The 57671-nt window shown below is 47.2% G+C and carries 54 protein-coding genes, 2 tRNA genes, 2 rRNA genes and 1 pseudogene (1 of these 59 running past the window's edge); 45 read left to right on the forward strand and 14 right to left on the reverse strand.

Annotation, left to right across the window (positions count from 1 at the left end):
• The 3 genes from ORJ00_RS07495 to ORJ00_RS07505 form a co-directional block, all read left to right on the forward strand.
• A 23S ribosomal RNA gene (locus ORJ00_RS07495) occupies positions 1-308 on the forward strand; the annotation flags it as partial.
• Between the two features lie 97 nt (positions 309-405).
• Positions 406-520 (forward strand): 5S ribosomal RNA (rrf, locus tag ORJ00_RS07500).
• Positions 521-688: 168 nt separating this feature from the next.
• Positions 689-2494 (forward strand): EAL domain-containing protein, encoded by a 1806-nt coding sequence (locus tag ORJ00_RS07505; RefSeq protein ID WP_306127056.1) that lies wholly within the window; start codon positions 689-691, stop codon positions 2492-2494.
• On the opposite strand, the gene ORJ00_RS07510 is transcribed toward ORJ00_RS07505, so the two are convergent.
• Positions 2448-3404 carry a 1-aminocyclopropane-1-carboxylate deaminase/D-cysteine desulfhydrase gene (locus ORJ00_RS07510; RefSeq protein WP_051219824.1) on the reverse strand — a complete coding sequence of 319 codons (957 nt, stop codon included), beginning with the start codon at positions 3402-3404 and terminating at the stop codon, positions 2448-2450. The two genes, ORJ00_RS07505 and ORJ00_RS07510, sit on opposite strands and share 47 nt — an antisense overlap.
• Before the next feature lie 69 nt (positions 3405-3473).
• Between ORJ00_RS07510 and ORJ00_RS07515 the strand changes: the two genes are divergently transcribed.
• From ORJ00_RS07515 to ORJ00_RS07635, 25 genes are all read left to right on the forward strand, one after another.
• The gene (locus ORJ00_RS07515; RefSeq protein WP_306127057.1) at positions 3474-4388 is read left to right on the forward strand and encodes a hypothetical protein; all 915 of its coding nucleotides are present in this window, start codon (positions 3474-3476) and stop codon (positions 4386-4388) included.
• Complete coding sequence (locus tag ORJ00_RS07520; RefSeq protein ID WP_306127058.1) at positions 4385-4981, forward strand: PilN domain-containing protein; 597 nt, start codon at positions 4385-4387, stop codon at positions 4979-4981. Before ORJ00_RS07515 ends, ORJ00_RS07520 begins: the two co-directional genes overlap by 4 nt.
• Entirely contained in the window at positions 4978-5628 is a 651-nt protein-coding gene (locus ORJ00_RS07525; RefSeq protein WP_027671051.1) for a hypothetical protein, read from the forward strand. Before ORJ00_RS07520 ends, ORJ00_RS07525 begins: the two co-directional genes overlap by 4 nt.
• Entirely contained in the window at positions 5606-5929 is a 324-nt protein-coding gene (locus tag ORJ00_RS07530; RefSeq protein WP_305974284.1) for a hypothetical protein, read from the forward strand. Before ORJ00_RS07525 ends, ORJ00_RS07530 begins: the two co-directional genes overlap by 23 nt.
• Positions 5919-7583 (forward strand): pilus (MSHA type) biogenesis protein MshL, encoded by a 1665-nt coding sequence (mshL, locus tag ORJ00_RS07535; protein WP_306127060.1) that lies wholly within the window; start codon positions 5919-5921, stop codon positions 7581-7583. The genes ORJ00_RS07530 and mshL overlap by 11 nt, the downstream gene beginning before the upstream one ends.
• A 2-nt stretch (positions 7584-7585) precedes the next feature.
• Positions 7586-8503 carry an ExeA family protein gene (locus ORJ00_RS07540; protein ID WP_305974288.1) on the forward strand — a complete coding sequence of 306 codons (918 nt, stop codon included), beginning with the start codon at positions 7586-7588 and terminating at the stop codon, positions 8501-8503.
• Positions 8500-9708: a tetratricopeptide repeat protein gene (locus ORJ00_RS07545; protein WP_306127061.1), complete on the forward strand. Its 1209-nt coding sequence runs from the start codon at positions 8500-8502 to the stop codon at positions 9706-9708. Before ORJ00_RS07540 ends, ORJ00_RS07545 begins: the two co-directional genes overlap by 4 nt.
• A gap of 4 nt (positions 9709-9712) precedes the next feature.
• Positions 9713-11443 carry a GspE/PulE family protein gene (locus ORJ00_RS07550; protein WP_027671047.1) on the forward strand — a complete coding sequence of 577 codons (1731 nt, stop codon included), beginning with the start codon at positions 9713-9715 and terminating at the stop codon, positions 11441-11443.
• 4 nt (positions 11444-11447) lie between these two features.
• A complete protein-coding gene (locus ORJ00_RS07555; protein WP_306127062.1) occupies positions 11448-12677 on the forward strand; it encodes a type II secretion system F family protein in 1230 nt (409 codons plus the stop codon).
• Positions 12678-12760: 83 nt separating this feature from the next.
• On the forward strand, positions 12761-13330 hold the full coding sequence (locus ORJ00_RS07560) for a prepilin-type N-terminal cleavage/methylation domain-containing protein (protein WP_306127063.1): 570 nt from the start codon (positions 12761-12763) through the stop codon (positions 13328-13330).
• Positions 13331-13346: 16 nt separating this feature from the next.
• The gene (locus ORJ00_RS07565; protein ID WP_306127064.1) at positions 13347-13835 is read left to right on the forward strand and encodes a prepilin-type N-terminal cleavage/methylation domain-containing protein; all 489 of its coding nucleotides are present in this window, start codon (positions 13347-13349) and stop codon (positions 13833-13835) included.
• Positions 13836-13851: 16 nt separating this feature from the next.
• Positions 13852-14295, forward strand: a complete 444-nt coding sequence (locus ORJ00_RS07570; RefSeq protein ID WP_306127065.1) for a prepilin-type N-terminal cleavage/methylation domain-containing protein — start codon at positions 13852-13854, stop codon at positions 14293-14295.
• The gene (locus ORJ00_RS07575; protein WP_306127066.1) at positions 14289-14801 is read left to right on the forward strand and encodes a type IV pilus modification PilV family protein; all 513 of its coding nucleotides are present in this window, start codon (positions 14289-14291) and stop codon (positions 14799-14801) included. Before ORJ00_RS07570 ends, ORJ00_RS07575 begins: the two co-directional genes overlap by 7 nt.
• Positions 14801-15592, forward strand: a complete 792-nt coding sequence (locus ORJ00_RS07580; protein ID WP_306139444.1) for a PilW family protein — start codon at positions 14801-14803, stop codon at positions 15590-15592. Before ORJ00_RS07575 ends, ORJ00_RS07580 begins: the two co-directional genes overlap by 1 nt.
• Positions 15582-15992, forward strand: coding sequence for a type II secretory pathway component (locus tag ORJ00_RS07585; protein WP_306127068.1), 411 nt, complete (start codon positions 15582-15584; stop codon positions 15990-15992). Before ORJ00_RS07580 ends, ORJ00_RS07585 begins: the two co-directional genes overlap by 11 nt.
• Position 15993: 1 nt before the next feature.
• The gene (locus ORJ00_RS07590) at positions 15994-20238 is read left to right on the forward strand and encodes a DUF6701 domain-containing protein (RefSeq protein WP_306127069.1); all 4245 of its coding nucleotides are present in this window, start codon (positions 15994-15996) and stop codon (positions 20236-20238) included.
• Between the two features lie 219 nt (positions 20239-20457).
• On the forward strand, positions 20458-21501 hold the full coding sequence (locus ORJ00_RS07595; RefSeq protein WP_008219881.1) for a rod shape-determining protein: 1044 nt from the start codon (positions 20458-20460) through the stop codon (positions 21499-21501).
• Between the two features lie 29 nt (positions 21502-21530).
• On the forward strand, positions 21531-22388 hold the full coding sequence (gene mreC / locus ORJ00_RS07600; RefSeq protein ID WP_027671039.1) for a rod shape-determining protein MreC: 858 nt from the start codon (positions 21531-21533) through the stop codon (positions 22386-22388).
• Positions 22388-22870 carry a rod shape-determining protein MreD gene (mreD, locus tag ORJ00_RS07605; RefSeq protein WP_305974304.1) on the forward strand — a complete coding sequence of 161 codons (483 nt, stop codon included), beginning with the start codon at positions 22388-22390 and terminating at the stop codon, positions 22868-22870. The genes mreC and mreD overlap by 1 nt, the downstream gene beginning before the upstream one ends.
• Before the next feature lie 38 nt (positions 22871-22908).
• Positions 22909-23484, forward strand: a complete 576-nt coding sequence (locus tag ORJ00_RS07610) for a Maf family protein (protein ID WP_027671037.1) — start codon at positions 22909-22911, stop codon at positions 23482-23484.
• The gene (gene rng / locus ORJ00_RS07615) at positions 23481-24947 is read left to right on the forward strand and encodes a ribonuclease G (RefSeq protein WP_306136311.1); all 1467 of its coding nucleotides are present in this window, start codon (positions 23481-23483) and stop codon (positions 24945-24947) included. The genes ORJ00_RS07610 and rng overlap by 4 nt, the downstream gene beginning before the upstream one ends.
• A 78-nt stretch (positions 24948-25025) precedes the next feature.
• Positions 25026-28892: a YhdP family protein gene (locus ORJ00_RS07620; RefSeq protein ID WP_306139445.1), complete on the forward strand. Its 3867-nt coding sequence runs from the start codon at positions 25026-25028 to the stop codon at positions 28890-28892.
• On the forward strand, positions 28885-29730 hold the full coding sequence (locus ORJ00_RS07625; RefSeq protein ID WP_306136309.1) for a carbon-nitrogen hydrolase family protein: 846 nt from the start codon (positions 28885-28887) through the stop codon (positions 29728-29730). The genes ORJ00_RS07620 and ORJ00_RS07625 overlap by 8 nt, the downstream gene beginning before the upstream one ends.
• Entirely contained in the window at positions 29727-31166 is a 1440-nt protein-coding gene (gene tldD / locus ORJ00_RS07630; protein ID WP_027671033.1) for a metalloprotease TldD, read from the forward strand. Before ORJ00_RS07625 ends, tldD begins: the two co-directional genes overlap by 4 nt.
• 60 nt (positions 31167-31226) lie before the next feature.
• A complete protein-coding gene (locus ORJ00_RS07635) occupies positions 31227-32222 on the forward strand; it encodes a branched-chain amino acid aminotransferase (RefSeq protein ID WP_305974308.1) in 996 nt (331 codons plus the stop codon).
• Between the two features lie 117 nt (positions 32223-32339).
• Here ORJ00_RS07635 and yjgA read toward each other — a convergent pair whose 3' ends face one another.
• Positions 32340-32858 carry a ribosome biogenesis factor YjgA gene (gene yjgA / locus ORJ00_RS07640; protein ID WP_305974310.1) on the reverse strand — a complete coding sequence of 173 codons (519 nt, stop codon included), beginning with the start codon at positions 32856-32858 and terminating at the stop codon, positions 32340-32342.
• 119 nt (positions 32859-32977) lie between these two features.
• On the opposite strand from yjgA, the gene pmbA reads away from it, so the two are divergent.
• Complete coding sequence (pmbA, locus tag ORJ00_RS07645; protein WP_306139446.1) at positions 32978-34324, forward strand: metalloprotease PmbA; 1347 nt, start codon at positions 32978-32980, stop codon at positions 34322-34324.
• Between the two features lie 117 nt (positions 34325-34441).
• On the opposite strand, the gene ORJ00_RS07650 is transcribed toward pmbA, so the two are convergent.
• Both ORJ00_RS07650 and ORJ00_RS07655 read right to left on the reverse strand, forming a co-directional pair.
• Positions 34442-36616 carry a M3 family metallopeptidase gene (locus ORJ00_RS07650; protein WP_306139447.1) on the reverse strand — a complete coding sequence of 725 codons (2175 nt, stop codon included), beginning with the start codon at positions 36614-36616 and terminating at the stop codon, positions 34442-34444.
• A 143-nt stretch (positions 36617-36759) separates the two neighbouring features.
• Entirely contained in the window at positions 36760-38679 is a 1920-nt protein-coding gene (locus tag ORJ00_RS07655; RefSeq protein ID WP_306139448.1) for an ATP-binding protein, read from the reverse strand.
• A 167-nt stretch (positions 38680-38846) separates the two neighbouring features.
• On the opposite strand from ORJ00_RS07655, the gene ORJ00_RS07660 reads away from it, so the two are divergent.
• A tRNA-Arg gene (locus ORJ00_RS07660) sits at positions 38847-38923 on the forward strand.
• Between the two features lie 91 nt (positions 38924-39014).
• Here the strand turns inward: ORJ00_RS07660 and ORJ00_RS07665 are convergent.
• The 3 genes from ORJ00_RS07665 to ORJ00_RS07675 all read right to left on the reverse strand — a co-directional run bounded on the left by ORJ00_RS07665 (position 39015) and on the right by ORJ00_RS07675 (position 41473).
• Entirely contained in the window at positions 39015-40025 is a 1011-nt protein-coding gene (locus ORJ00_RS07665; protein WP_306139449.1) for a retron St85 family RNA-directed DNA polymerase, read from the reverse strand.
• A gap of 249 nt (positions 40026-40274) precedes the next feature.
• Positions 40275-40634 carry a hypothetical protein gene (locus tag ORJ00_RS07670; RefSeq protein WP_306139450.1) on the reverse strand — a complete coding sequence of 120 codons (360 nt, stop codon included), beginning with the start codon at positions 40632-40634 and terminating at the stop codon, positions 40275-40277.
• Between the two features lie 2 nt (positions 40635-40636).
• Entirely contained in the window at positions 40637-41473 is an 837-nt protein-coding gene (locus ORJ00_RS07675; RefSeq protein WP_306139452.1) for a phosphoribosyltransferase-like protein, read from the reverse strand.
• A gap of 424 nt (positions 41474-41897) precedes the next feature.
• Here ORJ00_RS07675 and ORJ00_RS07680 point away from each other — a divergent pair, with 424 nt between their 5' ends.
• From ORJ00_RS07680 to ORJ00_RS07700, 5 genes are all read left to right on the forward strand, one after another.
• The gene (locus ORJ00_RS07680) at positions 41898-42536 is read left to right on the forward strand and encodes a hypothetical protein (RefSeq protein WP_306139453.1); all 639 of its coding nucleotides are present in this window, start codon (positions 41898-41900) and stop codon (positions 42534-42536) included.
• A gap of 13 nt (positions 42537-42549) precedes the next feature.
• Positions 42550-42933, forward strand: a complete 384-nt coding sequence (locus tag ORJ00_RS07685; RefSeq protein ID WP_306139455.1) for a hypothetical protein — start codon at positions 42550-42552, stop codon at positions 42931-42933.
• Positions 42926-43600: a hypothetical protein gene (locus tag ORJ00_RS07690; protein WP_306139456.1), complete on the forward strand. Its 675-nt coding sequence runs from the start codon at positions 42926-42928 to the stop codon at positions 43598-43600. Before ORJ00_RS07685 ends, ORJ00_RS07690 begins: the two co-directional genes overlap by 8 nt.
• 75 nt (positions 43601-43675) lie before the next feature.
• The gene (locus ORJ00_RS07695) at positions 43676-44584 is read left to right on the forward strand and encodes a viperin family antiviral radical SAM protein (RefSeq protein WP_306139458.1); all 909 of its coding nucleotides are present in this window, start codon (positions 43676-43678) and stop codon (positions 44582-44584) included.
• A 475-nt stretch (positions 44585-45059) separates the two neighbouring features.
• The gene (locus tag ORJ00_RS07700; RefSeq protein WP_306139459.1) at positions 45060-45197 is read left to right on the forward strand and encodes a hypothetical protein; all 138 of its coding nucleotides are present in this window, start codon (positions 45060-45062) and stop codon (positions 45195-45197) included.
• Between the two features lie 395 nt (positions 45198-45592).
• Here ORJ00_RS07700 and ORJ00_RS19000 read toward each other — a convergent pair.
• Together ORJ00_RS19000 and ORJ00_RS07715 are read right to left on the reverse strand one after the other, a co-directional pair.
• A pseudogene (locus ORJ00_RS19000) lies at positions 45593-46200 on the reverse strand (HipA domain-containing protein).
• Positions 46201-46239: 39 nt separating this feature from the next.
• Positions 46240-46965 carry a TMEM175 family protein gene (locus ORJ00_RS07715; protein WP_306139462.1) on the reverse strand — a complete coding sequence of 242 codons (726 nt, stop codon included), beginning with the start codon at positions 46963-46965 and terminating at the stop codon, positions 46240-46242.
• Between the two features lie 265 nt (positions 46966-47230).
• On the opposite strand from ORJ00_RS07715, the gene ORJ00_RS07720 reads away from it, so the two are divergent.
• Positions 47231-48361 (forward strand): MFS transporter, encoded by a 1131-nt coding sequence (locus tag ORJ00_RS07720; protein WP_306139463.1) that lies wholly within the window; start codon positions 47231-47233, stop codon positions 48359-48361.
• Between the two features lie 13 nt (positions 48362-48374).
• The gene (locus ORJ00_RS07725) at positions 48375-48539 is read left to right on the forward strand and encodes a hypothetical protein (protein WP_306139464.1); all 165 of its coding nucleotides are present in this window, start codon (positions 48375-48377) and stop codon (positions 48537-48539) included.
• A 10-nt stretch (positions 48540-48549) separates the two neighbouring features.
• Here the strand turns inward: ORJ00_RS07725 and ORJ00_RS07730 are convergent, their stop codons facing one another.
• Positions 48550-48810: a hypothetical protein gene (locus ORJ00_RS07730; protein WP_306139465.1), complete on the reverse strand. Its 261-nt coding sequence runs from the start codon at positions 48808-48810 to the stop codon at positions 48550-48552.
• A gap of 114 nt (positions 48811-48924) precedes the next feature.
• Between ORJ00_RS07730 and ORJ00_RS07735 the strand changes: the two genes are divergently transcribed.
• The 3 genes from ORJ00_RS07735 (at position 48925) to ORJ00_RS07745 (ending at position 50722) form a co-directional block, all read left to right on the forward strand.
• Complete coding sequence (locus tag ORJ00_RS07735) at positions 48925-49296, forward strand: PA2779 family protein (protein ID WP_027671024.1); 372 nt, start codon at positions 48925-48927, stop codon at positions 49294-49296.
• Positions 49297-49306: 10 nt separating this feature from the next.
• Positions 49307-50323 (forward strand): PA2778 family cysteine peptidase, encoded by a 1017-nt coding sequence (locus ORJ00_RS07740; protein WP_306139466.1) that lies wholly within the window; start codon positions 49307-49309, stop codon positions 50321-50323.
• Positions 50324-50392: 69 nt separating this feature from the next.
• Positions 50393-50722, forward strand: a complete 330-nt coding sequence (locus ORJ00_RS07745) for a DoxX family protein (protein WP_306127079.1) — start codon at positions 50393-50395, stop codon at positions 50720-50722.
• Positions 50723-50724: 2 nt separating this feature from the next.
• On the opposite strand, the gene umuC is transcribed toward ORJ00_RS07745, so the two are convergent.
• From umuC to ORJ00_RS19075, 3 genes are read right to left on the reverse strand one after another with little or no spacing between them, the layout of a single operon-like run.
• Positions 50725-52002: a translesion error-prone DNA polymerase V subunit UmuC gene (gene umuC, locus ORJ00_RS07750; RefSeq protein WP_306139467.1), complete on the reverse strand. Its 1278-nt coding sequence runs from the start codon at positions 52000-52002 to the stop codon at positions 50725-50727.
• Positions 51999-52265, reverse strand: a complete 267-nt coding sequence (locus tag ORJ00_RS19070) for a S24 family peptidase (protein ID WP_440480644.1) — start codon at positions 52263-52265, stop codon at positions 51999-52001. Before ORJ00_RS19070 ends, umuC begins: the two co-directional genes overlap by 4 nt.
• 13 nt (positions 52266-52278) lie before the next feature.
• On the reverse strand, positions 52279-52428 hold the full coding sequence (locus tag ORJ00_RS19075; RefSeq protein WP_440480645.1) for a hypothetical protein: 150 nt from the start codon (positions 52426-52428) through the stop codon (positions 52279-52281).
• A 208-nt stretch (positions 52429-52636) separates the two neighbouring features.
• Between ORJ00_RS19075 and ORJ00_RS07760 the strand changes: the two genes are divergently transcribed.
• Together ORJ00_RS07760 and ORJ00_RS07765 are read left to right on the forward strand one after the other, a co-directional pair.
• Positions 52637-52855 (forward strand): type II toxin-antitoxin system Phd/YefM family antitoxin, encoded by a 219-nt coding sequence (locus ORJ00_RS07760; RefSeq protein WP_027672284.1) that lies wholly within the window; start codon positions 52637-52639, stop codon positions 52853-52855.
• Positions 52848-53192: a hypothetical protein gene (locus tag ORJ00_RS07765; protein WP_306139468.1), complete on the forward strand. Its 345-nt coding sequence runs from the start codon at positions 52848-52850 to the stop codon at positions 53190-53192. The genes ORJ00_RS07760 and ORJ00_RS07765 overlap by 8 nt, the downstream gene beginning before the upstream one ends.
• A 1048-nt stretch (positions 53193-54240) precedes the next feature.
• On the opposite strand, the gene ORJ00_RS07770 is transcribed toward ORJ00_RS07765, so the two are convergent.
• A tRNA-Leu gene (locus tag ORJ00_RS07770) sits at positions 54241-54327 on the reverse strand.
• Positions 54328-54725: 398 nt separating this feature from the next.
• On the opposite strand from ORJ00_RS07770, the gene leuA reads away from it, so the two are divergent.
• The 3 genes in view from leuA to leuC are tightly spaced (each overlapping or abutting the next) and all read left to right on the forward strand, a layout consistent with a single transcriptional unit that may run on beyond the window.
• Positions 54726-56309, forward strand: coding sequence for a 2-isopropylmalate synthase (leuA, locus tag ORJ00_RS07775; RefSeq protein ID WP_306125846.1), 1584 nt, complete (start codon positions 54726-54728; stop codon positions 56307-56309).
• Positions 56306-57394 carry a 3-isopropylmalate dehydrogenase gene (gene leuB / locus ORJ00_RS07780; protein WP_306125845.1) on the forward strand — a complete coding sequence of 363 codons (1089 nt, stop codon included), beginning with the start codon at positions 56306-56308 and terminating at the stop codon, positions 57392-57394. Before leuA ends, leuB begins: the two co-directional genes overlap by 4 nt.
• Positions 57391-57671: the beginning of a 3-isopropylmalate dehydratase large subunit gene (gene leuC / locus ORJ00_RS07785; protein WP_306125844.1), read on the forward strand. It continues 1129 nt past the right edge of the window; only the first 281 of its 1410 coding nucleotides appear in the window; the start codon lies at positions 57391-57393; its stop codon lies off the right edge, out of view. Before leuB ends, leuC begins: the two co-directional genes overlap by 4 nt.

Here is a 57671-nt window from a genome sequence, read left to right on the forward strand (position 1 = left end):
GAGACAGTTCGGTCCCTATCTGCCGTGGGCGTTGGATGATTGAGTGGAGTTGCTCCTAGTACGAGAGGACCGGAGTGAACGAACCGCTGGTGTTCGGGTTGTCATGCCAATGGCATTGCCCGGTAGCTACGTTCGGAACGGATAACCGCTGAAAGCATCTAAGCGGGAAGCCGGCCACAAGATGAGTCATCCCTCAGACTTTAAGTCTGCTAAAGGGTCGTTGGAGACCACAACGTTGATAGGTGAGGTGTGGAAGCGCAGTGATGTGTTAAGCTAACTCATACTAATTGCCCGAGAGGCTTAACCATACAACGCCCAAGATGTTTTGCGTGATAAAGCGCTAAGAAAAGTACAGTGTGTAAATACTCATCAGCCTGCTAAGTTAAAGAGCATAAACAGTTTTTGCCTGGTGGCAATAGCGCTGTGGAACCACCTGATCCCATTCCGAACTCAGAAGTGAAACGCAGCTGCGACGATGGTAGTGTAGCATTCGCTATGCGAGAGTAGTTCACCGCCAGGCTCCCAATACGAAGCCCCGCTCATCGAGCGGGGTTTTTTTATGCCTAAAATTCAGTGATGATAAGCCTTAGCGAACGAGCTGCAATTTAATTTAGCGCTTTATAGCTTAAAAACTCGACAAATGCGTGTCAAAGATTAACACTAAGAGTTCGATCAAAAGGAGTTGGTTTTGTCACAATTGTCATTGTACCGGCTGCGGGCACAAAAATTACAGCTTGCTGTTTTGATAGCATTTTTGCTAGTGCTTAATGTGTCGCATTTTGTTATGCAACGCTACAGCGTGATGCAGCAGGCTGATCGTTTAGTTGAACTCGCACTAGAGCAACCACACGAAACTGGTGCAAGGTGGTTAACGGCCAGCACTGGTTTGATTTTGCAATTAGCCCCCAGCAACACTCATTATATTGCCATGCAAAACAATGATGCCGTGTTGTACATTGATGAAGCATTTATTATAAAACCTACCCTGTGGCTTTATTTCACTATTAATTCTCTGTTGTTATTGTTGATATTGCCGATTGGTTTGTCATGGCGAAGACAGCGACGAGCTCGTACTTCCGAGCTCGTAGAGTTAGACAAGTCGCTACATATATTAGAAGTTAAAGTCGAAGCAGTCGGCGACTCCTCGGCTAGTTTCAGTCAACGGTTGCAAAAAGTGTCTGATCAAGTGAACAACCTGGTGAGGCGCGACCAAGAAGTTCGCCATTTAGTTCGGGTACAGGGGCTGATCGACCATGAACTTGCTATTGGTAACCGTGTTTTTTTTGAAAGCAAGCTGCAACATTATTTAAGTGATGTGTCAGAAGTGGGGTTCGGCGCATTGTTTATTATTCAGCTAAGTCATCCTGAAACGATAAGCTCAAACATAAAACCGCTTAATCGTCTGCGTGGTTGTGTGGATATACTGCATGGTATGGCCTCAGACTACGCTAATACTGTAATTGCCCGCTTGTCTGATAACGATTTAGTTCTGTTAATCGCAGGGCTTTCTGCTAAAGACATGGAAAAATTGGGTGATAGAATGGCTACGCTATTAAGTCGAGCCAGTTGTTTTGCCGACTGTGTTGACCAAGACGTATTGCATATCGGTTATGCCAGCTATCAGCGAGGACAGACGTCATATCAAGTACTGTCCGAAGCGGATATGGCACTAAAAACGGCACAATTACATGGTCCCAATGCGGCATATGGCTTTGTATATGATGACAGGCCTCAAGCGAAAGGTTCTGTTTGGTGGCGGTCTGAATTAAACAAAGCGTTGCAAGATCATCGTTTTGCTCTTAGCTTTCAGCCGGTTTTTTCGTGGCAAGACCGCGATATTCTGCAGCATGAAGTATTAATTCGGCTGCAATCTGCTGACGGTGGTTATATCCCCGCTGCTATCTTTCTGCCCATGGCATATAACTGCGGCTTGGCGTGCCAGATTGACCAGCATGTGTTACTCAAAACAGCGCGGTTATGTGCCATGGACTCACGCACTTTTACTCGGTGTAGTGTGAACATTAGTATCCATTCACTACTCGATCCACAGTGGTGGCAATGGTTGGAGCATATGTTGATATCTGGACAGTTGGACCCGCAGCAATTTGCCCTTGAACTTACAGAACATCATTTACTCCGGCATTATAAAACCCTAAAAAGTAAGTTGTTGAAGTTAAATAAGTTAGGTTTTTCCTTAATTGTGGATCATGTTGGTTTGGTCATTGATAACGCGGTATACGTTAATGAATTACCTTTAGAATCAGTTAAATTGCATCCTTCAGTAGTACGCAATATCGACCAGCATCTGGAACAGCAGCTGTTTGTTCGTGGTCTTATTGCCAGTTATGTCGGTAAAGGAGTCAGAGTTATAGCAACGGGAGTTGAGTTGGAGTCTGAATGGTTGACCTTACAAAAGTTAGGTATTGCTGGTGGCCAGGGATTCTATTTTAGCCAGCCACTGAACCAGATAATAGCGCAAGGTCAGATACAGTAATTAAGCCACGATAATGCAGCCCTTTTAAGCCTTGTAGTCCCCCCGTGTGAAATACGCTTAATCTACTGTTTTCTGGAATATCACCTGATGCAATCAGAGAAAACACTGCAGCGAGTGTTTTACCGGTGTATATTGGTTCAACGTGCAGTTGATGTTGAGCCATTTCACGGCAAAATGACAATAATGCTTCGTCAAATTTACCATAGCCTTTACCGACAAAGTTCGTATTAATTTGCCAGTGTTTGGTTCTACTCTCTGGTGTTAGCAACTGGCTTACCCGTTGTGGTAAAGACGTATCTTTCACTACGGCAATGCCCAATGCAGCGCAGTCGTGGCGGTTAATTACACCCGCCAAGGTACCGCCACTTGCAGTAGGGCAAATAATGATATCCGCATCACCTTCCGGCGTGGTCGCTAAATTCAGCTCCGCAATGCCTGAAGCGCCAGCATCTGAAGAGCCGCCCTCTGGCACCATCAACAATGTTTTATGCTTTTCTTGTAATTGCTGAATAAAGTCGGGGTTATCGCGTTGGCGGTAACTCGTTCTATCCAGAGCATAAAGTTGCATACCTGCCTGTTGGCAAAATGCCAGCGTTGGGTTCGCCATATCCAGGTCATCGGCACGGACATAGGCCGCACTTTGCAGGCCAAGTAGACGACAACAGGCCGCTACAGCACATAAATGATTAGAAAATGCACCACCAAAGGTTAATATTCCTGAACAGTTTTGCTGCATCACCTGCTGCACGTGGTACTTTAGTTTTAGCCACTTGTTGCCTGATACTTCTGGCACTAAGGTGTCTAAATGGCATACCCATAGTTGTATTCTATGCTGTACTAAAAGCGGATGCGATAGACGTTGCCAACGCTGTTTTGGCGAAATGAGTTGAATTTCAGGTGAATACAGCATGGTAAGAAGCATGACAGTAACGAAAATAGCCGCTAGTATAGCGTTATACTGGGAGCTAATGGCAGCACTATGCTGAGAAAAATAATAAAAGGCCTCAATCGAAAATCAAGCCGTTCTTCAGGCATGCTTGCTTTATACATAAGCAAATCCGACTTTCGCTTGGTGGATCTTGAAACAGCCACAATCACTCATTTTCGCAGTGAGTCTTACGATGCGGATAGCTTGAAGCAAGCATTGCATACGTTATTATCATCCGTTACCAAACACCGTAAGTTGCACATTGTGTTATCTCCAGATTTTTATCAGCTGGTGCAAATTGATAAACCCGCTTTGTCAGAGACGGAAATGCTACAAGCATTACCTTGGCAAGTAAAAGATTTAGTCGATATTAGCCCTGATGACATTATCGCTGACTATATTGACTTACCCAGCTACAACAGCCAAACGTCAAAAATTAATGTGGTCGTGGCAAGCACGAGCTGGTTAAAGCAACTTGTTCAATATGTTACGAGCAGTGAATTACACATTCACTCTATTCAGCCGGAGGAATGGTTGGCGATGGGGCTCATCGCTCCAACAGGCCAGGCAACAATGCTGGTAATACATCAACCCGAAAATGAGTTGTTAATCCAGATAGTTCGTGATGGTCAGTTGTACTTTTCACGTCGTGCCCGTGGTTTTGGTCAGCTGCATTTAAGTACCGAAGCAGAATTACGCGATGACTCGCTTGACAGGCTGCAGTTAGAGCTGCAACGCTCAATGGATTATTTCGAAAGTCAGTTAAAGCAACCGCCAGTTAGAGATATTCGGCTACTGATGGCGCAATCAGCATTGATAACGGATCTATTGCGACAAAATGGTTTTGGCCGGGTAGAGCCGCTGGCTAATTTGCCATTGGCTCAGGCCCTAAGTACCGAGCAGCTGATCAGTTGCTGGCCTGGCGTTGCAGTGTTGAATCAATCGGATTCGGAGTCTGTCGCATGAAGCAGCACGTAAATTTATATCGGGCGGTTTTATATCCGGTTTATGAACGCTTTGGGCTGAGTCGCTTGGTTGCTAGCTGGTTGGTATTGGTTGCCGCTTTAATAGGGGCAGGATTGTGGATTGCACATCAACAGCAGCAACTACAGACAGCATTAGCACAACAACAGCAGCAAAATACTCTGCAGCAGCAAGAAATTTCCTTGTATCAACAAGCATTAACTCAACGACAACCATCGGCTGAACTGGTTAAACAGTATCAGGATATTGAGCGTCGCGTGGCACAGAAACAGCAATTATTGAGTTTTTTAGCTGAACAACAAATGCAGGCAAGCCAAATTTATAGTCCGGTAATGCAGCATCTAAATAAGGTGGATCGTCCAGAGTTGTGGTTAACGAGCTTTAGCTTACAACAGCAATATAGTAGCTTTAATGGTATTGCATTAAGGCCTGATAGTGTGCCGTTGTGGTTAGAGGATCTACGTCAACTAAGTTACTTCCATGGCCAGCGTTTTCGTCAGGTTACTATGCAGCAGGTGCAAGATAAACGAGCTGTGAGTTTTAAACTGTTAGCGCAACAAGGAACACAGCCATGAATCAATGGCAACTACTCTCAGACCGGTTTAGCCAATTACAGCAACGGGAAAAACTGTTGTTGTGGGGCGGCAGCTTAATTTTAACCTTGTGGCTGGTGAGTATTTATGTACTTGAGCCACGCTGGCAGCAAGTGACGACATCAGCAAAACAGCTAAAAACATTGCAACGCCAACAACAAGATACACAACAGTTAGCTGAACAATTAAGGCAACAAATAGCCGTGGATATGGATAAAGAATACCATCAGCGCATCCAATTGTTGCAGCAACAGCAATTCCAGTTAAATGAGCAAATACAGCAAACTACCAGCCATTTTATCGATGCAGAACAAATGGTGCAGTTGTTGCAGAGCATGTTACAAAGCAGCAATACGGTACAAATCAGTCGTTTACAGTCTTTGGAACCCAGGCCTGTGCAATTAGCTGGGCAAACCGCTGATGAACCGGCATTGTTATATCAGCATACCATTAAGCTGGTGCTTGCTGGCAATTACACCGAATTGTCTGAAGTATTAGAACGAATTGAGCAATTGCCATGGCTGGTAAGCTGGCAAGGATTAGGCTATCAGGTTACAGACTATCCACTAGCAGAACTGACATTAGAGTTGGGTACAGTGAGTGAAAATGAAGACTTTATCCGTTTGTAGTTTATGCACGTTATTCAGCGTAGCGGTATTGGCAGATCCCACCCGTCCTGTAGCCGGTTGGCAATCGGATACTGAACTTAGCGAGGCACAAGTCCATGCTGCGTTGCCCCAATTGCAACTAATAAAAAGCACCATTAACGGCTATGTTGCACTGATTGACGGCGTATTAGTGCACAAAGGCGGATACTATAAACAACAACGGGTACTGGATATCCAAGACACACAAGTTACTCTTGAATTAAACGGCGTGCAGCAGGTGCTGCCGCTACTTAACACAGCGATAAAACAATATGAAGAATAAAAGCGCTACTACGCTGCTGTGGTTTTGCAGCGGCATATTATTAGCTGGTTGTCAGGCATTTGAACCCACGACCTTGCCACAGCAAGCGGAAAAAGCATTACAACAGGCTAGTCAGCAGCCAACAATTGTCGCCGCGGCACCACAGCAGGTACCTGCAGCCATTACACAAGACTTGCTGTCGAGTAATTATCAGGCACAGCAACCTCAGTTGCCGCGTTTTAACGTTGCTGCAATGCAAGCTAATGTCGCCGATTTCTTTCAGTCTTTAGTTGCTGACACAGCCTATAGTGTAGTGTTGCACCCAAATGTGAGTGGCCTGATAACGCTGCAGCTAAAACAGGTCACGCTGCCTGAAACAATGGCGATAGTGCAGCAACTGCATGGGTTTGATATTCGCCAGCAGGGTTTAGTATATAAGGTTTACCCAGCAGGATTGCGTACAGAAACCATTGCTGTGAACTATCTTATGTTGCAGCGCCAGGGGTTCTCTTCTATCGCGGTTAATTCAGGCGGTGTATCGCAAGATAGCCAGAGCAACCAGAGTGGCCAGAACAATAGGGGCAATAGTTCAGCACAAGGAGGTTTTGCTCAGGGCGGCAATGGCAACCAAAATCAGTCTCAGCAGGGGCAGCAACAGTTTAATGGCAGTACGATTCAAAGCGAAAGTAAAACCGACTTTTGGAAAGATCTGGAAAAAGCGGTAAGCACTGTATTGGGTAGTGGGCCGGATCGTATGGTGGTTGTTACACCGCAGGCAGGATTAGTTACCGTGCGAGGCATGCCTGACGAAATTGCTGCAGTTAAAGCCTATCTTGGTCAGTCAGAACAACACTTGCAGCGGCAGGTGGTGCTGGAAGCAAAAATTATTGAAGTAACGTTAAACGACGAATATCAGCAGGGGATCAATTGGCAAAATGCCATGATGAATATCCGAAGCACGGGATTTAATTTTTCCACCAGTGGAGCCATCGCCAGCAATGCTATCAGCTCTTCGTTAGGTGGTGTTACCGCCATTTCCTTTAATAATGCTGACTTTAACGGCGTGATTAATTTACTTGAAACGCAGGGGAATGCGCAGGTGTTGTCTAGCCCCCGCGTTACCGCAATGAACAACCAAAAAGCGGTTATTAAAGTAGGGCAGGACGAGTATTTTGTCACCAATGTTAGCACCGACACTATCGTAGGTACTGGCGGCACCACCAGTTCGCCGAATATTTCATTGCAGCCATTTTTTTCAGGTATAGCGTTAGATGTTACACCACAAATTGATCAAAATGGTACCGTAATTCTACATGTGCATCCCTCCGTGACAGAAACGGCAGAACAGAACAAAACTATTCAGTTCAGTGACGAGCAAATAATCTTACCTTTGGCGCAAAGCAATATCCGTGAGTCTGACACCATTATTCGCGCCCGTAGTGGCGAAATTGTAGTGATAGGCGGTTTAATGCAAACGGTCACCAACGACAATGAATCTCGTACGCCGGTATTAAGCGCTATTCCTATTGTTGGTAAGTTGTTTACCAGTATCAACAAAGTGGAAAAAAAGAAAGAGCTGGTTATTCTGCTAAAACCGACAGTGGTAGGGGAAGGTGTATGGCGACAGCAGATCCAGCAATCGTCAGAATACATTTCTGATTGGTATCCAAAATAGCGATGTACGAACGGCACTTTCAGTTAAATCAGATGCCGTTTGGTCTTACGCCTGACACGCGCTTCTTTGTGCCATTGCAGCAGCATCAGGACGTGTTGGCCGTGTTGAAAACGGCGCTGGGTGCCGGCGAAGGTTTTATTAAAATTTGTGGTGAAGTAGGAAGTGGTAAAACACTGTTGTGTCGCAAGCTGCTGCAACAAGCAGACGCCGACTGGCAATTAGCCTACATTCCTGATCCTTGCTTAACGCCATTAGAGTTGCGCTGGGCCTTGGCGCTTGAGCTTGGGTTAAAACATTCTGCTAATATCGACCCTCCACAGCTGTTGCAGCTATTACAGCGGCAGCTGTTGTTATTCGCAGCACAAGGTAAAAAGGTTATTGTGTTAATTGATGAAGCACAAGCGCTACCGGATGATACCCTCGAGGCGCTGCGACTATTAACTAATTTAGAAACAGAACAACGCAAGTTGCTGCAAGTGGTACTGTTTGGTCAGCCTGAATTGGATACGAAACTGGCAAGCTACCGTTTTCGCCAACTTCGCCAACGTATTACCTTTTCTTGTAATCTTTCGTTGATGAGTCCACGCCAGGTGGCGGCTTATTTGCAACAACGGTTGCAGCAGGCTGGCTCACAGCAGCAACTGTTCAGTAGTATGGCACTGCGGGCGCTAAGCATGTATAGCCGTGGTGTGCCGAGATTGTTAAATGTGCTGGCGCATAAGGCGCTGTTGTTGGCGTTTGGTGAGGGTAAACCCTGTGCTGGCTATCAACATGTTCGTTTAGCGGCGATGGATACTGAAGATGTGCAGCCTAAACCCAGGGCTTGGTGGTGGTATAGCGTGGCAGCTGGCGCTATCGTGTTGATGGGTTATGCGCTGGTTACTGGCGGTCATTGGCTACCAGGATGGACAATATTATGAGCGTGTTAAATAAAATGTTACGTGATCTGGAACAGCGTCAACAAACGCCACCCGGTATCACAACGCCGGTTATAAGTTCAGACACAGATCGCCCGTTGTGGCTTACACTGTTACTAGCGTTAAGCGTAATGTTATTGTGTTTTGCGGTGTATGCCATTTTAAGCCGCAGCCAGCCAACTGTTGCTGCTGCGCCGGCTGAGGTAAGTATTACCGCAGAGCAACCCGATACTGCGGTAATGCCAGTGAGTATTGCTGCGGCAGTAGATACCCAACCGCAAAAAACTGAAACTGAAACTGAAGCTGAAGCACAGCTGGCTGCAGTGTCGGCAACACTTGGTACAGCAACAGTTACAACCTCAACAACAGCATCAGCAGACGCTACACATTCAATGGCAGCGGTTAGCACCAGCCAAATATCAACTCCAACTGAATCGGTTATGTCAGATAAGCAAATTAATTTAGCTGATAAGCCCGTGACGGAAGATATCCCGCTGCAGTTAACGCCAGCACAACCGCAAGCTCCAACACAGCCACCAGACCCAAAGCCTATTACTGCAAAGGCTTCTGCTCAGGATCAGCGTGAGGTGGTTAATACTGTTAGCGTTGGTGTGCAGGTGGAGCGCAAGGCTGCTACACCTGAACAGCGCGCAGCAGCCTTGCGCCAGCAAGCACTTGCTGCAGCTGGTGCCGGGCAACTACAACAGGCATTGCAGTATTGGCAACAGGTGCAACAATTAACGCCTGCCGACCCCGGCGTTTACATAGCCCAAGCCCGGCTTTGGACACAGTTAGGGCAGCCGTCTCAGGCCGAGTTAACGTTGCGCCAGGCACTAAGCCACAATATTATCAATGCCGACATTCAGTTGCTACTGGCGCAATACGCAGCAACTAATGCCGCCTGGCAGCAAGTAGTTGAACTCTTGCCCGCGCAATTTTTGCTGGCGCAACAGCCTGATTATTACGGACTTAAAGCAACTGCACTGCAACAACTAGGGCAGCAGCAGGCCGCATTGCAGTGGTTTGTACAACTTATCCAATTACAGCCGCAACAGGCGCGCTGGTGGTTGGGTGCGGCTATTGCGCATGATGCACTGGCACAGCGCGAGCAGGCGCATTTACATTATCAACAGGCGCTTAATTGGGGGGATGGCCTGTCGGTCGCCAGCCGGGATTACATTCAACAGCGCTTAGCCGCCACAGAGTAACGTTATGCAAAGACCTCGTTTAAAAATGCGTCTGGGTGATTTATTAGTGCATGAAGGCATTATCTCAGAACCACAGTTACAGCAGGCGCTAAGCCAGCAGCAGCAAAGTGGCCGTAAGCTTGGAGCTACACTAACAGAGCTGCAGTTTTTGACAGAGCAACAGCTACTGCAGTTTTTGGCGCAGCAGCTTAATGTGCCTTTTCTGGATATTGCACAAAAACAAATAAACCCGAAAACAGTGCAATTGCTGCCCGAAGTTCAGGCCCGGCGCTTTAGGGCGTTAGTGCTGGAAGATCATGGCAGTAAAGTGTTGCTAGGTATGAGCGACCCGGCCGATTTAGCTGCGATGGATCAGCTCGCTGAGCTGTTAGCGCCACGTCAGATAGAGCTGGCCGTTGTGCGCGAAGGTCAGCTAATTGCTGCCTTTGATACGCTATACCGGCGCACCAAAGATATTGAAAGTTTTGCTTCGCAGTTAAAAGAAGAACACGGCACATCCAACGAGCTAGACCTTAATGCGGTTGATGAACAGGGCGATGCCGACAACACTATTGTTAAGTTACTCCAATCTATTTTTGAAGATGCCGTACAGGTTAAAGCATCAGACATTCATATAGAGCCTGATGAAAAAGTGTTGCGTATAAGGCAACGGGTTGATGGCGTACTGCAAGAAAACATTTTAAACCAAGTCAGTATTGCAGCGGCTCTGGTGTTGCGTTTAAAGCTGATGGCAAACCTAGATATTTCGGAAAAGCGTTTACCGCAAGATGGCCGTTTTCAGATTAATGTAAAAAAACACCAGATTGATGTGCGTATTTCAACCATGCCGGTGCAGTATGGCGAGTCTGTAGTAATGCGTTTGCTTGACCAGTCAGCCGGTGTGCTGCAACTGGAAGAAACCGGCCTACCGGCACCAATGTTGGCAAAGCTGCGACGCATTATTAAAAGCCCGCATGGCATGATTTTGGTCACCGGGCCTACTGGCTCAGGCAAAACCACTACTTTGTATGGCATGCTTAGCGAGCTTAACCAGGCGGGCAGCAAAATTATTACTGTTGAAGACCCGGTAGAGTACCGTTTACCCAGAGTGAATCAGGTTCAGGTTAACCATAAAATTGGCCTAACCTTTAGTAATGTGCTTAGAACCACCTTACGACAAGACCCGGATATTATTATGGTGGGTGAGATGCGGGATCAGGAAACCGCAGAAATGGGGCTACGCGGCGCGTTAACGGGCCATTTAGTGTTGTCTACCTTGCACACCAATGATGCGGTAACCAGTACCTTACGGTTAATCGACATGGGCGCGGCGCCCTATTTGGTGGCATCGGCCTTGCGGGCCATAATCGCACAGCGGCTTATTCGGCGGTTATGTGATTACTGTAAGCAACCTTATCAACCAGACGACATGGAAAGCAACTGGCTGCGGCACATTAACACCAGCAAAACCGCAACATATTGGCAGGCTCCCGGGTGTCAGTCATGTAATCACACCGGGTATAAAGGCCGGCTTGGCGTATTTGAATTACTCATGATTACCAAGCCACTGGCCGATGCCCTGCGACGCGATGATACCGCAGGCTTTGCCACGTTAGCGCAACACAGTGAGGGCTTTACCCGCCTGGGTACCATGGCACTGCATTATGCCCAGCAGGGGGTAACCAGTTTAGAAGAAGTTATTCGGGTATCTGAATATCTGGATGACGATATCGACATAACCGCAGAGAGCAGCTAACGGTATGGCACAGTTTGTATATACAGCGCGCGATAGCGCCGGTAAGGCGGTTAGCGGAGAAATTGAGGCCGGTAATGAAAGCGCGGCAGCCGATATACTGCGCCGACGCAGCGTTATACCGTTAACGATTAGCCGACAAGATACGCCTGCTAAAACGTCCTTGATGGGGCCGGTACTATGGCAGCGCAAAATATCGTTAACAGACCTTATTATGTTATCGCGGCAAATGTACTCGTTAATGCGAGCGGGCATTCCTATTATTCGCGCCATTGAAGGGCTGGCACAGAGTACAAGCTCAGTAAGGCTACAGGGAATTCTGCTGGAGTTGGTGGACCAACTGCAAAATGGGCGCAACCTGTCACAAGCCTTAGCGGCGCACCCTAAGGTGTTTAGCCGTTTAATGGTCAGTATTGTGCATGTTGGTGAAAACACCGGCCGTTTAGATGAAGCCTTTTTGCAATTAACTTATTACTTTGAGCAAGAGCTGGAAACCCGCAAACAAATAAAACAGGCTACCCGCTATCCTATTTTTGTTTTACTCACCTTAGTTGTGGCCATGTTTATTTTAAATTTGGCCGTTATTCCGCAATTTGCTTCAATGTTTGCCCGCTTTAATGCCGAGCTACCCTGGTCAACCAAGGCTCTGCTAGCCAGTTCAGAGTTTTTTATCCGCTTTTGGCCACTGATGTTAATTGGCTTTATTGCTGCCGTATTTGGCTTACGATCATACATTCAAACAGACAAAGGCCGCCGGGCCTGGGGCCGCTGGAAAATTCGTTCTCCTATTATTGGCAGTATTATTTATCGGGCAACGTTGGGGCGTTTTGCCCGCAGCTTTGGCATGATGCTAAAAGCCGGCGTGCCGATGACCAGCGCGTTAACACTGGTTGCCGACGCGGTAGACAATGACTTCCTCGGCGACAGTATTCGGGATATGCGGCGCAATATTGAGCGCGGTGAAAGCTTGCTGCGGGTAAGCCAGCAAAGCCAAATGTTTACGCCGCTGGTGTTACAAATGCTGGCAGTGGGTGAAGAAACCGGTGCCATGGATGACATGTTGGCGGAAGTCGCCGGGTTTTATGAACGCGAAGTTGCCTTTGATTTAAAAAGCCTCACCGCCAAAATAGAGCCTATTCTTATTTCCATTGTGGCGGTAATGGTACTTATTTTGGCATTGGGCATTTTTACACCGATGTGGGATATGCTAAATGCCTATAAAGGTGGTACAAAGTAGCTCAGCGCTTTATTAACAATTTAACGTGTAATTACAAAGTTTAGCGATATACTCATTATAACAAGCAGATGGGAGATACAAGTATGAAGAGACAATCAGGCTTTACACTAATCGAATTGATCATCGTGGTCATTATCCTCGGGTTGCTGGCTGCAACAGCATTGCCGCGGTTTTTAAATGTAACAGAGCAAGCAGAAGATGCGTCAATCGAAGGTATTGCCGGTGGTTTTGCCTCCGCAGTAGGTTTAGTGCGGGCGCAATGGGAAGTGGCGGGTCGTCCGGTAGGTAATAACGCGGTTCCAGCCGACAATGGTACCTTTGTTACACTGGATGGTGTAGATGTTGGCGTAAATGGTGACCCTTCAACCGCAGTGCGTGGCTATCCAACGGGTAACCGTTCAGCAGATACCCGGCTGGCTACGGTAGACGCTGCAGCGTGCGTTGCGGTATTGCAAAATATTTTACAAAATGCACCTACCGCCGCTATTGCTTTTAGTGCCAACAATAATTTGTTTGTGCGCTTTGATACATCCAATTGCGTATATCACCAAACCGCCGGCTTAGCCGCGGCACCAACAGATATTGCAACAAGCAATGGCTTTACCTATAACCCAGCAACGGGTGCCGTTGCCGTATTCTTAAATAGACCCTAAGCATTAAGGTAGTAATATGAAACGCAATCAAGGTTTTACATTAATTGAATTAATTATTGTTATTGTTATTTTGGGTATTCTTGCCGTAACGGCAGCGCCACGGTTTTTAAACATATCGGGTGATGCGCGTGGCGCAACGCTAGATGCTGTTAGGGCATCGGCACAATCTGCTGCAGCGATAGTTAACGGCAAAGCATTGATACAAGGCGTGCAAGCAGCTGCGACCGGTACTGTTACTGAAGGTGCTGGAACTATTGCTGTTGTGTTTGGTTATCCTGCAGGCACTGCCGCGGTGATGCAACAGGTTTTAGACCTTGATGTCAACGAATGGGACTTTGCGGATAGCACCTCTACGCCAGCAACGCCCGCCGGTGTAGTCGCTATTACACCAGATGGCGTTGCATATACAGCTACTGCCGCAAGTGCATGTCAGTTCTTGTATACTCAGAGCCAGAATGCAGGTGAAAGGCCAACATTCGAAGTTCAGATCCAAGGTTGTCAGTAGGTTAGTTGTTAGCAGTATGAAAGCTCAGCATCCACAATTTGGCTTTACCTTAATAGAGCTTATTGTGGTGCTAATTATAATCGGGGTACTGGCGGTTAGCCTGTTACCCCGTTTTTTTACCGCGACGGGTACCTCTGAATATGTCTATCGCGATCAGGCGTTAAGCTTGTTGCGACAAGTGCAGATGCAAGCCATGCAGTGCACCTTTTGTTCCGCTCCCTCCGTTACCATTAGTAGCGATAGCCTGGTGGCTTCCGGCTTAAGTTGCGCCAGCGACAGTAGCCTGGTGCTGTGCCCTGCTGCGCGGGACAATATCCGTTTTTCCAGCACCAGTACCAGTATAGGGTTTGATAACATGGGCCGGCCATTAGGCTGTGTTGGGGCGTGTCAGCTAACTATTGAAGGCAGTGCACCGCTATTGCTGTGCATTGAAACCGAAGGTTACATTCACCCATGCTAAAGCGCATGGCAGGGGTAACATTAATAGAGCTTGTGATCGGCATTGTGGTGTTGGCCATTAGTTTAACCATTGTTACCTCGGTATTGGGGCCGTTAGCGATTAAAAGCGTCGACCCCTGGCATCAGGTTCGGGCAGCTGAGCTTGGCCAAAGCCTGATGAATGAAATACTGGCGAAGTCTTTTGATGAGCAAAGTAGCCGCAGCGGCGGCTTATTGCGCTGCAATGAAGCCGGAGCGTCAGCCTGTACGGCGTCAATAAGTTTAGGGCCTGATAGCGAAACGCGTGCACAATTTGATGATGTAGACGATTTTCATAATCTGGATCTTAGCGGCAATGCCATCAACAATATTTTTGGCGATGATACCAGAATGGAGAATATTTACCGCGCTTACCGTGTGCAAGTACAGGTGAGCTACGACAGTGTGCTGACAAAACGAATTGTTATAACTATTACCACGCCAACCGGTGATGTGGTTGAGTTTGCCGCTATTAAGGGAAATTGGTAATGCGTTGCCGTGGTTTTACCCTTATCGAGCTAATTGTCACAATGGTGCTACTGGGTATCCTGGCTACCGGCGTTAGCAGCTACCTTGGTTTTGGTGCCCGGCTGTATTCCGACGTGGCTCAGCGCGAACAAATACTGGGCCAAAGCCGTTTTGTCGCAGAGCGTTTGGTGCGCGAGCTTAGAAATGCTGCGCCAAATAGTGTGCGACTTAACGAGCTACCTGGCGTGATAAGCTGTTTAGAATTTACTCCGGTGGAAGCTAGTGGCGTTTATACAACGCTGCCTGTGTATCCTGTGTCGGATACGGAAATACATCTACAATTGTTTAACTGGGATAGCAGTTTACTGAACTTGCCGCTGATTGTTTATCCCACCGAAGCGAATGATTACTATGGCGTAAGCTCTCATCGTGTCAATTTGGCTGCCACCGTGCAAAATGCCGCAGCTATTACTGATCCGGCCAATGGCGCTTCAGTTGAGTTACAGCTAACAGCTGCACACAGTTTTGCCGCCGATTCGCCAGAGCGGCGCTTTTATATTTTGGCCACACCAGTTAGCTATTGTGCCAGCAACGGTGAAATTCGCCGGCTGGTAGGGCATTCATTCGCGGCAGGCTTTCCCAGTGCTGGCGCTGGTGTGTTAATGGCACAACAGCTTAGAGACGCCGCATTTAGAGTGTGGGAGCCGGTGTTAAACCGCAATGCGGTAGTGAATGTGTTTTTACAGTTTGGTAGCGATAGCAGTTCAGACATGTTTTTTAACTATGAGGTGCACCTGACCAATGTTCCTTAAACTTCAGGCTCAGCGAGGCAGCGCATTGGTGATTGCCGTATTTATTATTGTCGTGATGTTGCTGCTGGTGTTTAGCGTGTCGAGGCTATTACGCAGCAGTAGTGAAACCGTGGTGTACGAAGTACAGGGCACCCGCACCTTGTTTGCTGCCCAAAGTGGCTTAGAGCTGGCGCTAACAGAGTTATTTCCGTTAAACAGCGGTACGGCGAATTGTGCAGCAATATCACCTGCTTTTAGCTTTAGCGGCGCAGCGCTAGACAGCTGCAATGCTGTTGTAACGTGCAGTTCCTATTTAGCGGTAGAAGCGGGGTCGGTGCGCATTTTCCGTTTAAATAGTACCGCCAATTGCAACGCTGCAGATGTGCAAACTAGCCGCACCATCCAGATTGAGGTGCGATGATATGCGAAGCGGATATCTTCTTGCGGCTTTATTTTTCAGCAACATGGCGCTAGCAGTAACCTATAACCTCAGCTTGGGTCAGTTTCCGCCGTGTTCAACAAATTGGAATACCAGCGGTTCAACTTACAATTGCAATGGTAACGGCAGGGTCACGTTAAATAGCGGCGATATTGTTATTGCTAACGCCAGTTCAGCTATCTCAGCCAACAATGGTTTTTTATTGAATGGGGCTCAAATAGGCACTTCTGCCAACCGTATTAATTTGCTGAGTAACTATGGCAGCATTATAAGCACCAATAGCAATACCTTGTGGGGTGATATTCAAGCCAACAGCAGTGCAATAACGTTAAATAATTTCAGTGTGAATGGCAGCATTACAACATCGGGGTCAGTTTCGCTTACCGGGGGGGCAATTACAGGCCTTGTTACCAGTAGCAGCAATACCATCACAACCAATAATACTAATCTTTTAGGTGGTGCTACGGCGCGCTCCGGCATGGCGTTTAGCGGTGGTACCTTGTCAGGGGCTTTTACTCAGACCTCAAACAATACCATGTCGTTAACTAATGTCATCATGACCAGTGGCACCCTTGTTGGTTCTAGTAGTACGACAATTAGCAACTCCGTCATTGGTAGCGCGACGTCCTTGGTAACGGTAAGCAGCAATAGTGGCGCAATTAGCGTAACCAATAACAGTGTGGTGTACGGCGTGTTGACGGCGCCGAATTATTCTACCGTGAATGTATTATCCGGCAGCCAGGTTTATGGCCAATGTTTACCCAATTCTACGCCAGCTGATGCTTGCCAGCCTGTTCCGGTAGCACATTATGCTTTAGATCTGTGTACTGCGGTAAACAATGGTGTGATTGACGATCTAATGGGGACTTACCCCGCTACAGGCTTTAACGTTGCTTCGCAATTGGATGGACAGGTACTTGAAGCCGCGGGCCTAACCGCAGCGGGTGGTGACTATATTAGTGTGCCAGCTGCGGTACTAAATAACCGGGCAAACTTTACGCTGTCACTTTGGTTTAACCTTACTGCAGGCAGTGGTTTTAGAGAATTGTTTTCAGCCAGCAGCAACAGCTCTGATACAGAGGTAGAACTGTATATCAATAGTAGCAATGAGGTGCGTGCTGGTTTAAAAGGTAATTATTATAGTTTTGCCGGCGGTAGTAGTTCCGTTGTCGTGAATAACAACAGTTGGACGCAAGCCAACCTGGTTCGAAATGGTGATCAGCTATGTCTGTATCTTAATGGCAATTTAGTGCGTTGTGTTACTGCAAGTGCGACAAATTTAAATGTAACCCGCTCTGCGATAGGAATTTGGTGGCAAGCCAACGGGAACACCGCGGATGATTTTCGCGGTGATATTGACGAAGTGCTTATTTTTAATCAAGCACTCAGCGATGTGCAAATTCAGCAGATGTACCAAAACCAGTTGGCTGGCAATAGTTATGACGGCCGTGCTCGCACCAGTTTATGTACAGCATGTTTAGCCGACGACTTTAGCGCTGCTAATTTAGCCGATACTTGGGTAACGGCACGAAGTAATGGCAGTTTTACGCCGTCTGTGGTGAATAGCCGCTTGCGCATGACACAAGCAATAGCGAATCAGGCCACGTCTGCTACCTATCAGCGTTTATATCCTGCGGCAAACAATTTAGTGGTTGTTGAGTTTGATTATTGGGCATATGGCGGTAGCAGTGCAGATGGCCTTGCGGTGGTACTGTCAGATGCCAGTATCACCCCTCAGCCTGGTGCTTTTGGCGGTGCTTTAGGTTATGGCTATAAACCGGGTATTCCTGGTTTTGCTGGTGGCTGGCTCGGCTTCGGACTAGACGAGTTCGGTAATTTTTCTAATGAAGGTGGGGTCGGCAGCATTGGCCGAAGACGGCAGTCGGTGGTCATTCGGGGATCAGGCTCTGAGAACAGCGGCTATCGTTACTTGCGCGGCACCTGCAACAACGGCACAACCAATACCGGAGGCGCATGTTTATCGCCCGCCGTAGATGGCAATCAAAACACGCCGCATCGGTATAGATTTACCATTGACTCACGCACCGCTGGCACAACGTTGGTGTCGGTAGAGCGCAATACCGGCAGTGGTTATGTTACCCTCATCGCGCCTTTTAACGCACAAACGCAAACCGGCCAGGCACCGGTGCCAGAGAATTTCTTTTTATCACTTACCGGCTCTACCGGCGGGTCAACCAATATCCATGAGTTAGATAATTTAAGCATCTGTGCGTTGCGGTCATTACCCGTGGGCCAGCAAATTGATCATTTCGAGTTTGATTACACCGGGCAGGCGCTTACCTGTAAGCCGGAAACCTTTACCGTGCGGGCGTGCAAAAATGCCAGTTGTTCGGAGTTAGTGACGGAACCGGTCACGGCTAGCTTAAGCCCGGTTAACAGCGCTAATGTTAATTGGCAGGGCGGCAACGTGCTTAACTTCAGCGGCGGGCAAACTACCGTAGCGTTGCGTCGAACTGTGGTAGGAAGCACAACTATTGGTGTAAGTAGCTCTGTGCCTAATACCAGACCGCTAAGCCAAACCTTATGCCGGGCTGGCGCAGGAGCCCTTAGCACGCAAGCTTGTAGCATCACTTTTGCTGACAGTGGTTTGATATTTGATGCACCAGACGGCATAGCTAACCTTCCTGTGCAGAATATTTTGCTCAGTGCGGTGCGCAAAGACAACGTCAGTCAGCAATGTGTCCCCGAGTTTGCTAACGTAACCCGTAATGTGGCCTTTTGGAGCGATTATATTTCACCTGGCGCAACAGGGCGGCCAGCCAGTTTGGCGGTAAGTGTCAACGGCACTAATGCCGGCTTGACCGAAGCCAGTCGAGTAAATGTGCCACTGAATTTTAATGCTGCCGGTCAGGCTACGATAGCGGTGAATTATGCCGATGCAGGCCTGGTACAGCTAAATGCGCGTTATAGCGGAGCCGTATCGAGTAATGACAGCGGCTTAGTGATGAATGGCGCAGATCAGTTTGTGCGCCGGCCACAGGGCATGTGTATAGCCACGGGCGGTGAATGTGCCGCTGGTGATGCCAGCTGTGGGGTGTTTCGTCAAGCTGGGGAACCCTTCATGCTGCAAGTTACCGCCCACCGTTATGAAGCAGGTAGTGCCGATCATTGCCTCAACCCGGTAACGCCGAATTTTAGCCAAAATAATCTTAGCTTATCGCATACGCTTGTCGCGCCGTCGGCTGGGGTTGTCGGTACCCTGTTAACATCGCAATACAATCACAGCGCTTCGTTAAATGGGCAAAGCCTTGTGTCGCAGGCAGTATCAGAAGTTGGCGTGTTTCGCTTTAACACTCCGGCTTTTAACTATCTTGGTATGACAGACCCAGTGCCAAACGCCAGCAGTTTGCCAACAGGACGTTTTATACCCGCTTCTTTTAGTGTTAACGCAGGTGTGGCGACCGCTGCATGCGGTAGTTTTACTTATTTTGCTCAGCCGTCCTTTAGCACAGCATTTACACTGGAAGCGAAAAATAGCGATGGGCAGATTACGCAGAATTATCAGGGCGATTTTGCCCGGTTAAATGTGCAAACCTGGACGTCAGCATCGGCATCTTCTGGCGTGCGCTATAGCGCGCCTGATTTGCCTTCAGGCGCAGAGCTATCGGTAGGTGCAATTGCACCTATTGGCACATGGCAACTTGGTTCGGCGCAGGTTTTTGCTACCCATCAAGCAAGCCGGCCTGATGCGTTGGTCGCACCGCTGGCGTTAAATGTGTTTGCTGCGCCCATCGATACAGATGCAGTAACGAGCGTTGGCTTACAAACGCTTACCAGCAACACAACAGTGCTGCGCTATGGCCGGTTGGTAATAGAAAATGCTGCCGGGCCAGAAGAAGAACGGCTACCGCTAACGTTTCGCACACAATATTGGGATGGTAGTCAATTCCAAACTAATTTGGCAGACAATTGTACTGTGTTAAATAGCACGGCCGGGCTGTTAACCACAACACCGTCGTCGCCGGGCTTGAGTTTGGCGGGCAGTGGCGGCATGGTGTTACAGGGGCAATTGCCGCCGCAACGTTTGTGGCTAAACCCGTCAGGTAGCCCAGGGAATTGGCAAGTTGAATACGAAACGTCGCCTTGGTTGCAATATTATTGGCGCGGTACGGTAGAAGATGTGCAGCAGAACCCCTCTGCAGAAGTGATGTTTGGTCGTTTTCGTGGTAACCCACGGCAAATTTCCTGGCGCGAACTTTTTCAATAGTCATTGAGTTTAAGCCATTATGGAATGGCCTTTACCGGACCTGACAGATAAATGCGGCGGTTACTTGGTTTAATTGCACAAAAATGTAAGATAAAGCTATTCACATGGCGGGGACTTACTTAGAATAACCCCAGCTATATTTACCACTCCTGTTGTGCTGTGGCGCGGCAGAGCTGAGTGATGTCTGGTTGCTCAGGTTTATAAGGATCCGGTTCTTTCATGTTTAATAAATTGCGTGGCCTTTTTTCAAACGACTTATCTATCGATCTGGGTACAGCGAACACTCTGATTTATGTTAAAGATCAGGGCATAGTGCTGAATGAACCCTCTGTAGTAGCCATACGGCAAGAGCGCGCCGGCGGCCCTAAAAGCGTAGCCGCTGTTGGCCATGCCGCTAAACGGATGCTTGGCCGAACGCCAGGTAATATTAAAGCCATTCGGCCAATGAAAGATGGTGTAATCGCCGACTTTTATGTCACGGAAAAAATGCTGCAGCATTTTATTCGCCAGGCGCACAGCAACAGCTTTTTGCGTCCCAGCCCACGAGTTCTTGTTTGCGTTCCTTGTGGTTCCACTCAGGTTGAGCGCCGGGCTATTCGCGAATCGGCACAAGGTGCCGGTGCCCGCGAAGTTTACCTTATTGATGAGCCAATGGCCGCGGCAATAGGCGCTGGCTTGCCAGTGTCTGAAGCAACCGGCTCAATGGTTGTCGACATTGGTGGTGGCACCACCGAAGTAGCAATTATTTCACTTAACGGTGTGGTGTATTCTTCCTCTGTTCGTATTGGTGGTGACAAATTTGACGATGCTATCGTTAACTATATCCGTCGCAACTATGGCATTTTAATCGGTGAAGCGACGGCCGAACGGATTAAAACTGAAATTGGTTCGGCGTATCCTAGTGATGATGTATTAGAAATTGAAGTTCGGGGCCGTAACCTTGCCGAGGGCGTGCCACGTAGCTTTACCATGACCAGTAATGAAATTTTAGAAGCCTTACAAGAGCCACTAGCGGGTATTGTTAGTGCAGTGATGGTTGCGCTTGAGCAATCGCCCCCTGAGTTGGCTTCAGACATTTCTGAGCGTGGAATGGTATTAACTGGCGGCGGTGCTTTGTTGAGAGATTTAGACCGTTTGCTGATGGAAGAAACCGGTATACCGGTAGTTGTCGCCGATGACCCGTTAACCTGTGTCGCCCGTGGTGGCGGTAAAGCACTGGAGATGATAGATATGCACGGTGGTGATGTGTTCAGTTATGATTAACTGAGCCGGTTGTCCGTGTTTACACCAGTATGAATCAAAATTATAGTCGGGGCCCGTCACTGACACTGCGGTTGTTCATAGCCGTAGTGTTTAGTGCTGGCCTGATGTTTCTAGACCGCTATACCGATAGTTCTACCCAATTACGTAGTTACTTAACTGCGGCAGCCAGTCCACTATTTTACGTTGCAAGTTTGCCAGAGACCTTGTTTTCAGGTGCGTCTGAGCAGTTTATGTCGCAGCAAACCGTTTTAGATGAAAATTCCCGCTTAAAAGATACCCTGCTACAACAAAGTGGTCAGCTACAGCTGTTACGCTTTTTACAACAGGAAAACGAAAAATTGCGAGCGTTACTTGGCTCTGGTGCAGGCGTTACAGACAGCTTTTTAGCCGCTGAAGTACTGGCAGTATACAGTCATCCATTTAGTCATCAGGTTGTGTTAAATAAAGGCAGTAGCAGTGGTGTTACTGAGCAACAGCCCCTTATCGACGAGTTGGGCGTTGTAGGGCAGGTGGTGAGTGTTGGCCCCAACAGCAGCCGGGCGTTACTGATTTCTGACAATACCCATGCGTTGGCCGTACGTGCAGAACGCACAGGGGTTCGTGCTATTGTTGAAGGGCTTGGCCAATGGGACTTGTTAAGAGTGATGCATCTGCCACACAGCACGGATATTCGTGAAGGTGATCGTCTATTAACATCAGGGTTGGATGGTCGCTTTCCAGAAGGTTACCCTGTGGCTAAAGTGGTACGCATAAGTCAGGACGCCAGCCAGCCTTTTATGGTGGTATATGCAGAACCTTATGCTCAGCTTGATCGCATTCGTCATGTACTGCTGTTGTCTGGCCGTACTGCGGTGAAAGAAGATACCCCTGCACCGGAGCAACCCTGATGCGTAGACCTCAGCGTTTAAGTTTTATTTATCTTTCGCTCTTTGTTGCGTTGCTGCTCACGGTTATGCCTATGCCACAGCTTGTTAAGCTGGCAAGGCCAGACTGGGCGTTATTGGTATTAATGTACTGGGCCATGGCATTACCACAACGGGTGGGTGTATTAACCGCCTTTTTTACTGGTTTTGTCGTGGATGTATTAGTTGGTACCGTACTTGGCGTAAATGCGTTGGCCTTTTCCGTGGTTATTTTTGTGGTTGCGCAGCATCATCTTAAAATGCGAAATTTTTCGGTGATACAACAAGCCCTATTGCTGGGGATGTTATTAGCGCTTTACCAACTATTGCTGTTTTGGCTCAGTCATTTCTTAACCGGGGTGTATTTTCGGCCGCAATATCTGTGGCCGGTATTAACCGGCATGCTGGTGTGGCCCTGGTTGTTTTGGTTGTTACGTCGCTATCGGCGGCAACTGAAAATTCAATGAACTTTCTTTAATGAACTCTCTTTAATGAACTTGCTTTAATGAACTATCCTACCATTGCTTTAGCCTCATCTTCTCCACGCCGGCGTGAACTGCTGGCGCAATTGGGTGTCAACTACGAACTGGTCAAAGCCGATATTGACGAAACGCCGTTGCCTGGTGAGTCCGCAGTAGAGTATGTGCAGCGGCTGGCATTGGCAAAAGCCCATGCTGGTTTAGCCAGACTAACCACTTTGCTGCCGGTGCTGGGAGCAGATACCATCGTGGTTGTTGATAATGACATTTTAGGTAAGCCAACTGATTTTGCTGAGTTTCGCCAGACGATGCAGCGCTTGTCAGGGCGAAGCCATCAGGTGGTGACCGCAGTAGCCCTCGTTAGCCCAGTGCGGCAGTTGCAACAGTTGGTCACAACGCAAGTGTACTTTCGCCCGTTAACTGAGGCTGAAATTAGTGCTTACTGGGCCAGTGGCGAACCGCAAGACAAGGCGGGTGGCTATGGTATTCAGGGCTTGGCCGCAAAATTTGTGCAGCGGATTAACGGCAGTTACACCGCTGTGGTGGGGTTGCCGCTGTGTGAAACGGAACAGATGCTACAACAATGGCAGGAATCGCTATGAGTGCAGAGTTACTGCTTAATGTTACCCCGAGTGAAACCCGGGTTGCACTGATTGAAAATGGTGTATTGCAAGAGCTGCATATTGAGCGGCAGGCAAAACTAGGGCTGGTAGGTAATATTTATGTCGGCAAAGTAAGCCGCGTGTTACCGGGTATGCAAGCTGCTTTTGTTGATATCGGGCTGGAAAAAGCAGCTTTTTTGCATGCCTCTGATATCGTACAGCACGACAGCGTGACAGATGCAGACAGCAAACCCGCTGCGAGCAAAGATATTCGTGTATTAGTGCGGGAAGGTCAGTATTTACTGGTGCAGGTAGTAAAAGATCCTTTGGGCACCAAAGGGGCGCGGTTAACAACTGACATTACACTACCGTCGCGTTATTTAGTTTTTATGCCAGGGTCGCCTCATGTCGGGGTATCACAACGACTGGATACTGAAACCGAACGCCAGCGTTTAAAAGACATTGTTAGCCAATATCTTGACGACACGGGTGGCTTTATTGTGCGTACCGCTGCAGAAGGTGCACGTGAAGAAGAGCTGGCTCAAGATGCTAAGTTTCTGAAAAAACTCTGGGCTAAGGTGGTTAAGCGTAAGCAAAAAACCCGCAAAGAAGGTGTGGTCTATGAAGATCTCACACTGACTTATCGCATACTGCGAGACTTCGTTGGCACTGAGTTGGAGCGTGTACGGGTTGATTCGAAACTGACCTATCAGCAACTTACTGCATTTTGTGAAGAGTTTATTCCGCATTTATCGCCGTTGTTGGAATACTACCCCGGCGAGCGGCCAATTTTCGATATGTTTGATGTTGAAAATGAAATTCAGCGGGCGTTAGAGCGTAAGGTGCCATTAAAAAGTGGTGGTTATCTGATTATCGATCAAACTGAAGCCATGACTACCATTGATGTTAATACCGGTGCTTTTGTCGGGCATCGAAATTTGGAAGAAACTATTTTTAATACTAATGCCGAGGCGACTCAAGCTATTGCGCGGCAGCTACGGCTGCGCAATTTAGGTGGTATTATTATTATCGATTTTATTGATATGCAAAGCGCAGAACACAAAAAACGTGTGTTTCACAGCTTAGAACTGGCGCTGGCGCGTGATCGGGCTAAAACTAATATTCATGGCTTTTCCGCATTGGGCCTGGTGGAAATGACCCGCAAAAGAACGCGGGAAAGTTTAGAACATATTCTCTGCTCTGAGTGTCCTGTTTGTGAAGGGCGTGGCAGTTTAAAAACCGTTGAAACGGTTTGTTTTGAGATTTTACGCGAAATTGTGCGGGTAAACCGGGCCTATAGTGCCGACAAGTTTATGGTCTATGTGTCGCCGGCGGTAAAAGACGCCCTGACAAATGATGAATTTCATAGTCTGGCTGAATTGCAGGTGTTTATTGGCAAGCAAATCAATATTAAAACTGAACCTCAATACAATCAGGAACAGTTCGATGTCGTCATGACCTAATAGGTGTCACCCGCTGCAACGCAGTGATTGACGCAGGCTGGGCATGTATTTTTATTTTGTTGAAATGGCTATAGGTTAGTGCAAAAAGCAAAACGGGTGTGTTTTTACTGTTTACATAAACTCTGGCTCGCACTTGCGGTGATGCTGGTGTTGCTGGCTGTGCTAATTTCAGTGCTGCGCTACAGTTTGCCTTATGCTGATGACTACAAACACTACATAGAGCAATTGATAAGCGACCGCTATGGTGCACAGGTACAGATCAGTGAACTTAGCGCGGGCTGGCAAAAATATGGTCCGGCTTTATTACTCAAAGACATTAGCCTGTATAACACAGAGCAACAACTTCAGCTAAGTATCAGTGAAACCCGGGTGCGGCTTGATTTTTGGCGCAGCGTGTTAAACCGGCAATTGACGGCGCAACATTTTGAACTCAGCGGCCTAAGGTACTATGTTGATGCCGATAGCGTGCTGGGTAATGAACAGCAAAATAGCTTAGATACAGCACCTGTACTTGCGGCATTAGAAACGCTGTTTTTTCAGCAGCTTGCTTATTTCTCTGTCGTTGATAGCCAGCTGGTGCTGCAAAACGATAATGCTACTGACCTAGTGTTAAATATCAAACAGTTGGATTGGGCCAACAGTGGCAACAGGCACCAGGGATTTGGTGAACTGTCTTTGGCAGGTGTGACAGCCAATACCTTGTCATTTACACTCGATCTATACGGTGCCAAGCTTGCAGATGCCTTTGGTCAACTCTATTTAGAAAGCGAGCGGTTGGATGTGCTGCCATGGTTTGCTAACGTCTTGCCCCCCAGCCAAAAACTACAGCAGGCCAGTATTAACTTTAAAGCCTGGGGCCGTATTGATGGTGGTTTACTACGCCGGTTTCAGGTAGAACTTGCCGACAATAGTGTTAGCTGGCAGCGAGACAATGAGCTGCATCAGCTTCGGCTGGGGCAGGGGCAATTGTTGTGGGAGCCAACCGCTTTTGGCTGGTCGCTGTACTCGGGTGCATTAACCCTGGCTGCCGAGCAGGAACAGTGGCAGGATTTACAATTGCAGCTGCACTACCAAAATGGCGCCTGGCTTGGCAGCTTAGACAATTTTAGGCTAGAGGCTGTTACTCCACTAGCGAACCTATTAGCTGACGATATTGCACTGTTACATCGATTAGTGGCATTTCACCCTCGCGGGCATTTACAGCAATTGCAGTGGCATATTAACGAGCAGCAATGGCAACTTGCCGGTCAGTTTGATGCTCTGGAGTCTCAGCCACAAGGTGATATTCCTGGTATAAGCGGTATTGCCGGTCAGTTTTGGCTCAGCGATACCGTTTCTAAACTGGTGTTACAAGGCCAGCAAGGTGAGCTGCGCTGGGATGGGTTATTTACCCAACCAACGGTGTATAGTAATTTGGATGCTACCTTATATGTGCAACCTGTTGCTGAACAGTGGCGCTTTAGTGTGCCATCACTGCGTTTAACCAGCCCAGAATTACAATTAGACGCCAGTTTTCAGTGGGATGAACGTTTGCAAATTCTGGCGCGTGTACAAAATGTAGACGCCGCTAACATTGAGCAGTACTTACCGCAACGCTATATGCCCGCTACGGTGCGGCAATACCTTGAACCCGCTATCCGCCAGGGTAACGTTACCAATGCCACCGTATTGTGGCATGGTGCCCCATCTGGGTTCCCTTATCATGAACAGCAAGGGGTGTTTCAGGTAGACGCCGAGCTGGATCAGGGGGAATTTGCTTTCGCGCCGGATTGGCCTGCCATTGAACAGTTAAAAGCGCAGCTGTGGTTTGAAAATGCCGCTATGCAAATAGACGCCGAGTCGGGTGAACTGGCAAGCGTGTCGCTGCAGGGTGGGGTAACGGCCAAAATTGCTGATTTGTTTCATGCTGACACCCTGGATATTCAGATTAAACAGCAACTACCTGCACAAGCCGTTACCGATTTAATATTGCAATCGCCACTGCAACATAACTTGGGTAAAACGTTACAGCACCTTGGCCTTAATGGCGAGGTGCAAGGTGATGTTACTCTGGCGATAGGCCTTAAGCAGCGCTCTGTTCTAGCTAGCGGTGAGGTCAGTTTTGACCAGCTTAGCCTGGCATTACAGGCGCCTGATATGCAGTTGAATCAGGTTGGCGGTAAGGTGTCATTTCGCAATGAGCAAATTCATGCTGACAATTTAACTTTGCAATGGCGAGGCCTGCCATTGACCGCTGCACTTAACGGCGAGCAAGTAGACGATGCCTATCAACTGGCCTTGCAGGTTCAGGGTAAGCAACAAGCAAAACCGCTGCTGCAGGCGTTATATGCACCGGCCGCTGATCTTGTTGATGGCACCACTGACTGGCAGTTGAATGTAGCGTTAGCACTACCGCAGCAAGGCTTTAGCTACAGTGCAGAATTAACGTCAGCACTAACCGACACCGCACTATTGCTGCCAGCGCCTTTTAGTAAAGCTGCAGATAAAGCTGCTGCGCTAACCATTACGGCTAAAGGCGATGCTGCTCAATCGGTGATTGCTGCACACTATGACCAACAGCTGCATTTTCATGCCGAATTACAGCACGACAGCCAGCAGTTTAGCCGGGTGCATCTTATTGCCGCAGAACAGGATACCGGCATCAATAGCACCGGCTTTAACATTAGTATAGATTTGGCAAAACTCGATTTTTTGCCTTGGCTTGATGTGTTACAACAGCAATTGGCGGTTAGCCCCACCGCAGAAAAGCCGCTGTTTCCTCCCCTTGCGCAGGTACGAGGCAAATTACGGCAGCTGGGTGTCGCGCCGGGAGTGATACTAAACAACACGGTGTTTGAACTTAACCAGCAACCGCAGCAGTGGCAACTGCAATTAAATGGTACCGAAGTTGCCAGTCAGTGGATGTTTAGTAAAGACTGGCAAGGGCAGGGTATTACCGCCAAGCTGGACTATCTGCACTTGCCGCTACCTTTAGCTGCTGTGGTTGACGATGCAACAGACGGCTTGGTCCTGACACCTGAGGTGCAGCGTTGGATGTTGCAATTACCGCCGCTAACGGTTAGCTGTACAGATTGCGCTATTGGCAGTTATCAATTTGGTCAGGTGCAGGCGCAAGCCCATAGCGTTGATGATAAGTGGCTGCTGACTGATTTTACGGCGAAGTATAAGCGTAACCAATTAACGGCCAGCGGCTATTGGCAGGACGATGATGCGCTGGGCGTTAGTCAGTTTAGCGGTAAGCTAACCAGCAATAACTTAGGTGCCATGTTAGATGAATACCAAATTACCTCTGCCATTGCCGGCAGTGCCGCTGACATTAATTTTGCCCTGAATTGGACCGGGGCGCCCTCTCAGTTTGAGCTGCGACACCTGGCAGGTAACATTGATTACCGGTTAGATGAGGGCTCACTGACTGAAGTCAGTGACAAAGGCGCCAGATTGTTTTCTATATTTAGTTTGGATTCATTGCTAAGAAAGTTAAAGCTGGATTTTCGTGACGTGTTTTCCAAAGGTTTCTTTTATAACAACATGACCGGTAACCTGGCGTTGTCGCAAGGTGTTGTGCAAACCAGTGACGCGGCCGTAGACGGCGTACCGGGCAGTTTAAATATTCAGGGTTACGCCGATTTGGTTAGCAAAAAAATGGATTACCAGATGGCCTTTTCACCCAAAGTGACTTCCAGCTTGCCGGTGATTATTGCCTGGATGGTAAACCCGGCTACGGGGCTTGCCGCATTGGCGTTAGACGAAATGTTTCAAAGTGCTGAAGTGATTTCAAAAATAAACTTTACCGTGACAGGCAGTTTTGACCAACCCGTAGTAACTGAAGTTAACCGGCACAGTAAAGAAGTGCCGGTACCCGTTCGGGTAGCGCAACCCGAGTTGACTATTGAGCAACCCGACAATGATAGTCCCGAGCCGGCAAGGAACCTGCCCCATGGCTAACTGGCGTGTGTCCGCCATTCAACTCACGAGTACGCCACAGCCAACAGAGAATTTTGCTGCAGTGGTGCATTACCTGCAACAACTTAGTCGCGCTTATCAAGATGGCTTGCCGCATCTGGTAGCGTTGCCAGAGTGCTTTGCCGTGTTTGGCGGCCGAGATGGTTTACAGCAGCAATATCAGGCACCGCTGGGGCAAGGGCTAATACAACAGCAGTGTGCGGCGCTGGCACAGCAATTTGGTATTTATCTTTTGGCCGGTTCCTTACCCACTGCCAGTGCTGATCCGGCGCGCTTTGCATCCAGCAGTATTGTGTTTGCCCCTGATGGCAGTATCATAGCCGACTATCAAAAAATGCATTTGTTTGATGTCAGTGTAACCGACAATACAGGCAGCTATCGCGAGTCAGCGAGCACCTATGCTGGCCAGAAAATAACGTTAGCTACACTGGGTGAGTTAAAGCTTGGCTTATCAGTGTGCTATGATGTGCGTTTTCCGGGGCTGATGCAGGCATTAGCCAAACAAGGTATGAACCTGTTATCTGTGCCATCAGCCTTTACCAAGGTTACCGGCGCCGCTCATTGGCATACGTTGTTGCAGGCAAGGGCAATAGAAAACCAGTGTTTTGTCTTGGCACCTAACCAAACAGGTACACATGCTAACGGCCGTGAAACCTATGGCCATAGCCTGATTATTAGCCCTTGGGGTGAAGTGATTGCCGATGCTGGCACAGCACCTGGCTGGATCTCAGCCGAAATAGATTTAAACGACTGCGCGCGGCTTAAGCAAGCTATGCCGCTGGCGCACCATAACCGATTTAATAGTGAGCTCAAACCATGACATCACCCGAGCACAACCTTATTACCGCCTCTGAACTAACTGCTGATGATTTACAGCAGACATTGGGCTACTTATTCGATCATCAATTGGATTTCGCTGACTTATATTTTCAATCCAGCGTGCATGAGTCCTGGGTGCTGGAAGACGGCTTAGTTAAAGATGGCTCTTTTAACATTGAGCGTGGCGTGGGTGTGCGGGCAATCAGTGGCGAAAAAACCGGTTTCGCCTACGCCGATACTATCAGTGCTGCAGCCTTAAAGCAGGCCGCAACCGCTGCACGTGGTATCGCGGTACAGGGGCAGCATGGCAGCGTTAAAGCGTTTAGCAAAAGCGGTAACAGCAATATTTATCTGCCGTGTGAGCCACTGCAAAGCTTATCTAATACCGACAAAGTGGCTTTGCTGCACCAGGTTGAAGCCTATATTCGCACGCTGGACAGCCGTGCTGAGCAGGTCATGGTAAGTTTGTCAGGCGTTTATGAAGAAGTATTAGTTGCCGCCAGTGATGGCACTTTCGCCAGTGATATCCGGCCTTTAGTTCGTATAAATTGCTCGGTGTTACTGCAGCAGGGTGAGCGTCGCGAACGCGGCAGTGCTGGTGGTGGTGGTCGTACAGACTATAGCTATTTTTCTGAAGACATTAACGGCGAGCCGCGCTGGCAACATTATGCACGTGAAGCCGTGCGACAAGCGCAGGTTAACTTAACCGCTATTGACGCGCCGGCTGGCTCCATGCCGGTAGTGCTGGGCAGTGGTTGGCCTGGCGTATTATTGCATGAAGCAGTAGGACATGGCTTAGAAGGCGATTTCAACCGTAAAGGTTCTTCTACGTTCTCAGGCCGGGTTGGCGAACAGGTTGCATCGAAGCTTTGTACTATTGTTGATGACGGCACCTTAGCGCATCGGCGTGGCTCACTGAATATCGACGATGAAGGCGTACCAAGCCAACACAACGTGCTTATCGAAAACGGCATTTTAAAAGGTTATATTCAGGACAAACACAATGCCATGCTAATGGGCGTGCCACCTACGGGTAACGGCCGCCGCGAGTCGTTTGCGCATTTACCTATGCCACGAATGACCAACACCTACATGTTGGCGGGGCAGCATGATCCAGAAGAAATTATCGCCAGCGTTAAAAAAGGTATTTATGCGCCCAATTTTGGTGGTGGCCAGGTCGATATCACATCTGGTAAATTTGTGTTTTCAGCATCAGAAGCTTATCTGATCGAAAACGGTAAAATTACCTCGCCAATTAAAGGCGCTACCTTGATAGGTAGCGGGCCTGAAGCGATGCAACAGGTGTCTATGGTCGGCAATGATCTTGCGCTGGATGCTGGCGTGGGCGTATGTGGTAAACAAGGTCAGAGTTTGCCGGTTGGCGTAGGCCAGCCGACACTGAAGCTGGATGCCATAACCGTAGGCGGTACCCAGTAAGGTGCCAGAATTCATAGATATAAACCGTAAATAGAACAAATCACAGGGACATAACGCAAAATGGCAGCATTTGGCACCGTATTTACCCCCGAGATGATCATCTCGCGTTTTAATGACAACAGTTGGAGCACGCCTGAAATGGTCGCTTCAGACAGTATAAAGTTGCACCCTGGTGCACATGTGCTGCATTATTCCAGTACCTGCTTTGAAGGTTTAAAGGCGTTTCGGCATGCCGACGGCGGTGTGTATATGTTCCGCATGGAAAAAAACGTCGCGCGCCTGCAACAAAGCAGTAAGTTACTGGCTCTGCCCCAGTTTGAGGCTGCCATGTTAAGCCAGATGATTTTAGACATGGTGAAACGTTTTGCCGCTGATGTGCCCACACCGCCGGGTTCAATGTATATTCGGCCAACCCATATTGGTACCGAGGCTTCAATTGGTAAAGCTGCAGCCCCCAGTTTGGAGTCTTTGTTGTATGTGTTGTTATCACCGGTTGGCGACTACTTTGCCGGCGGTAGTAAAGCACTGCGTTTATTGTTAGAAGATAACGCCCGCTGTGCTTCACATATGGGCATGGTTAAAAGCGGTGGTAACTACGCCAGTGCGCTTCAACCAATTATGCAAGCGCGTGCAACCGTGCAGGCTGATCAAGTGCTGTTTTGCCCCAATGGTGATGTACAAGAAACCGGTGCGGCCAACTTCCTGCTGATCGACGGCAATGAAATTATTACCAAAGCCTTAGACAGTTCTTTCTTGCATGGCATAACACGTGATTCTATTTTAACCCTGGCGCGTGATCGCGGCATGGTAGTCTCCGAGCGCGAGTTAACCGTAGATGAGCTACTGGAGCGCGCGCAAAAACCAGGCGCCGAAGCGGCATTGTCTGGCACTGCAGCTGTATTAACACCGGTAGGTACGCTAATTCACGCCGGCAAAGAATACACCGTGGGTTCAGGTGGCGCTGGCACCACGACAAATGCTTTACGACAGGCGCTGAACGATATTCAGTGGGGTAAAGCCGAAGATAAACACGGTTGGTTAACGAAAGTCTGCTGAGGCCTGTAAGGTTTTACAAGGGCGCAGAGTTGCGCCCTTTTTTGTGCCTGCACTACTTTTCTGCATGCAACAAAGAAACGCGCAAAAGCAAGGCTACACGGTTATAACCGCGGCAAGTTAGTCGGTAATAATTAGCGGTTTAATAAGTTGAAACAGCTCGCGGTAGGCTTTTGGCGGTTGCTGTTTTTCCTGCTCTTTTTTGGCATTACGAATAAGCTGGCGCAGCTGCTGCACATCCACATCCGGGTAGCTGGCAATAAACTCGGTAACCGCGTCATTGTCGCTAATAAGCTTGTCGCGTAGTGTTTCAACCTTGTGAAATTGACGGGTGGCTGCCTGATTAGTATTGCGAAGTAGCGCCAGTGCGGTTTCAATCGGCTCTAAATCCCGGGTACGCATTAAACGGCCAATAAACTGAATATGCCGGCGTAGCGCTTCACGCTTATTACCCAGCTTGTCTGCCAGTTGCAGCGCATCTTTTAATTCATCATCTAATGGCACCCGGGCGCGTGAGGCGGCACTTAGCGACACCAGCTCTTCACCCAGAGTCTGCAGGGCGTGCATTTCACGCTTAACCTGCGACTTACTCTTACCTTCTTCTTCATCCCAGGTGTCGCCATTTATAAAATCAGTCATTGTCTCAGTTCGCATTAAGCCATAATGTTGCTAAGTATACATGATAGTGATGCACAGCAGCAGCCAGCTTTAGCAGACTATGATAAGCTTGTGGTAAATAATTTAGCTGAACTGACATTATGCAAGTAACACAACCGACTATTTGGCAAGAAATTGATGAAGTAAAGCAGGCTGTAGCCGACGTTCTGGCGCATGCAAAGCAGCTTGGAGCCAGCAGCGCAGAAGCGTCTATGAGCCGCACCAAAGGGTTAAGCGTAGAAACCCGGCATGGCGAAGTGGAAACGGTAGAGTTTAATCAAGATGGTGGCTTAGGGATTAGCCTGTATTTTGGCCAGCGCAAGGGGTCGGCATCGACTGCTGATTTAAGTCCTCAGGCCCTGCGTCGCACAGTAGAAGCTGCTGCCGACATTGCCCGTTATACATCGGAAGACCCCCACACCGGTTTAGCAGAAGCCAGCTGGCTAGAGATGTCTCCGCCCGATTTAGATTTATACTACCCTGAGACAATTAGTACCGATGAGGCCATTGCCTTGTGTGCCGGCTCTGAGCAGGCCGCGTTTGAAACTGATAAACGTATTACCAATTCAGAAGGGGCATCGTTTTCATCACACACCGGTTTAAAAGTGTATGGCAACAGCCATGGCCAGTTGGTAGGGCACCCTAGTTCACGTCACAGTTTTAGTTGCGTTGTTATCGGTGAAGATGGCGATGATATGCAGCGCGATTATAGTTTTACGGTTGCGCGCCAGTACAATAAGTTATTGGATCCAAAACAAATTGGCCGTGAAGCCGCATTAGAAACCATTGCCCGGTTAAATGCCCGGCAAATTCCAACGCAAAAAGTACCGGTGATCTTTCGTGCTGATATCGCCAGCAGCCTGTTTGGTCATTTAGTGTCTGCGATTAGCGGGGGCAGTATTTACCGTAAATCCAGCTTTTTAATGGATAAAGTTGGCCAACAGATCATGTCGCCGAATGTCACTATTCAAGAGCTGCCTCATTTAAAGCAGGCATTGGCTTCCAGCCCGTTTGATGGTGAAGGGGTTAAAACCCGGGATTTAGCGGTTATTGAGCAAGGCGTATTAACAACCTATCTCACGACCAGTTATTCTGCCCGTAAGTTAGGCATGGCCAGTACGGGCCATGCTGGCGGTATTCACAACTGGCTGGTTCAGCACGGTAATGAAGATTTGCTGCAGTTGTGCCGTACTATGGGCAAAGGTTTACTTGTTACTGAGCTGATGGGACAAGGCGTGAATACCGTGACCGGAGATTACTCGCGTGGTGCGGCGGGTTTTTGGGTGGAACATGGCGAAATTCAATTCCCGGTATCGGAAGTCACTATTGCCGGTAATTTAAAAGACATGTTTATGCAAATTGCGGCTGTTGGAAATGACGTTGACCGCCGTGGTGGTGTATTAACCGGCTCTATACTGATTAATCAGATGCAGGTTGCTGGCAGCTAAAGTGCCTTCTTTGCTTAGATAAATGAAAAAGCCCCGCTGAATTGCGGGGCTTTTTATTGCGGCTATTTTAGTGAAGAAAGTCGGTTTGCTTTAAGTAAACCGGTTTTCTTCTAATCATCATTCAACTTTAGTCTTTAAGCCACGGCGAATTAACAGTGCATCTGTAGTAGGTTCCTGGCCACGGAACGCTTTATAAGACTCCATTGGCGGACGTGAGTTACCTACAGATAGAATGTTGTCGCGGTAGTTCTGGCCATTTTCCAGTTTTAAACCACCTTGCTGCTGCACATAGGCAAAAGCATCGGCCGCCAATATTTCACTCCACATGTAAGCATAATAACCGGCAGAGTAGCCACCACCCATAGAGTGTGAGAAGTAGGTAGATTTATAGCGTGGTGGCACTGCAGCTAAGGTGATGCCGTGCTTTTTCAGTGCTTGGGCTTCAAAAGCATTTACATCCTGCAATGGTTCATCAGCTGAAAGCGAATGCCATTCCATATCTAATAGGGCAGCCGACATATATTCCAAGGTGTCAAAGCCCTGGTTAAAGCTACGCGACTTCATTACTTTTTCCAGCAACTCACTTGGGATCGGCTCACCGGTTTTATAGTGTTTTGCGTAGTTAGCGATCACTTCCGGATGCGCTGCCCAATCTTCTTCAAATGTAGATGGGAATTCAACAAAGTCACGTGACACCGAGGTGCCTGCCAGTGTTGGGAATTTTACGTTTGACAGCATGCCATGTAAGCCGTGGCCAAGTTCGTGGAACATGGTAGTCACATTGTCATAGCTCACCAGCGTTGGCTCGCCTGCTGGCGCTTTAGGAATGTTCATTACGTTAACCACAACAGGCTTTTGGCCGGTTAAATGTGATTGACCCACAAATGAGCTCATCCAGGCGCCACCACGTTTACCTTCACGGGCAAAATAGTCGGCGTAAAATATTGCCAGGCTGCTGCCATCGGTATCAAACAGCTCGTAGGCTTTTACGTCCGGGTGATAGGTGGGTAAATCTGGACGTGGTTCAAAGCGAATACCGTACAGGCGTTGGAAAGTAAAAAACACGCCGTCTTTTAAAACACGCTCAAATTCAAAGTACTGTTTAACTTCGCTCTCATCCAAATCAAATTTGGCCTGGCGGACAAATTCGCCATAGTATTCCCAGTCCCAAGGCTGCAGCTCAAAATCACCGCCTTGTTGCTTGATCATTTGGCTAATGGCGTCTGCTTCTTTATTGGTATTGGCAATAACAGCGGGCACCATAGACCCTAGCATGTCAAATACAGCCTGTGGTGTTTTTGCCATTTGCGATTCCAGGCCGTAGCTGGCCCAGCTGTCGTAGCCCAGCAGCTTAGCGCGCTCGGCGCGTAATTGGGCTAAACGGGCAACGATAGGACGGTTGTCGGTTTCGCCACTTTGGTTACGGTTGGCTGATGCTTCCCATACCCGTTGGCGCAGTTCGCGGTTGCTTAGCTGGCTTAACACCGGTTGGCGTGTGGTGTTGGTAATGCTAATAAGGTATTTACCGTCATGGCCAGCTTCTTTTGCTGCATTAGCCGCAGCCGTAATTTGCGCGTCGGATAACCCTGCCAGTTCTGCTTGGGTATCCACTACAACCGCAATTTTTTTGGTTTCTGCTAACAAGTTTTGTGAAAACTGATTAGTTAGCGTTGAGTGCTCTTCATTTAAAGCACGAATGGCGGTTTTTTGTTCTTCCGTTAGCTGAGCACCTGCGCGGACAAAACGCTCATAATAGACCTCAATTAAACGTAGCGATTCGCCATCTAGTTTTAGCGCTTCACGCTGGTTGTACAGGCTTTTAATACGGGCGAACAACTGTGGGTTTAAGTTGATGTTATCTGAATGCGCGGCCATTTTGGGTGCCAGTTCAGATTGAATTTCACGACGCTGTGGATTAGAGCTTGAACCGGCCAGATTGTAGAAAATGCGCGATACGCGTGTAAGCAATTCACCACTTTTTTCCAGCGCAACTAAGGTATTGTCAAAGGTTGCTGGTGCTGGGTTATTGGCAATAGCGAGCACTTCGGTCATATGTTGCTTCATGCCTTCTTCAAACGCTGGCAAGAAGTGATCGTCTTTTATGTCGTTAAAGTTAGGAGCTTCGTATTGCAAAGTGCTTTTCACCATTAGTGGGTTGCTTGAAATAGCCTCTACCGCAGTAGCAGCTTCCGCCACCGTTTCAGTAGCCGTTTGTGCTGGGGCGGTATTGTCGCCACAAGCAGCAAGCGCGAGTGCGGCTGCTACCGTAGTGGCTATAAGTGTTTTACGCATAAAATCTCCCTGGAAGATGTCATTGTTATAATAAGTACGCTTTTGCGCATAGTTATCCTGAGTATGCCAAAAAGTACGGGGCAATCACGCAGTTTGCAGCCAATAGCCAACAAATTAAGATAAAAGACAGTTTATAACAACCGCTATGCTTGGTCAGCTTGGATATAAGGCAGTTCAAAGTAAAAACAGCTGCCACTCTCAGGCGCCGGTTGATACCCCATGCTGCCTCTCATCTGGTTAATAAGATTTTGGCTAATCGACAATCCTAAGCCAGTGCCGCCGTGTTTGCGGCTATCAGAACTGTCTGCCTGGCTAAACCGGCTAAACAGTTTTGGTACGAACTCTGGTGCGACACCTATACCTTGATCCTGCACAGTTACCCGCACAAAATCAGCCTGACGGGTTACGGATACTTGAATGTTTGCGGCAGTGGGTGAAAACTTTACTGCGTTGCTAAGTAAATGCTGTATAACATGCTGCAAATGGCTGATATCGGCATTAACCTGTAGCTGTTCTAGTGCAGGCAGGTTTTGCAATTGCAATGTTAACGCCGGATGCAGCAACTGCATTTCATCAACACACTGCTGCACCAACGGTAGCAACGCTATTGGTTGTAGCTGCAACGCCAAGGTGCCGCTTGATATGCGTTCAACGTTGAGCAAATCATTAACCAGTGTGGTTAACTGCTGGGAGCTGGAATAGGCTAACTGCAGCATACGCTTTTGTGATGCGGTTAACTCGCCTAGTGCACCGGATACTGCAAGTCCCAATGCGCCAGAGATAGATGTTAGAGGTGTGCGTAATTCATGGCTAACCGTAGAGATAAACTGCTGTTTTAACTGTTCGGTTTGATGGCGTTCGGTTAGATCCCGCAGCACCAATAGCTGCTTAGCCTGCTGCTGCAACCTAATCTGGCTGCGGTTTACCGCCATAGGGAATTGGGTGTTATCGCGCCGTTTGCCCTGTGTTTCAAATTCAGTTTTTGCGTTGGACGTGGCGCTATAGAGCTCATCAAGCAGTTGAGGCTGAGCCAGCAGTTCTGACCAGTGTAAGCCGGGTAGTGTAGTGGCGGCGTAGCCAAACATGGGGTAACAAGACAGGTTCACCTGTTCAATGGTGCCATCCAACGACGTTGTAATAATGGCATCAGTGACATTATCCATAATACTGCGTAAATAAAGCCGGCTTTGTTTTTCTGCTGTCACACTGTTGCGTAAACGTTGGCGTGATATTAGCAACCATGCTAATAGCACTACGAGTAATAGCGTTAAGCTATAAGCGGTTGTTCTAATTTGCCACGACTTATCACGAACAGGTGCAATAGAGCGCACCGCCATTTGCCACAATGCACCACGCAAACTTATACGCAGTAGCAGGCTGTCATCATAAAACAGGCTGCTATCGCCGTAAAAAACTTTCCCACTATCACCTAATTCAGATAAATTCCGAATAGCGACCTGTACTTGCTGCTCGGTTGTTTGCTTTTCCAGCAGCGACCACACTGAGTCAATATCGACGACCGTGCTAATAATACCCCAGTAATTGTCAATGCCAATAAACACTGGCAGGCGATAAATAAATGCTTGTCCGCCTTGAATTAAATCGATAGGGCCAACGAGCCTGGCTTCTCTCTGGGCAATAATAGCGGCAATGGCAGGCCATTGTTCCGTTATGTCGGGATAGTGCAGGCCTACTGCTTTTTCATTACCCTTCAATGGATAAATGTAACTAAGGGTATTTCCCGGTGCGACGCCAATATTGCGGATATGGCGAGCTTGTTGTACCAGCTCTGGCAACAACATTTGAATTTCTGTGCCCGAAATATTGCCACCCACCGCTTGCACATGGGCGGTAAGACCAAGGGTAAGGTACAGGGGAATATTTAGTTCAGACTCAAGCAAGGCACGCAATTGGCCGGCACTGGTAATTTCATGCTTATACTGCTGACCACGGGCATACTGTTGCTCGTGTTTTACCAGCGTTTCAGTAGCGTACATAGCGCTTAAAAACAGTGCTAGTAATAACAACCATTGCCAGAAAGAAAGAATAAATTTATTCCGCATTAATGATAAATTAGCGCCTGAATTAAAGCCAAGCATCACTCTATCGCTAAGCTATTGAACTTGTAAACAACCATCATCAATCTGAGTGTTGAAAAAACGCGCAGCTAAGCGATAGACACGCAGGGTAAGGCTGTCTATAATGCGCAGCTTCTGCAAAAGCAGATTGTGCACCCGTAGCTCAGCTGGATAGAGCGCTGCCCTCCGGAGGCAGAGGTCAGAGGTTCGAATCCTCTCGGGTGCGCCATATAAATCAAGGTCTTAGCTGAAAAGTGAGGCCTTTTTTTATGCCTGCAAGAAAATTTTATAGCGTATTTATAGCAAAACTTTTTTCAAATTTATTTTCTTACTGCCCGCAATAAGTTAAGTGCGTGTTTTGCAAAATTGTTTTTAGGTTCAACTTGCAGCCAGAAATTTACTTTGCCAATTAATTTCTCGAGGTATAAGGGGTCGTTAATTTTTAACTTGGAGACATGAGATATATATCCATATCTCTCAATAAAATGAATTTCTTGTTTTAAAGCTCTTTTGTAATCCCTTGGTACGCTAAGCGAGTCGCCGGAAACCGATATTCCGGTGACAATTCTCTGACCTTTCTTTAAATGTAGCCTTGTTTTTTCGGGGTTTACCGACAAACCATAACTAGCAATCACACTCTCAATTGTGACAATCAATGTGTGGGGAATGTAATTGCCTGAGAAAGTCATGTCATCGGCATATCTTGTATATTCTAAGTAATATGAAGCAGCTAACTTTGTGAGACGGTTGTCAAGTCCAGTCAGCAGAATATTGCTCAGATAAGGGCTTGTGGGCGCTCCTTGACAAAGATGCCCCTCTAATGAGCATAAAGATGCAAGGTAGAATGAAACATTGTTTGCATACCCTAAGCTTAAAAAATGATTAATAACCCAACTCAACGGGATGGAAGGGAAAAAGTCTTTTAAGTCTATTTTTAATAAAGCTTTTTTGTTTTTGTGGGGTAGTGCGTTTGTAATTATTGATTTTTTCTCGATAAACCCATGAGCGGAATGGTGAACAGAAGTTTTTTTAAGGATGTTCTCATAAATCCATTTTTGACATAACAGGAGAGTTGGATAAGGTGCGTCAATTTGCCTCCTACTTCCATTCCTTTTTGGTATCGAAAATCTTCTGTAAAATTTGCGAGAGCAATAGATCATTTTTTGCAGAGTGCTTATTTCGACTCCAATAATCTTTGACAGGTGTTCCAGTTCGAATATTACGGGCAAATCTTGCAGAAGGAGCTTTTCAATATAAGGGGCGTAATGCTCAACTAGATGGGATGGAATCCCTTTTTCTAAAAATGATTTTTTCCAAATATCTACTGACATAACGGCCCTTAAATTGCTCACGGCGCTACCTTACATACGTAGTAACTACACTGAAAGTGTTGTTAAATTTGCGAGAGCGCAAAATTAACAAGATTTTCAGTGAACCAAAAGAAATTGAGCTTGCTCAAATTCTTTTGGTTTCTCTCGTTTAAGCAATACTTCAGTATTGCTTAAACCGTTAGTTAAAGAACACCTTAACCTAAGGAGCGACACCACTCCAACATACTAGCGTCCGTGAGCAGGATGTTACTATAAGAGACTAACCAAAATAGGGAAAGTCTTTTTATCGAGTCGTAAGATCGTTGGTATGTAAAATTCGTTTACTGGTATTTTGTTACAGGTAAATTGAGGTTGTAACTCTATATTTCGTTGATGTCTTTTTTCAATTAGTTTTATCTTACTGCTAAATTCCAACCCTTTCAGGGTAAGGGTCACAATCATGTCCCTCAGTTGTATAAATTCATTTTTTTCTAAGCTGTCTAATCTTTGGCTAAAAGCTCCAAAGCTTACTTTTATCCGATTAAAGAGTGTGAAGCTATCTAGTCTTCTGTTTGACTTTATAAGTTCACTGAGAATTTTTTTTTCAATATTATCGACTACGATACTCATGATTACGCTCTTTCCATTATTAAATTACGCCGCGCCCCGTCCTGGTATTGGGGCCACCAGAAAAAAGGGAAAACACAATTAGGTGTGTTACCTTCTTGGCGCATGTATAAAGATTCACAAGAGCCATATCCTAGAGACGGAAGTGGAACAGGGCCAATCTGTGGTGCAAGAATACTCTCTAATTCACGCATTATTTCAATTTTGGATTGCACTTCATTGGGGGGGTAGTAATCGCTTATGCCTTTATTTATGACAAGATTTGCGTCGACCTCAATTCCTTGTTTTCGTATGGCTTCCAAACCGACGCTACTTGAGACAAGTACTTTTACAATTATTCGATATCCATCTACTTTGGCGTAATCAAAAATTCTTCTAATTTCCTTGACTCGGCTAATGACAGTTTGACCGCTACCGATAAACTCATCTACCAAAACAATATCTTTATAGTCGTTGTTTTGCTTATATTTTTGATAAGACTTAGCAAATTGATTTACTTCACCATATCCTGTCCAGCCTTGGTTTCTGAACGCCATTTTCAAGCCATAGAGAATAAGGTGTGAACTATCAGAACTCTCGTCAGCCGCCATTCCTACTATTTGAGTTGTTTGCGGAGTCAGCCTTGTGTCGCGCGCTACAGATTCTGCTAAGTTTCTTAATTCGTTTGCATATTGCTCTCGTGACCAGTAATTAAATCTAGTCAAGAGATCGATCACTAGGTCTCTAGAATTCTCATTATTACAGTCATCAAATAGTAAGGAAGTGAGAGCTTCATCCTTATCCACTATCCACGGTGCTGTTTTTGAGAGTTTCAATAACGTTGCAAACTGTTCTTTATTCATTAAGCGCATATTTGGTCAATAAAAAATCACTGATTGAGAGCAGGTGAGTACCGGTTCTAAAGAATAGTATGCTTGATATTCATTGTTTACAAGGTGTTAGTTCGTTTCTATTGAGTTGGCGTACACTTATTTACAGAACTCCAAGTGAGAGCGAAAAGCGCTTTGACAGATTTCAAGCCGCCACTGGTGCAGACGGGTAATTATGGCTTTGCCAAGGTAGCAAATGCCTTTTAGCTTGGTAGTAATAAAGCCATCGTAATAGTCTGTGCTGATTTGGCCGGTTTCGCTGTCTATCTCAATATCGTAATGCGGCCTGATGGTTTGTTCTTTGCGCTTGCAGAATACGCCATCCACTACACGTATATCGCAAATATTGCCTGTTAATTATTGATTTAAGTTTCTAATACTGGAATTATTCCGGCCTGTGAAATTAAGCGCATCGTCGAGCGGCTTACCTCTTAATTCTCTTATATTCTCAAGGATGACAATGAAATCAGTTTTGAACACACTAGATATTTTGCTTGGGCACCTTTTAGCTTTCATCATGAACCTATTTTTGTACTTAATTCTATTTATCGCAGCCGTAATAGCGCTGTTTACTGTGCCCACTTTGATTTTTGAAGGTAGCCTGAGCCTCAGTGAACTAGACATTGCTGAGATTGGTATAGTTGTTAGCCTTTTCCTTGTTAGCTGGCGTTTTTTTAAGCGAGGCCGGCAGCTTAGTATAAGTCGTTGGCAGCTAACACGCCGATTTGTCTTTGTGTCAGCAATAACCATGTTAATAGTCAAAGCAATTGAATATTATTCAGTTTTTAATGTTGTCTCTAAAAGTGATACGGTGGGACTGAATCACTTTAATCAAAACTCTGAGGCTTTTGGCTTGTTTGCAACCATTATGATTATTTTGGCAGTTTATGCAGCCGCGCCATTGCCGAAATTATGGAACAGACGTCAGTCTATGGGCTCTGACACACCGGAAGCTGAAGTATCATCAGATGATTCCAGTCAGCCTGTGCTGGAAACGCCATTATTATCTAAACATCACGTTTCTACGAAAATTTGAGTAAGGATGCTCTATGCGAAGTTTAACTAACTTTTTAATGTTGGCTGGGGTAATAGTCAGTTTCACTGTGCAAAGTAAAGAACAGCCGTTTAAATATGACGATCCTAAGTTCTTACAGAAGTCTTGTCTGGAAGTCGTTGCTATATTTAATAAAAAAGATCAACCGGGTACTTATGCAGCATTACACACCTCTATGGCTGAAGCTATGCGGGCGGGCTATTGTATCGGAGTGGTGCAGCAGTACATGCAACAAACACAAAACTGTTATTCAAGACGCTACAAAAATGGCGACTGGTTCGCGATGGCTAAATCGATTGCAAATGTATCAATCGGCGAAGAACAGTTTAAACGAACTCAGGTTAGCCAGTTGCTAGAGGATGTTTATTGTAATGGCTAGTGGTTTAACCGTGCCGGATGCGATCCGTAAGTTGTTTGACATTGATGTCGCGACACAGAGTGCATTTCTTAAAAACAAAGCGATGTCGATGATTCGTAATGGCCTGATCAAAATAGCCCCTAAATCTAAGCTGGATGATCATCGTTTTCCCACCTATTTAGCAAATGAGCAGCAGTTAGTCGTGCTTTTCAATGCTTTGCTGTTAAATGCCGTGTTTCATGACCCAAAAGATGTGAAAAAGATTTTTGAGGACATTTCTTATCGCCAGGATTGCGCGAAAGTAGTGAGTGCTATGCTCGGCAATCGTAATTCGTTGATGGGAATCTCACTAAATAACCCAGCCTCGGTAGAGTTTACTAAGGCGTTGGCAAGTGACGTCGATTTATATAGCCACAAGTTACCTAACCCATTCGCTGTGCTTCCACAGCTTGCCCTTGGCAAAAATCAGAACTTATTGCATGCCTTGCTAGTGCAATCTGCAGCTTTAGAGCCTGCTGATAATGTTTTGCTGGCCTATATAGAGGGTGATATTGAAAAAGCGGCAAAGTTGGCTGAGCTGATGGATTATGACAATGGCGCTATTAATCAGATAAAGCTTCACCTCGAGAAAAAGCTTAGTGAAGCATTAGAGTTTGATGAATTACTGGACCAATTCAAAAAGATGTAATTATTTTCGTTTGAAGGCTTGTTAGTGCATTGCACTAGGTGATTCTGCGTTTGTCGTCAACAAACGGAGAATACCATGACAACAATTAGTGAAATCGTCATCAACTTTCATATGACCGAAGAGTGTAATTATCGCTGCGGCTATTGTTACGCCACATGGGAGGGTAATCATTCAAAAGCGGAGTTGCATCACTCCTTCGGTGATATTGAGTCCTTGCTTTTAAAACTTGCAGACTATTTTTTCGCTGAAAATAGCCTGTATCACATCTTAAATTACACGTCGGTAAGGATCAATTTTGCAGGTGGAGAGCCAGTAATGCTTGGTAAGCGCTTTGTCGATGCAATTTTGCTGGCAAAGTCACTTGGTTTTCGTACTTCTATTATCAGCAATGGCCATCTGTTATCTGACAAGATGATGAAGCGTATTGCGCCGCATCTCGATATGCTTGGCTTAAGCGTTGATACCGCTGACTATTTGTTGGCCCAGAGTATTGGACGGGTAGACCGCAAGAATGCCTGGCTATCCCCCGTTCGTACAACAGAGATTGTGAAGGCATATCGGTTAGCCAATGCTAATGGCACTGTAAAAATTAATACAGTAGTTAATGCTTTTAACTGGCGGGAAGATATTTCAAGTTTGATCAGTCAACTGCGTCCAGATAAATGGAAAATTCTGCGCGTTTTGCCTGTTTACTCCACTAATTTAACCGTGTCAGAGCGTCAGTACGATTCTTATATCAAACGGCATAAAGCTTTTTCAAATATTGTCACGGTAGAAAATAACGCTGATATGTGGCAATCCTATTTGATGCTCAATCCTCAAGGGCGTTTCTACCAAAACACAAATACGTGTAATGGGTTAGTGCAAAGCCCTTCAGTGTTAGATGTCGGAGTGGGAGCTGCTCTTGAGCATATCGATTTTAACATTGAAACTTTTGCAAAGCGGTATAGCACAGCCCTTTTGAAGGTTAGTGAAGCTTCATAAATCAATTCTGGAATTAGCGTTTAATCAGGTTGATTTTTAAACAAAAGGTTGGAGCTTCCGAATGAAGAAATACAGTAGTGATAAAAATATTAATGTGTTAGTTCAACAATTACTGAAGCAAAGCAGGTGGCGTATCCGACAAGGGCGACATGCTGTACTTATCACGCCAACGGGGAAGAGACTGGCGGTCCCGAGTTCGCCAAGTGACCACAGAGCTTTTTTAAACTTTAAGCATGATGTGCGGCGATTGCAGGGGCTTTAACTGAAGGTGTTGAAGTCCCGTTGCAATTGATTGTGAATTAATTACTGGAGAAAAGAAATGTCGAATAAAAATAGTAACCACAAGGCTAACCAGTCGAACCCAAATAAAGGGACGTCAGGGACAAATCCTGCTTATCAGAAGTCGCAGGACAATCGCAGCAATCAGCTGAACCCGAATAATGCACGTTATAACGGCAGTAATAAGGAGTAATTTATGCCTGATACATCTGACATGTCACAAGCTGAATTAGATGTTTGGTCTGACATTAACAACCCAAATAACGAATCGGATATGGATGACTGGGCTGACGCCCATAATCCTAATAATAATAGTTATTTAGGTGATGATTGAACGTTATAGTCAGTAACTAAAATAAGTCTTATCTTATAAGGTGTAGTTTTAACTGCACCTTTTTAATAAAGTGCCGCTCTTATTCGAGAGCTTTCAAAATTGACGCATGATTACATGCCTAGTTGAACACTGCACTTGGACACTCTGTTAAGCGTCACTTTCATCAATGTGCATGAACTTACCACAACGCTGTTTAGCTAAGTAATCGTTGACTATATCTGTGCATTCTCTCAAAAATAGGTTCTGAAATAAATGCAGGGAAAGACATGGGTAATTCACTTGCTACCGTATTAATAACTTGTTCTGTTTTAGCCGCCATCTGATAAAGCATGCTTTCCATTGTGTTTGTATCGACCCCACTTCCTTTGCTGTTGCTATAAAGTGTTGTCGCCCAATCATGCGGCACTCTGTTTTCGCCCTTTTGAACCTTTTAGTGACATTGCTAAGTGCAAGTCTTTTTCATGTAACCCTTTTTTAGAAATGGCAGGGAATGCCGACAAAATATCGTATAGCGGTGTTAGTCGGTATTGGTCTTGGCGTTCAATAAAAATTGAAAAGTTTTTCGCATGCCCATCTGTTGCGCCTAACAGCCAGAATAAAACCTGCGTACGCATGAATGTTTCTCTGTCATGCCTTGGGTTCGCTGTACCTAGCAGCTCGTGCATGATGGATGAAATACCTCGCCCGCCATCTACTTCATATTTTTCGCCGGAGAGGTTGCTGTAATTTGACAGAAGTCTTCTTGCTGTAGCCGCATTATCCAGGTGTTATCGGATGCCATCTTGCGGTCAAAGCGCTCAGCAGCGAGTGCTTTTACGCCGTCAGGTGTAATGATTTGGCACTCTGCTGTATCAAAGCCATAGGCTTTGGCGATGTTAAGACACAGGTATTCATTCTCAACACTGTGTGTCATATCAATAACATGATCATCCGAGTGTATTTCGCCAATGGGTAGCTTAATAATGTGTGTTGTTGGTGTTGCATTATTAACACAATAATTCACGGCAAGCGTGTACAACCCTTTACCATGCAAACTGCAGCCTTAATTAGCAGAATGCATAGCACTGCACCGCTGCCATTTTTTGCTTCTGTGCCATGTTAGTCCATTTAGCAAAGGGAACAGTAAAAAGTAACTGTATCCGGCCCAGCCGATGTAAGGTATTGGCAAAAATAACGACAGTAGCAGTGCGGTTATACACATCATGGCGGTACTCAGCCAAACAATGATCTCGGTGTTGGCCTGGTATTTTTCGTAGTCAGACAGCGCAGTCATCAGTTGGGCGCGTTTACCATGCCAGTACAATGCAACGAAATTGATGCTGAGCAGCAAAAAACCCAGACCAAACAAGATAAAAATAAAACGCACGTCCCATTCGCTTTTAAGCTGAATAAGGCTAGGCAAAAAACCATTACTTAATACTGCAAACAATGCCTGCATCATAATACGTAATGGATACATATAAATAAGCACCAGCAGGATCAGTAGACAGCTAAAGACGACTGTTTTGGTGTCTTCAAGGCCAAAGCGTCGGCTCCACACGGAGTGCGTATGCCAAATCCAGGTAATAACGGCAAAGCTGGCAGTAAAGGCTGGAATTTGCTTGGTAGCTTGCATTAAATCGGCCAATGAATTCGGAATGCTGCCAACGGAGATCACCACCATTGTTACAGCAAAAGCACAGGCTGCAGCAAAAAAGGTTTCAATGCGGGTCATGCTTTCGCCACGCATGGTCCAGCTTTCTTGTCTGGTGTTACTAGAGTCTGTCATAAGCCTACTTATTATTGTGTTCCAGTGTCTATAAACACTGAGTAGCTTTGTTTTATAGAACGGTTAGTGCTAAGGGTAACAAAGAATAGTGCAATAGGTCATCAATTTGAAAGTACTTCCCCGGGGGACGGTTGACTATACGTGGCTTGCTGTTTTACACATCTAAGTGCAGGCATTACGGCTTGCCTGACAGGCTACGAGAAACTATGTTTACATCATTGATTTTTTCAAAGCGAGTAAGTTGGTGTTTTTAAGGCAGGCGTTATTGCCTATTTCTTCATTGTTTATCTCTATTGCCTTTCTGGCAACCGGCTACGGTATGCTAATGACCTATATCGGGCTGTATTTAAAACAAGCCGGTCTGTCGGAAATTGCCATTGGTGTAATTAACTCGGCGTTTTTTCTAGGGGCTTTGCTGGCTGCTGTGTTCAGCCAGAAGGTCATTGTATCGGTTGGGCATGCCCGCAGTTATTCGGCGTTTTCCGCTATCATGGTAATGGCTTTTCTGGGCCACACGTTGCATTACAACCCCTGGTTTTGGGCAGGGTTACGGCTTATGTCAGGCTTTGCCTTTTATGCCCTGTTAATTGTGTTGGAAAGCTGGCTGAATGAAAAAAGCAGCTCAGCGGATCGGGGTAGGGTGCTGGCGGTATACACGGTGGTGTTCTTTATGGCCACGGCTATCGGCCAGTTAATTTTAGGGCTGGACGTCTCATCGCACGTGGTGTTTGTGCTGGGATCTGTGCTGGTACTGGCGTCGCTGTTTTTAGTAGCCATTACCCGTATTAGCCAACCGCAGTTAAAACCTTTTGAACGCTACAGCCTACCCAAGGTATTGCATATTGCGCCGCTGGCACTGGTCGGCAGCATTATTGGCGGTTTTTTTGTCGGTGGTTTTTACACCATGATGCCAATATTCGTACTGAATGCCTATCAACAGCAATCGGTTGTTGCGGCGTTTATGGCCATTACCATTTTAGGTGGCCTGTTGGCACAGTGGCCGGTTGGTAGCTTGTCTGATCACTACGGCCGGCGTAAGTTACTGGCCTGGGCTGGCTTATTTAGTTTTGTCATTTGCCTGTTACTTGCTCTGTTGGCCAGCCAAACCTGGTTATTCTATTTACTGGGCTTTTTGCTCGGTACCAGCTTGTTTAGTATTTATCCGCTTAGTGTAGCCCGTGCCAATGACCGGTTAGATGACAGCAAAGACTTAGTAGAAATTAGCCGTAGTTTGCTGTTTGCCTACGGTATAGGCTCTTTTTTAGCCCCATTAATATTAGGCGCGATATTAGGTGTATCCGGCAGCTTGTTTTTTGCGGTACTGGCGCTGGCGGCATTGCTATTGGGCGGCATTGCTATTGGGCGGCTATGCCCTAGCGGCGGAGCGCATTGCTAATGATAAGTTAAGTGTGTTTGTTGCGGTACCTGCAGCGTCAGGGGCGTCTCTTGCCCAGATGGACCCACGCCAGGACGAGCAATGGGTAGAAAATCATAAACCTGACTATCCGGAACAAACAGACAGCACAGCCGATGTGGAGGCGTCTGCTGCTAAGAACGCTGAAAGCCAACGGTAAATCGGCTTCGTTAAATCTCTGATTTTTCTGCTTCAACGGCTAATTGTTTAGCAGAGTCAGCCGACTTCGCGACATCTTGTGCCAAGTTGTCTACTTCCTGCATTGTATGATTCATCGAGCTAGTCGATGCTGAGCAATCTTTATAGGCTTGTTTTACTTTGTCACTGGTACTGGCGGTGTCGGTTGGATGTTTATTGGGTATCACTCGCAGCAATACCAGCATTGGGTTAAAAGCGTTAGCTAGCAGGCAGTTTGTGTCGGTGTAATACAAGCAAGGCCGATGCTTTAAAGTACTCGTAAATTTATTCTTGTTGCGGTGATGTTGTCTATCGACTAGGCTCGGCTGTATCTTCTGCTTTTAACCATTAATAAAAAGGTCTCATTAATGAACAAAACATCAATAGTACTCAGTGCTTTTGTCGCTTTGCTGCTCTCACTAGGGCAGGCATCGGCCGGTGTACTGAGCTCAGATCAGGTCGTCGCGCAGCAACAGCAACATTACAGCCAGCAGCAGGTGTTGGCTTTTGTTGATAGTGCCGAGGTGCAGCAAAAGTTAATCGAGCTGGGCGTTAGCCCGGAAAATGCTAAACAACGTATTGCTAGTATGACCACTGCTGAGTTGGATGCGCTGAATAATCAACTTAACGATATGCCGGCGGGTGGCATAGTAGGTACCATTATTACGGTACTGGTGGTGGTTGCCGTACTGGACCTGATGGGGATAACCGACGTTTATCCTTTTATTCGCCCGATTTAACGCTTACGCTTTGGCACATCAACTGATCCAGACCAGCCTGCGTGCTGGTCTTTTGTTTTTACTTGGGCTGTTTAGTGCTTGCCAAACGCCGCCTCAAACGTTGCAATTATTGGCCACACCACCTGATATTGCGCGCCAGCATATTATGTCGCAAGTCCCTTTTTACCCACAGCAACAGTACTTTTGCGGCCCTACGACCTTGGCCGAGGTAGCGGGTTTTTATGGCTTCAGTAAAAGCCCGGACGATATAGCCCCAAACACCTTTATTCCTGGCCGGCAAGGGACATTACAAATAGAAATGGCTGCCGCCACACGCCAGCTTGGCATGCTGGCTTATGTGCAGCCTCGCGCTACAATGGCACAGCTTTTAAGCTTGGTGGCAGAGAATATGCCGCTTATTGTGCTGCAAAACAACAGTATTGCCTGGCTGCCGCAATGGCACTACGCCGTCGTCATCGGGTATGACCTGGATAGCGCCGAGGTTATTCTGCACACGGGGGTTACAGCACAGCACCGGCTAAATTTTGCTACCTTTGAACGCACCTGGCAGCGAGGTGATTATTGGCTGCTGGCCATGTTGCCACCCGATAAAGCCAGCTCTCAGCTAGACCCGTTTTTATATACCAAAGCCTGTCAGGATTTGCTCAACACTGGCCTGATTGCCGCTGGAGTGCTCGCACTGGAAACGGCCACACAGCAGTGGCCCGATTACTGGTTGCCGTATTTTTTATTGGCTAATCATTATTTTACTGCCGCCCCCTTGGTTGCGGCCGCCTGGTTTGAGAAAGGCTTGGCTGCAGCACAGCAGCAAGCAGGTTATTTGAATAACTATGCTTTGCTGTTAAGCGGGTTAGGCTGTCATCAAAAAGCAATAGCACTTATTAACACTGCTGTTGAGTTGTCACCGCGGGACAGTAATCTGCTGGATAGCCAGCAGCAAGTTTTTCAGGCGCAGCAAGCAAGCGCTGATGCCTTATCGCAATGCCAAATTATGCCCGTAGGACAAAATCCTGCGGGGATGCCGTAATAAATTTTGCTTTAACAGGGTCTGGTTGGTATTACGAATGAGCGTTAATTAACGGAGGTTTTGTTAAATATGAAATGGGTTACTTATCTTCTTGGAGTGATCTTTGCTGCATCGGGTGTTGCCAAACTTGCCGCATTGCCATTTGAGGTTGAAGCATTTAGCCGTTGGGGTTATTCACCAGAGTTTATGTATTTTACCGGCGTACTGGAAGTATTAGGGGCTATCGCTGTAGTCATACCCCGTCTATCCATGTTGGCCGCCAGCGGCCTTGCTGTGTTAATGCTTGGCGCTATGGCAACACACGCGACACATGCTGAATGGCCAATGTTAATCTTGGCGACAGGTATTTTTGCTTTATGCGCGTGGCGCGGCTGGCAGGGTAGAGCAGCACAGGTTTAATTTTACTTTACCACTGGCAGCTGTTGCCAGTCGGTAGTATAGGCCGGTGACAACAACTCACGTTTCATGCTCCATTCTTGCTTGGTGCCCTGGCTGGCAAACCACAGAGTTTTGCTATGCTTGCTGTTAAGCGTGTCCATCAGTTGCATCAACTTTTTGTCAGTGTCTTTTTGCACTGGCGGGGTATCAAACAGGCTCGGCTGGTATACGCCTGGGTCGTAAAAGTCGGCCAGCATCACGCCAGCTTTGGCATAGCGGTAACCGTTAACCCACAATGCCTCTAGTAGCTGCATGGCTTTTGCTAAAAATACCCGCGTGTCGCTACTTGGCGTATCCAGCGCAATACTTTTGCTGGCGCTGTAAGGCGCGTCTGTATCGCTAAACGGGCTGGTGCGCAAAAACACTGTGAGATGCTGGGCGTGCTGTTGCTCTTGTCGCAGTTTCTTGCACGCACGGCTAACATATTCACTTATTGCCTCTTGCATCTGCTGTTTATCGGTGATGCGATCACCAAAGGCGCGGCTACTGATAATTTGTTTCTTGGTAGGGGCCAGTTGTTCCAGTGCAAGGCAACTTTCACCTCTTAGCTCACGCACTGTGCGTTCTACCACCACCGAAAAATGTTGGCGAATAAATTCTGGCTCGGCATCGGCCAGTTGCAGGGCGGTATCAATACCTAGCTGTTGTAAGCGCTTGGTTAACTTACCACCAATACCCCATACTTCACCTACAGGCAGCAGCGCCAGTAACTTTCGCTGGCGCTCAGTGCAGGTTAAATCGACCACGCCGCCGGTTTTATGCCAGGTTTTTGCCGCATGGTTTGCCAGCTTGGCCAGGGTTTTCGTCGGTGCTATACCTACGCAGACGTTAATCCCTGTGTGTTTGTGCACAATCCGGCGCACTTGCAGGCCAAACTCGGTTAGACTCAGGCTGTAGTTTATGCCGGTTAAGTCTAAAAACGCCTCGTCTATAGAATATACCTCTACCCTTGGCGCCAGGTTTTCCAGCGTACTCATAACCCGTTGTGACATATCGGCATACAGCGCGTAATTAGATGAAAATGCCACCACGCCTTGTTTGTGCAATACGTCGCGCACCTGAAATACCGGTACGCCCATTTTTATGCCTAGCTTTTTCGCTTCTTTCGACCGTGCTACCACACAGCCGTCGTTGTTCGACAGCACTACAACAGGGGTATCTGCTAAATCAGGCCGAAACAGTTTCTCGCAGCTGGCATAGAAGTTATTGCAATCCACTAGCGCAAATATGGGGGTTGTCATTTGCGTTTCATTTGCCGGATAACATTGGTTACCACCCCAAAAATATTCAGCTCATCGCCTTCACGCAGCGTAATAGGCGGATAAGCTGGGTTGCGCGCTAGTAGCTGTAACCGTGGCTGGGTACATAGCTGCTTTACGGTAAACTCACTGCCAACGGCAGCCACCACAACATCGCCGTGTTCGGCATCAATAGATCTGTCTACTACCAGTAAATCGCCATCATAAATGCCGGCTTCTATCATTGAATCGCCTTCAACCCGCACAAAAAAAGTGGCGTTAGGGTGGCGAATACACAGCTCGTTTAAATCCAGCGCGCTCTACATAATCCTGTGCGGGTGACGGAAACCCGGCTTTTACCGGATCACTGTAAAAGGGCATACGACGCCTTGGCCAGTTATCGGCATTACCTAAAAATACAGCAGACATACTCACCCCTTATATGTATATACATACAGTATATCGGGTTTGTCAGATTTTTCTAGATGAAGAAACGTATTAGGTTTTTTGGTTAACGATTGAGTGCCTATCAACGCGGCTAACTGATTTATTGCGCTTTGCTTCGTGCGCAGTTGGTGTGAGTAGATATTATCTGCTAGGCTAAATCAGTCTGAATAAAATCTTTTTAAGGTTGGTTATGCAAACCGAAACGATTACTTACTTAAAAGAGCACGCTAATACATTGGAGCTGCGTGAAGAGCTACTGATCACAAAAAATGGCAAACCGGCGTTTGTGGTACAGTCGTATCAGGATTATCAATTTCAGCAAGACACACTCGCACTGCTAAAAATGCTGAAATTATCAGAGAAGTCGCTGCAATCTGCCGAATTAACCCTGGATCAAGCGTTTGAGTAACGCTTACGCTATTGTCGCCTCGCCGCTGTTTAAGTTGTCGCAACAACGTCTAACCGCGTTTTTAACCGAAAAATATTCATCAACCCTGGCACACTCTACGCTAGTACATATTAAGCAGCGACTGCAGCAGGATTTGGCTACGGATCCGACGCTGGCGCCTATTAGCGAGCGCTTGCTTACTCTAGGCATTGCTGATTACCGGCAATGGCAGGTAGATAAACATAACCTGTTGTTTTATCGAGTTAATGATCAAAAGCAGCGCATTGAGTTATTACTGTTGATGGATAGCCGGCAGAATCTGCAAAAGCTGTTGTTTGAGTTAAACCTGCTGTTTTAAGCGCATGCACTTCAACGTTAATTTATATAAAACGCGTTTTCACGGTGGTGAAGCAAACGATAATGTAGATGTTTGAAAATAGTGGTAATAAACACAGCGGATAAATGGTGCCCGGGGCCGGAAAATATTGCAGGGAGCAATAATTGACAGCTTTAGCTGGCCCGTTATGCGGGTGAGCCACATGGATGTGGTGAACACCTGAACCGGCACGCCCTTTCGAGCGAGGGATTTTAAAACGCTTACAAACATCATACGAAATGCCTTGTGTAAGGATTTTTCTTCCCAAGTTTCGTTCAGTTTTCACTCTAAATCAGTTGTTTGTGATCATTTTGCTACACATAGTCTGCGCATGATGTATTTTCACTATTCCAGGAAGTGGTTATTCGAAAAAAGGGGGCGGAGACAATTACCGATGCGATAGAGTAATATTAGGGTCAGGTCAAAATTAACCTGACCGTCCGCTTTTCGCTCAAAGCAGTCTGAGGAGGGGGCACTTCAGCATTAAATTTAGCCTTCGTCTTTAACTCGTCCCTCCGACCGGAGTAAGACCAGAGCGGTTTACTGTGAATACCAAGCTAATGCGGCAGCTTTACGTTGCCTGCGACCTAATAAGTCTGGTATGCGTGCTGGTGACATTGTGCAAAAACTTGACGCTACAGCGACAATTGGACCGGATAGCGACCGGGGATTGCATAGAGCGGTTATTCAGCCACTGCATAAGTCCTGAATAGACTTGGCCGCTAACTTCATTTTCAGTAAAAGTCCTGTTTTAGACTTCGCTTCACCATAACTGCATAGTAACTGGCTATAACAGCGCGTTACTGCCTGCATAACGCGTGCAAACAGAGTTTATCTGACGGAAGGCTAAGACTAACTGCGCAAAATGGCTTAAAACGGGTTTAAACGGCGATAAAACAGTGGCTAAAAGCGGTGATTTGACGCAATAAAGCGAAAACAGCTACACATAAGCTGCACATTGAGACTTTTAGTAGGTTGGGTCGAAAATTGAGCTTGGTTAGAAAAAGTGAAATAAATACAGGAAGTTAAATGGTGCCCGGGGCCGGACTTGAACCGGCACGCCCTTTCGAGCGAGGGATTTTAAATCCCTTGTGTCTACCGATTTCACCACCCGGGCAGAGTCGTTAGCGTGAATACGCTTGGTAAGACGGCGCGCATGTTAAGAAGTTTTTCGCTGCTGTGCAAGATATTTTTTATTGAACAGCGTTAAAAAGCAAAACATCAAAGTTTTTTGCCGTTTAGCCATCTATACTGTTGCAGTTAAAAAATAACCATGTTATTACTAATGACGTTTTGCTACTAACCATAAACAAAGAGCAATAAATGAATTTTAATCGTCACGTTTCTATTATTAGCCTCCTCGTGCTCCTCATCGGCGCGCGGGGTGCTGCTTATTGGTAAAAACGTAACGAACCGATAACGCTAAAACCCCGTGCCACTGGCCGGGGTTTTTAGCATTTTAGCCCCCGCCACAGGTTGCAACCTACACCGAGATAACGGAACAGGAAACACAAGATGAGCGGCGATAACAAAATCTGGATCTTTGACACCACTTTACGTGACGGCGAACAAGCACTGCGCGCCAGTTTAAGCCAGAAGCAAAAAATACAGCTGGCGCATGCTATAGCGCGGTTAAATGTCGACGTGATGGAGGTCGGTTTTCCGGTATCCAGCCCCGGCGACTTTGACTCGGTACAACGCATCGCGCGTGAAGTAAAAGGCCCGATTATTTGCGGGCTGGCTCGCGCGGTTAGTGCCGACATTGAAGCCTGTGGCGAAGCGTTAAAAGACGCAGAGCGTCGCCGTATTCATACCTTTATTGCTACCTCGCCGCTGCATTTGCAGTACAAATTGCGTAAAACCTTAGCCCAGGCCACTGAGCAGGCCGTTGCGGCTATTAAATTGGCCAGCCGTTATACCGACGACATTGAATTTTCCTGCGAAGATGCCGGCCGTACGCCAATTGACGATTTATGCTGGATAGTAGAGCGTGCTATTGCCGCCGGCGCTACCACCATCAATATTCCAGACACGGTTGGCTACACTATTCCAAACGAGTTTGCTGCCATTATTAGCACCTTGCGTAACAAGGTGCCCAATATTGATAAAGCCCGGTTAAGTGTGCACTGTCACAACGATTTAGGTTTAGCCGTAGCCAATAGCATTAGCGCTATTCAGGCCGGGGCGCGCCAAATTGAATGTACGGTAAACGGTATTGGCGAGCGTGCCGGTAACTGTTCACTGGAAGAAGTGGCCATGATTATCAACACCCGCAAAGATGTGTTGGCACCGCTATACACCGACATTAAAACCACCGAGATTTACCGCAGCAGCCACCTGGTTAGCCAAATTTGCAATATGCCCATTCAACCGAACAAAGCCATTGTCGGTGAAAACGCTTTTGCACATAGCTCCGGCATTCACCAGGACGGCGTGTTAAAAGCACAAAACACCTATGAAATTATGGCGCCTGAGCAAGTAGGTATTCGTCAGAACGAACTGAACCTAACCTCGCGCTCGGGCCGGCACGTTATTCAACACCGTTTAGCTGAGCTGGGTTACACCAACGAAGATTATGACTTGGAAGCCGTGTACAAAAGCTTTGTCGCACTGGCCGATCAAAAAGGCCGCGTGTTCGACTACGACTTAGAAGCGCTGGTGTTTTTTGAAAATATGCAAAACCAGGACGACTATTACGCGCTGGAGTTTTTAAGCTCGTCTACCCATACCGGCCATGTTGCCAGCGCCACCGTGGGCGTGCGTTGTGGCGATCAGGTATTTACCGAAGCAGCCACCGGAAATGGCCCGGTAGAGGCCGCGTTTAGCGCTATAGCCCGCATTAGCAAGCTAAACATTAAGATGGTTGATTTTAACTTACAGGCCAAAGGCAGTGGCGAAGATGCGCTGGGCCAGGTAGATATTATTGCCGAACACGAAGGTCGCCGTTTTCACGGTGCTGGCCTGGCAACCGACATTGTGCGCAGCTCGGTACTGGCCTACGTGCATGTATTAAATATGATCCAGCGCGCCCAAACCATTGATGCGCATAAACATGCCCGGCAAACCGTTTCAAAAATAGCAGCAGGTGAACAACAATGAAAACGCAGTACAACGTAGCAGTGCTGGCCGGTGACGGCATTGGCCCGGAAGTGATGGCAGAAGCAATAAAAGTGCTTGAAGTGGTCGCCGACAAATTTCAGTTTGGCCTAACTTTAACGCCCGCTTTAGTGGGCGGCGCCGCCATCGATGCCACGGGCGAGCCCTTACCTGCCGACACCCTGGCACTGTGCCAACAAAGCGACGCCATTTTATTTGGCTCGGTGGGTGGGCCACAATGGACCGGGCTGGCGCCAGACAAACAACCTGAGCGCGGCTCATTATTACCGCTGCGCAAAACCTTCGACTTATTTTGTAACTTGCGCCCTGGCCAAATATACCCCGCCTTTGCCGACTTATCGCCACTGCACCCACGGGTTAGCAGCTTAGGCATGGACGTTTTGTGTGTGCGCGAACTAACCGGGGGTATTTATTTTGGCGAAAAAGGCCGTAGCGAAACCGACGCCTTTGACACCCAGCGCTACAGCGTGCGCGAAATTGAGCGTATTGCCCATGTTGCCTTTGCTGCCGCACAAAAACGCAGTAACAAGGTAACCTCTATTGATAAAGCCAACGTGCTGCAAACCAGTATTTTATGGCGCGAAACCGTAGAACGCATAGCCAAAGACTACCCAGACGTTGAACTGGAACACATGTATATCGACAACGCTGCCATGCAGCTTATTCGCAGCCCACAGCAGTTTGACGTATTACTGTGCGACAACCTGTTTGGCGATATTTTGTCTGATGAAATTGCCGCCATTGCCGGTAGCTTAGGGTTATTACCCTCTGCCAGCTTAAATGGCAGCGGCTTTGGTTTATATGAACCTGCCGGTGGCAGTGCGCCGGATATTGCCGGTAAGGGCATTGCCAACCCCATTGCACAAATTTTAAGTGCCGCGCTAATGTTGCGTTACAGTTTTGGCCAGGAAGATGCCGCCCGCACGATAGAGCAAGCGGTGCAGCACTGCTTAGAGCAGCATATTGTCACGCGCGATATTAACGCCACTTCAACCTATGGTACCGCTGCCGTTGGCGCGGCCATTGTTGCCACTATTCAGGCTATGCCACAAGGACACGCAAAATGAGCCAGACGTTATTTCAAAAAATTTATCAAAGCCATGTGGTGGGTAAGTTAAACCCCAGTACCGACTTACTGTACGTTGACCGACATTTAATCCATGAAGTTACCTCACCGCAGGCGTTCTCTGGTTTAAAAATGGCCAACCGCGCGGTACGTCGGCCCGATTTAACGTTCGCTACCATGGACCATAACGTGTCTACCCAGCGTCGCAGCCTTGACGCCGCCGGCGAAACTTCACGTAAACAGCTGGAAGCGTTAGCAGCCAACTGTGCGGAAAACCG

Source organism: Rheinheimera baltica, assembly GCF_030731985.1.
Lineage (GTDB): Bacteria > Pseudomonadota > Gammaproteobacteria > Enterobacterales > Alteromonadaceae > Alishewanella > Alishewanella baltica.

What these genes read in the sequence shown, in the direction of transcription:
- ORJ00_RS07675 (WP_306139452.1), bottom strand. Translation starts at nt 41,473, where the DNA reads ATGAATAAAGAACAGTTTGCAACGTTATTGAAACTCTCAAAAACAGCA.
- ORJ00_RS07650 (WP_306139447.1), bottom strand. Translation starts at nt 36,616, where the DNA reads ATGCGTAAAACACTTATAGCCACTACGGTAGCAGCCGCACTCGCGCTT.
- yjgA (WP_305974310.1), bottom strand. Translation starts at nt 32,858, where the DNA reads ATGACTGATTTTATAAATGGCGACACCTGGGATGAAGAAGAAGGTAAG.
- leuA (WP_306125846.1), top strand. Translation starts at nt 54,726, where the DNA reads ATGAGCGGCGATAACAAAATCTGGATCTTTGACACCACTTTACGTGAC.
- ORJ00_RS07695 (WP_306139458.1), top strand. Translation starts at nt 43,676, where the DNA reads ATGACAACAATTAGTGAAATCGTCATCAACTTTCATATGACCGAAGAG.
- ORJ00_RS07570 (WP_306127065.1), top strand. Translation starts at nt 13,852, where the DNA reads ATGAAAGCTCAGCATCCACAATTTGGCTTTACCTTAATAGAGCTTATT.
- ORJ00_RS07540 (WP_305974288.1), top strand. Translation starts at nt 7,586, where the DNA reads ATGTACGAACGGCACTTTCAGTTAAATCAGATGCCGTTTGGTCTTACG.
- ORJ00_RS07560 (WP_306127063.1), top strand. Translation starts at nt 12,761, where the DNA reads ATGAAGAGACAATCAGGCTTTACACTAATCGAATTGATCATCGTGGTC.
- ORJ00_RS07690 (WP_306139456.1), top strand. Translation starts at nt 42,926, where the DNA reads ATGGCTAGTGGTTTAACCGTGCCGGATGCGATCCGTAAGTTGTTTGAC.
- ORJ00_RS07635 (WP_305974308.1), top strand. Translation starts at nt 31,227, where the DNA reads ATGGCAGCATTTGGCACCGTATTTACCCCCGAGATGATCATCTCGCGT.
- ORJ00_RS07745 (WP_306127079.1), top strand. Translation starts at nt 50,393, where the DNA reads ATGAAATGGGTTACTTATCTTCTTGGAGTGATCTTTGCTGCATCGGGT.
- ORJ00_RS07585 (WP_306127068.1), top strand. Translation starts at nt 15,582, where the DNA reads ATGTTCCTTAAACTTCAGGCTCAGCGAGGCAGCGCATTGGTGATTGCC.
- ORJ00_RS07575 (WP_306127066.1), top strand. Translation starts at nt 14,289, where the DNA reads ATGCTAAAGCGCATGGCAGGGGTAACATTAATAGAGCTTGTGATCGGC.
- ORJ00_RS07665 (WP_306139449.1), bottom strand. Translation starts at nt 40,025, where the DNA reads ATGTCAGTAGATATTTGGAAAAAATCATTTTTAGAAAAAGGGATTCCA.
- ORJ00_RS07545 (WP_306127061.1), top strand. Translation starts at nt 8,500, where the DNA reads ATGAGCGTGTTAAATAAAATGTTACGTGATCTGGAACAGCGTCAACAA.
- ORJ00_RS07670 (WP_306139450.1), bottom strand. Translation starts at nt 40,634, where the DNA reads ATGAGTATCGTAGTCGATAATATTGAAAAAAAAATTCTCAGTGAACTT.
- ORJ00_RS07530 (WP_305974284.1), top strand. Translation starts at nt 5,606, where the DNA reads ATGAAGACTTTATCCGTTTGTAGTTTATGCACGTTATTCAGCGTAGCG.
- ORJ00_RS07595 (WP_008219881.1), top strand. Translation starts at nt 20,458, where the DNA reads ATGTTTAATAAATTGCGTGGCCTTTTTTCAAACGACTTATCTATCGAT.
- ORJ00_RS07655 (WP_306139448.1), bottom strand. Translation starts at nt 38,679, where the DNA reads ATGCGGAATAAATTTATTCTTTCTTTCTGGCAATGGTTGTTATTACTA.
- mreC (WP_027671039.1), top strand. Translation starts at nt 21,531, where the DNA reads ATGAATCAAAATTATAGTCGGGGCCCGTCACTGACACTGCGGTTGTTC.
- ORJ00_RS07625 (WP_306136309.1), top strand. Translation starts at nt 28,885, where the DNA reads ATGGCTAACTGGCGTGTGTCCGCCATTCAACTCACGAGTACGCCACAG.
- ORJ00_RS07565 (WP_306127064.1), top strand. Translation starts at nt 13,347, where the DNA reads ATGAAACGCAATCAAGGTTTTACATTAATTGAATTAATTATTGTTATT.
- ORJ00_RS07685 (WP_306139455.1), top strand. Translation starts at nt 42,550, where the DNA reads ATGCGAAGTTTAACTAACTTTTTAATGTTGGCTGGGGTAATAGTCAGT.
- umuC (WP_306139467.1), bottom strand. Translation starts at nt 52,002, where the DNA reads ATGACAACCCCCATATTTGCGCTAGTGGATTGCAATAACTTCTATGCC.
- mshL (WP_306127060.1), top strand. Translation starts at nt 5,919, where the DNA reads ATGAAGAATAAAAGCGCTACTACGCTGCTGTGGTTTTGCAGCGGCATA.
- rng (WP_306136311.1), top strand. Translation starts at nt 23,481, where the DNA reads ATGAGTGCAGAGTTACTGCTTAATGTTACCCCGAGTGAAACCCGGGTT.
- leuB (WP_306125845.1), top strand. Translation starts at nt 56,306, where the DNA reads ATGAAAACGCAGTACAACGTAGCAGTGCTGGCCGGTGACGGCATTGGC.
- tldD (WP_027671033.1), top strand. Translation starts at nt 29,727, where the DNA reads ATGACATCACCCGAGCACAACCTTATTACCGCCTCTGAACTAACTGCT.
- ORJ00_RS07550 (WP_027671047.1), top strand. Translation starts at nt 9,713, where the DNA reads ATGCAAAGACCTCGTTTAAAAATGCGTCTGGGTGATTTATTAGTGCAT.
- ORJ00_RS07715 (WP_306139462.1), bottom strand. Translation starts at nt 46,965, where the DNA reads ATGACAGACTCTAGTAACACCAGACAAGAAAGCTGGACCATGCGTGGC.
- ORJ00_RS07555 (WP_306127062.1), top strand. Translation starts at nt 11,448, where the DNA reads ATGGCACAGTTTGTATATACAGCGCGCGATAGCGCCGGTAAGGCGGTT.
- ORJ00_RS07590 (WP_306127069.1), top strand. Translation starts at nt 15,994, where the DNA reads ATGCGAAGCGGATATCTTCTTGCGGCTTTATTTTTCAGCAACATGGCG.
- ORJ00_RS07735 (WP_027671024.1), top strand. Translation starts at nt 48,925, where the DNA reads ATGAACAAAACATCAATAGTACTCAGTGCTTTTGTCGCTTTGCTGCTC.
- ORJ00_RS07700 (WP_306139459.1), top strand. Translation starts at nt 45,060, where the DNA reads ATGCCTGATACATCTGACATGTCACAAGCTGAATTAGATGTTTGGTCT.
- ORJ00_RS07580 (WP_306139444.1), top strand. Translation starts at nt 14,801, where the DNA reads ATGCGTTGCCGTGGTTTTACCCTTATCGAGCTAATTGTCACAATGGTG.
- ORJ00_RS07760 (WP_027672284.1), top strand. Translation starts at nt 52,637, where the DNA reads ATGCAAACCGAAACGATTACTTACTTAAAAGAGCACGCTAATACATTG.
- ORJ00_RS07525 (WP_027671051.1), top strand. Translation starts at nt 4,978, where the DNA reads ATGAATCAATGGCAACTACTCTCAGACCGGTTTAGCCAATTACAGCAA.
- ORJ00_RS19075 (WP_440480645.1), bottom strand. Translation starts at nt 52,428, where the DNA reads ATGTCTGCTGTATTTTTAGGTAATGCCGATAACTGGCCAAGGCGTCGT.
- ORJ00_RS07510 (WP_051219824.1), bottom strand. Translation starts at nt 3,404, where the DNA reads ATGCTGTATTCACCTGAAATTCAACTCATTTCGCCAAAACAGCGTTGG.
- ORJ00_RS07520 (WP_306127058.1), top strand. Translation starts at nt 4,385, where the DNA reads ATGAAGCAGCACGTAAATTTATATCGGGCGGTTTTATATCCGGTTTAT.
- ORJ00_RS07515 (WP_306127057.1), top strand. Translation starts at nt 3,474, where the DNA reads ATGCTGAGAAAAATAATAAAAGGCCTCAATCGAAAATCAAGCCGTTCT.
- mreD (WP_305974304.1), top strand. Translation starts at nt 22,388, where the DNA reads ATGCGTAGACCTCAGCGTTTAAGTTTTATTTATCTTTCGCTCTTTGTT.
- ORJ00_RS07610 (WP_027671037.1), top strand. Translation starts at nt 22,909, where the DNA reads ATGAACTATCCTACCATTGCTTTAGCCTCATCTTCTCCACGCCGGCGT.
- pmbA (WP_306139446.1), top strand. Translation starts at nt 32,978, where the DNA reads ATGCAAGTAACACAACCGACTATTTGGCAAGAAATTGATGAAGTAAAG.